The sequence below is a fragment of the Rheinheimera sp. genome (genome assembly GCF_037442525.1).
GTDB lineage: Bacteria > Pseudomonadota > Gammaproteobacteria > Enterobacterales > Alteromonadaceae > Pararheinheimera.
In genome coordinates this window covers 1-56,130 of the sequence record NZ_JBBIQD010000004.1, presented here as the reverse complement: position 1 = coordinate 56,130, position 56,130 = coordinate 1, and the positions used below count along the sequence as shown (strand labels likewise).

Here is a 56,130-nt window from a genome sequence, read left to right as displayed (position 1 = left end):
CTGGCCTGGGTATGTGTTACACAGCCATGCGTACAAAGAGCAGCAATTGCTGTTGCAGTTGCTATTGCCTGAACTGGGCCGGGTCAGCGCTGTGGTGCGCAAAAGCAGTGGTAAAACCAAAAGCCGCTTAAGCTGGCAACCCTTTCAGTTACTGCAGCTGCAACTGACAGGCCGCAGTGACCTGAAAACAGTGAGCTTTGCCGAAGAGGCAGAGCCCGCACTGCCACTGCAAGGGGAACTGCTGTTTGCCGGCTTGTATCTGAATGAACTGATTTGCCGGCTTTGGCCCGGTCAGACGAATTCTGAGCAGTTGTTTGGGCTTTATCACCATACATTGCAGTTGCTGCCTGTGCAGGCGTTGGAACCTTGCCTGCGGCAGTTTGAATTTGCGTTATTGGCAGAACTGGGCTCACCGCTGGATTGGCAGCAGGACGCCAGTGGTGCTGAACTGAAACCAGGCCAGTATTACCAGTGGTGGCCTGAACTAGGCTGGCAACAGGCCAGTTCGGGCTGGTTGGGGGCCGATCTGCAGGCGATAGGCCAGGCCGACTGGCAAGCGCAGAGTTTAAAAGCGGCCAAAAGTTTAAGCCGGGCTTTATTGGCACCTTTGTTGGGTTCCAAACCTTTAACCAGCCGCACTTTATTTCAACAGCTAAAGGACAACGGATGAACCCTATCTATCTTGGTGTCAATATTGACCATGTCGCCACCTTACGTCAGGCCCGTGGCACCCATTACCCAGAACCTGTGCACGCGGCGTTAATGGCTGAGCAGTTTGGCGCCGACGGTATCACTGTGCATTTACGGGAAGACCGCCGTCATATTCAGGATCGCGATTTATTTGTGCTGCGTCAGACCATGAGCACCCGGCTGAATTTTGAGATGGCGGTGACCGAAGAAATGTTGGGCATTGCTGAACAGCTGGACCCACACTTTTGTTGCCTGGTGCCGGAAAAACGTCAGGAGCTGACGACCGAAGGCGGCCTGGAAGTGGCGGGCCAATTCAGCAAAATTCAGGATGCTGTGCAGCGCCTGCAGCAAAAAGGCATCCTGGTGTCGCTGTTTATCGATGCGGATGAACGCCAAATCGAAGCGGCTGCCCGCACTGGTGCGCCTTATATTGAAATTCATACTGGCCAGTATGCCGAAGCCGAAGACCCCAAGGTGCAGCAGGCCGAGCTGGATCGCATTCGCCGTGCAGCCGCTTTCGCCCAAAGCCAGGGCCTGATTGTCAACGCCGGCCATGGCCTGCATTACCATAATGTGCAGCCGATAGCCGCTATTCCGCAAATGCATGAACTGAATATCGGGCATGCCATTGTGGCCCGCGCTATTTTCTCCGGCCTGGGTGCTGCGGTGGCTGAGATGAAACGCCTGATGCTGGAGGCGCGCCGTTAATGGCTATTGTGGGGCTGGGTACTGATATAGTCGAAATCAGCCGTATCGAGCTCAGCCTGGCCCGCTCTCCCCGTTTAGTACAACGGGTACTGACTGAAGCTGAGCAACAGATTATGGCGGCGCATGGTCAGCCGGCCCGCTATTTTGCTAAACGTTTTGCCGCCAAAGAAGCGGCCGCCAAAGCCTTGGGTACCGGCATAGGCCGGGGTATTTCCTTTCAGCATTTTATCGTCAGTAATGACAGTCTGGGCCGGCCTGTGCTGGAGCTGACCGGACCGGCCCGTGAACTGGCTGACCGTCTGCAAGTGAGTTCTGTCTGGTTATCTATCAGTGACGAGCAGGCTTATGCCTGTGCCACAGTTATTTTAGAAACGTAAATTTTTATAAGAAAGGTTAACAACCAACGCGAGGCTTGTTGTTTTTTTATCCGCCCTTTACCCTAGATAAAACGCAAAAGGAGTTGTGCTGTGTCAGGTCGTCTGTGGTGCTGTCTGTGGTTGTTTTTCCCCTGGCTGGTCTGGTCTGCAACAGGGAGCTGGCATGAGCAATTGCAAAACACGGATCGGATCAAAACTGTGGATTTTGCCGAGTTTCAGCTGCGTCTGCATAGCTTTGAGCAGCGTAAATCCAGTATGTCGCCGGCTGATCTGGCTTATCTGAACTTCTTACTCGCTTATGCCGAACTTTACCTCGGCGATCCGGATGCGGCTTTGCAGCGTCTGGTGCCACTGAGCCGGCAGCAACCTGAGTCCGCTTTAGCATTCCGGGCCAGGGCGCTGATGCTCAACAGTTATCTGATCTCTCAGCAGTATCTGGAAGCTTTTACCCAGCTGGAACTGTTGTTGCAGCAGTTGCCTGTGGTGACGCAGACTGCAGCCCGGGAACAGGGGTTACTGGTGATAGCTCTGGCCTATTTGCATGCGGGGCAACCTGAACTGGCGATTGAATACGCCAGCCAACTGGAAGCAGAGCCCGTGTCGGCGACCAGTCTGTGCAAAGCCAAACAGCAAAAAGCGCAAGCCTATCTGCAAACCGGGCAGTTTGCCGCCCAGCGTCAGTATCTGGACTCTGCAGTGCAGTTTTGCCTGAAACATAAGGAATGGCTGTTCGCCGGTATGCTGAAAATCAGTCAGGCCAATGATCTGGTGCAGCAGGGGCAGTACCAGCAGGCGCTGAGTTTGTTACTGAACTACCAGCAAAAAGTGACAGATCTGGCGTTTCCGAGACTACTGGCAGATTTTGATCTGGCATTGGCCGAGGTCTATTTCGGACTCGAACAACCAGAACTTGCCCGACAGGCTGCACAGCGCGTGCTGCAGATCAGCCGGCTTGCCGATAAGGATCAGAGTAAAGCCTCGGCCTGGCTGGTGTTGTACCGACTGGCCCGGCAACAAGGCCAGTATCAGCAGGCGCTGGAATACCATGAAGCCTATCTGCGGGCCTTTAGCAGCCTGATGCAGCATCAACGGCAACAACAGCAGGCCTATTACAATGCTCAGCTGAATGTGGAAGCCAAACAACGCCAGATCGAATCGCTGGACAAAGACAACCGGCTGCTGAAAGCCGAGCAGTCCTCTATGCAACATCAGGCGGCTTATACCCAGGTGCTGATTCTGTTGCTGTCCCTCTTTGTGCTGGGGCTGAGCCTGTGGTTATACCGGTTGTACCGGAGCCGCTCTGCCCTGAAACAGCAGACCGAAATAGATTCAGCCACAGGGATCAGCAATAAAAGCCACTTTTCGCAGCAAGCCAGAGCCTTGCTGGAAAAAGCCGCGCAGAAGCAGCAGGAGCTGGCGCTGATCCGGTTGGAGCTGACCGCCTTGCAACAGATCCAGCAGCAACAGGGGACGCAGGCTGCAGACCAGCTACTGGCGCAGGCCGTACAGGCATGTCGCAATTTTTTGCGCAATCAGGACCTGCTCGGGCGGGTCGGGCCTTTTGAATTTGCGTTGCTGCTGCCGGGAACCGATCCGGACAAAGCCATGATGCTGGCTGAGATTTGCCGGGATGCGGTTTTGCCTATCCTCAGCCCGCTGGTGCCGGAACAGCAGGCTCTGGTGAGCGGTGGGGTCAGTCTGTCGCGCTGGTCGGGTTATCACCTGACTTGCCTGGTGGATGATGCCGAAAAGGCCATGCTGCATGCCCGCAAATCCGGGCAGCAGCTGGCCTTGTACAGCCCTGATCTTCAGACCAGTTCAGGCCAGTGAGTTGCATCCTGCAATAGAGCACTCAGCCTGTCCTGCAGCTCAAATAACTCGGGTTCCAGCTCCAGAATACTTTTGCCTTTTTTCAGCTGGGTTTCCAGCAGCTCAGTCAACTGCTTCAGTACAGGCAATCCGGTGTAACAACTGGCCCCATGCAATTTGTGAATATGCTGCAACAGCGCCTGGCTGTCGTTCTGATCCATGGCCTGGCCGATAGCCTGTTGCGCGTCAGGCAAGGATTGCACCAGCATCCACAGCATTTCTTTGGCTAAATCCAGTTTGCCGCCAGCCCGTTGCAACGCCAGAGTCCAGTCCAGTTGTTTACTGTGTGGCAACTGATGTTCAGGCTCCAGGCTCTGGCTGCCCTGGAATTCCGGACAACATTCGCGCAGCGTATACAACAGCAGTTTTTCATCCAGTGGTTTGGTCAGAAACTCACAAAACCCCAAATCCAGCAAGCGTTCGCGTTCACCATCCAACGCATGGGCTGTGACCGCAATAATTGGGGTGGCCTCATTGAGCGAACTTTGCTGAATACGCTGGCAGGCCTGGATACCGTCCATGACCGGCATATTGATGTCCATAAAAATCACGTCATAGTGCATTTGCGAAGCCTTTTGCCAGGCTTCTGCCCCGTTCGTGGCAGAATCGACCTGTTCCACCATTTCACTGAGTAATGCATTGATCAATTTCAGGTTGGCTTCGTTGTCGTCGACGGACAGCACCCGCAGCCGGGCTTTGGGTTTTTCCGAGGCCGGGCTGTGTTCATTGTGTTGCAGGTAAGGTTGGGCCAGGGTTGTTGCCAGCTTGCGGTAATGCGAGGGTTTGGCCAACACAGCGCTGGCACCGGATGCCTGCAGCACTTCTCGCAGATTGGGGGACAGGGTGTTGACCAACATATAGATATGGTCGCTGTGCTGGCGCAGCTGCTGCAGCAGTTCAATCACCTGATTGACCTGTGTCAGCGAGATAGCCCGGCCCAGCAGGATCAGATCAAAATGCGGCTGCAGCGACAGCGTCTGGCTCAGTTGGGTCATATTACTGCAACTGGTCACCTGAAGCCCCCAATGCTCCAGTTGTGCCAGCATGGCCTCCCGCGAATTTTGCTGTGGTTCAAAGTACAGCAGGTTTTTTTGTTTCAGCTCGGTCAGAGGCAAGGGTTCGGCAATGGACAAGGGATGGCGTTTGCATTGCAGGGTAAACCAGAACACAGAGCCTTCGCCTGGCCGGCTGTCAAAGCCAATACGGCCACCCATCGCATGCACCAGCCGTTGTGAGATCACCAGGCCAAGACCAGTACCACCGTACCTTTTGCCTATATGTTGGTCGCCCTGACTGAAACCATCGAACAGCTGCTTTTGTTGCTCTTCACTGATGCCAATGCCGGTGTCGTGAATAGCGAACTTCAGTTGCCACTGGTCATCGGCCAGGGCCCGGCCACTGACCCGGATCAGCACACTGCCCTGCTCAGTAAATTTGATGGCGTTACCGGCCAGATTGGTCAGGATCTGATTAATCCTGACCGGATCAGCCACCAGGTCATCCGGGCAGTTATTTTCGACAAACAACACCAGTTCCAGCTGCTTATCAAAGGCATTGGCGGCCAGCAGTTCGGTGGCATCATTCAGCAAATCCCGCAGTGAAAAGGGTTCGGGGTTAATCGGCATCCGGCCTTCTTCCAGCTTGGCGTAGTCCAGCACATCATTGACCAGCGACAGCAGACTGTTGGCAGATTTTTGAATAGTGGTCAGATAGTCTTGCTGGTTCGCGGTCAGATTGGTTTTCAGCAGCTGGCGGGTAAAACCAATAACCGCATTGAGAGGGGTGCGCAGTTCATGGCTCATTTTGGCGAGGAAGTCTGACTTACTGCGGTTGTCTTCCAGAGCCCGTTTACGGGCGAGATCCAGCTCAATATTCTGCATCTCCAGCTGTTCCAGGCTTTGTTGCAGATCCGAGGTGGCCTGTTCAATGCTTTGTTGCACTTCGTCATCATGTTGTTTCAGTGCAGATGCCAGATTATTAATATTGTGGCGCAGAAGCTCCAGCTCGCCCAAATACCCCGGCAGCAGCTGCTGGCGGTAGTGGCCCTGACACAACTGCCGGATCACCTCATTCATTTGTCGCACCGGGTTGCTGATCCGTTTTACCAGTTTCAGGCTGGCGTACACGGCAAAGCCCAATGCCAGTACCACCAGCAGCAAGGTGCCAAGCAACGCACTTTGCTGACGCAGCCGGTTTTTGTCCCTCGACAGTTGTACCGCTACATAACCAAGAGGCAAAGGCTCGGCCACAGCAGCCACTGATTCAGGAATAATAGGGTAGCGCATGACCAGATAGTCATCCGTCAGGTCCAATTGGGGCTGAGCCGGAATGGCACTAAAGAGAGGAAACTTCAGTAAGTTAAAATCTTTGTGGTAATTGGTGGTGACCAGCAGTTCGTGGTCGGCATTAAAAATGGCGATACTTTTTACCAGCGCCGGGTTTTTGCGGTGGCTGGCGTCCAGTAACCGTTTTAAATCCTGACGGCTGTTTTGCAACAACGCATGTTCGCTGGCTATGGCCAGTGGGGCGGCAATATTTTCTGCCTGCTGGGTTAAATCAGCGGCTAAATCCTGATGCCGGACCCAACTGAAATAACTGGCCAGACCCAGGCTGACTACCAGAGTCGGCATCAGGGTCGTCAGCAGCACCCAATGTCGCAAAGCAAGTTTCGTCATCTGTTGCAGGGCTTGATAGAATAGTCGTCAGTATCATGACATAAGGCACAGTGAAAGCCTACCTCGAGGACCAGATGGTCAAAATTTATCAGGCCGCCAAAGCCAAAAAAAACACGGCCAGCCCAATTATTCAACTGGAGATCGAACGTTTGGATCATCAGGGGCAAGGCATAGGGTTTTGGCAAGGCAAAATCGTGTTTGTCAGCGGCGCTTTGCCTGGTGAAACCGTAGAAATAAGCCTGACCGACAACAAAAGCAAAGTGGCCAAAGGCAAAGTCCGGCGGGTGCTGCAGCCATCGGTCCATCGTCAGAAGCCGGCCTGTCCGCATTTCTCCAGTTGCGGTGGCTGTCAGTTGCAGTATCTGTCGACTGAAGTGCAGTTGGAGCTGAAACAGCAGGCCGTGGACCAGATGATTTGCCACCAGACAGGCTTGCAGCAGTTGCCCTGGCAGGCCGCTATTCACAGTCAGGGCTCGGGGTACAGACGCAGGGCCCGAATAGGTGTCTGGTTTGATGCCCAACAGCAGCGTTTTACTGTAGGTTTTCGTCAGGTCAGTGACAAAACCATCAGCGCTGTGGAGCATTGTCTGGTGCTAAGCCCGGTGCTGGCACCGGTGTTTTCGGTATTAAATCAAGTGTTGCCGAGACTGAAACAAGGCAAAGCCATTACCCATGTCGAAGTGCTGGATGCCGACGGCCAGGCCTATCTGATCGTACGGCATGTCCGGCCGCTGCCAGAGGCCGATCAGCAGCAGTTGATTGCCGCCTGGCCCGACGCTTTTTGGCTGGGCGAAGCCGAACCCGGCCAGTTTACCGCCTGGCAGACGAATTATCAGGCACCACAGTATCAGTTAGCTGGACAAAAACTGCGTTTACAGTTTGAACCTGATGACTTTATTCAGGTCAACCCTCAGGTTAACGAACAGATGGTGCAACAGGCGCTGGATTGGCTGGAGCTGGATCTAACTCAGAACATTCTGGAATTGTATTCTGGCATCGGAAACTTTAGTCTGGCACTGGCGCAGCGCACCAAAGCTGTGCAAGCGCTGGAAGGCGTGGCCACTATGGTGCGGCGTATTGAGCAGAATGCGCAGCTGAATCACATCAGCAATTTAAAGGCGGCTCAGGCGGATCTGCATTTACCCTGGCCCAAGGCGGACTGGAACCAGCCAGTCTATGACGCCGTTTTGCTGGACCCGGCACGTGCAGGCGCTGTGGGCGCGGCTGAACAAATTGCTGCTTTAGGTCCGGCACGGATATTGTACGTGTCCTGCAATCCTGTCAGTTTTGCCGCCGATGCCAAGCTGTTGTTGGCGGCTGGCTACCAGTTGGTGAAACTGGCCGCTATGGATATGTTTCCGCAGACCAGCCATCTGGAACTGATGGCGCTGTTTCGAAGGAGAAAGTAAGTTATGGTCACTGTCCGGCAGTCTCACAGCTCTGACTATCATCCGGGTGGTACAGCCGCATGGCTGGCCTCTTTGGGGTTGCCAGAAGCCAAAATTGAGTATTTGCTGGAGGCCGAACTCTGGTTGCAGCAGCAGGCCTGTACCGATCAATTACAGCAAGTGCAGACTGGCTGGGAAATGGTGGAAATTCTGGCCGACTTACGGATGGACAAGGACGCTCTGCTGGCCTCTTTGGTGTTTCCGCTGCTGGAAGCGCAACTGATTAGTCTGGAGCAGATACAGCAGCAATTTTGCCCGGCGGTGGCGGCTATGCTGGCGGCCGTGCGTCAAATGGAAGCGATCCGTTCTATTCCGGTAGGTCCGAATCAAAGTGCCAACCCACAACAGGCTGATAACCTGCGGAAAATGCTGCTGGCCATGGTGGAAGATGTGCGGGCTGTGGTGATCAAGCTGGCGGCGCAAATCTGTTATCTGCGCCAGGTAAAAAACGCCGATGAAGAAACCCGGGTACTGGCCGCCAAAGAAACCAACGCCATTTTTGGCCCGCTGGCCAACCGGCTGGGTATAGGCCAAATTAAGTGGGAACTGGAAGACTTAGCCTTTCGTTACCTGCACCCGCAAACCTACAAACAGATTGCCAGCCTGTTGGAAGAAAAACGGCTGGACCGCGAACATTACATGCAGGATTTTGTCGCCGCTGTGCAGGACAAAATGACGCAGGCTGGTATTCAGGCGGAAGTCTATGGCCGTCCCAAACATATTTACAGTATCTGGAAAAAGATGCAGAAAAAACACCTGGCCTTTGACCAGCTGTACGATATCCGTGCAGTACGGCTGGTGACAGAACGGGTGCAGGACTGTTATGCCGCTTTGGGCATAGTGCACACGTCGTGGCGGCATTTGCCGAAAGAGTTTGACGATTACATCGCCACGCCCAAACAAAATGGTTACCAGTCTATTCACACTGTGGTACTGGGCCCCGCCGGCCGGCCGGTGGAAATTCAAATCCGCACCCGCCAGATGCACGACGATGCCGAGCTGGGGGTGGCGGCGCACTGGCGTTACAAAGAAGGTGCCAGTGCCAAAGAAGGCCAGCTGGATGAAAAAATCGGCTGGTTACGCAAGCTGCTGGCCTGGCAGGAAGAACTGGCTGATGGCTCTGATTTAGCCGAAGAGCTGAAAAATCAGGTCATCGAAGACCGGGTTTATGTGTTTACCCCCAAAGGCGATATTGTCGATTTACCCCAGGGCTCCACACCGCTGGACTTCGCTTATTATGTGCACTCCAACGTCGGGCATCGTTGTATAGGTGCCAAAATTTCCGGCCGTATTGTGCCTTTTACCTACCAGTTGAAAACCGGCGATCAGGTGGAAATTCTGACCGGGCGGGAGCCCAATCCAAGCCGCGACTGGCTGAACCCAAACCTGGGTTACTTAAAATCCGGCCGCGCCCGTTCTAAAGTGCAATACTGGTTCCGGCTGCAGGACAGGGACAAAAATGTGTTGGCGGGCAAGGAACTGCTGGACACAGAACTGGCCAGGCTGAATCTGACGCTGGACAACCCCAGCAAAGTGCTGCAACGCTTTAATGTGAACAGTCTGGATGAACTGTTGGCCGGCATAGGTGGTGGTGAAATAAAAGTCACCCAGGTAGTGCACTACATTCAAAGCCAGTCCGGCAAGCTGCAGCAACCGGAAATCGATCCTCGTCTGATTAGTAAGCCACTGAATACGCAGCCGAAAAGCCATGTGGTTGTGTTGGGCGTGGGCAACCTGCTGACCCATATGGCCGGTTGTTGTCAGCCGCTGCCGGGGGATGCCATAGTCGGATATATCACCCAGGGCCGGGGCATAGCGGTGCACCGTGACGACTGTGACCAGTTCAAATTGCTGCAGGAAGGGCATCCGGAACGGGTGGTGGAAGCCACCTGGGGCGATAAATACGCTTCTGGTTACGAAGTGACCATTCGTATTGTGGCGCATGACCGTAATGGTTTGTTGCGGGATATCACCAGCATTCTGGCCAACGAAAAAGCCAACGTGCTGCGGATGAGCAGTAATTCTGACATCGCCCAACAAACCGCCACCATTATTATGACGCTGGAACTGTACAACCTGGATTCACTGAACAAGCTGCTGACCAAAGTCAGCCTGATTGAGGATGTGATCGAAGCGAAACGCTTCCACTAACAGAAAGGACACTGCATTGTCTGCCGCTATTGACCGTTTGCTGGCCATTATGGCCCAACTGCGCGACCCGGTAACGGGGTGCCCCTGGGACAAAGAACAAAGTTACCAGAGCATAGTGCCTTACACGCTGGAAGAAGCCTATGAAGTGGCCGATGCGATAGCCCGTGAAGATTATGCCGAGCTGAAAGATGAGCTCGGTGATTTGTTGTTTCAGGTGGTGTTTTACGCCCAAATCGCCAAAGAAGAACAACGTTTTGTGTTTGATGACTGTGTTGACGCCATTTGCCAGAAGCTGATCCGCCGCCACCCTCATGTGTTTGGCACCGAACAGGCCGACAGCAGCGAGGCTGTATTGCAGAACTGGGAAGCCATTAAAGCCGGTGAACGCCAGCAGCAGGGTAAAACCAGTGTACTGGACAATGTACCTCAGGCGCTGCCAGCGCTAAGCCGGGCTTACAAGCTGCAAAAGCGTTGTGCTCAGGTGGGATTTGACTGGCCTGATGTGCAGGGGGCCTGGGCCAAAGTGCAGGAAGAAGTGCAGGAAGTGGCTGAACTGGACAGTGGGGATGCCCGGCTGGAAGAAGAGCTGGGTGACCTGATGTTTGCTTTGGTGAATGTGGTGCGTAAACAGGGCTTTAACCCAGAAACAGTGCTGCGCAACGCCAACCTGAAATTTGAACGGCGTTTTCGTGCTGTGGAGCAACAACTGGCCGAGCAGCACTTAACCCCGGAGCAGAGCAACCTGCAACAAATGGATGCACTGTGGGATCAGGTGAAACTTCAGGAAAAACAGCAGGGGTTCTGATGCTGCAAGGTATTCATCATGTGGCGTTGATTTGCAGCGACTACCAGCGCTCGAAAAACTTTTATACCCAAGTGTTGGGTTTTTCCGTGCTGGCCGAACATTTCCGTGCAGAGCGCCAATCCTGGAAACTGGATCTGGCCTTGCCGGATGGGAGCCAACTGGAACTGTTTTCTTTTCCGTCGCCGCCGGAACGGCCCTCCCGGCCTGAAGCCTGTGGTTTACGGCATCTGGCTTTTAAAGTGGCGGACATGGCAAGTGCTGTGGCTCACCTGACCGCCTGCGGTGTCGAAGTGGAACCTGTCCGCACCGACCCCTACACCCAGCGCCTGTACACCTTTTTTACGGACCCTGATGGTCAGCCACTGGAGCTGTACCAGACGCCAGTTGTGGTGGTTGACTGAACTCCAGAGCGGCGGCGGCCCGAGGTTGAGCTGCGCGGTAATCCAGCCCCAGGCAGGCGGCCAGCGTGGCTGCCAGCTGCCCCTGCAGGAACTCACCCTGCACTAAGCCAGCCGCCGGGATGTCCGGTCCTAAAGCGGCATACCAAATTTGTTCTGAACCTGCCACGCCTTCGGGGGCAGGATAACCGGGCAGTGCTGCGGTTTGACCATGGCGATGCCATTGCTCCGCCTGGCCCCGGCCATGATCAGTGGAAATCAGTAAGGTGGTCTGATCGCGGTAGGCTGGCAAGCTTTGCAAGGTGCGCCATAGTTCGGCCAGAAAAGCATCGTGATGGTGAATCGCCTGCAGGTATCTGTCGTATTGTTGCTGGTGAGCAAAATCATCAGCCTCACCAAGCGCAATATAAAGCACGTCCGGTTGCTTCTGGCGTAAATACTCCAGCGCAAATTCCTGAGTGAAAATATCGGGTCGCACTGCGGCAAAGCTGGCCGGGGTTTTCAGCTGCAATTCGTTTAAATAGTGCACCCGCTCGGAGTTCAGCTGCTGCAGTGGCATAAAACCGGCATTCACCAATAAACCGCTGCGTGCTGTGTTCAGAATTTGCGGCAACAACTGCCAGGAGCCAAACACGGCGACCTGCCTGGAATGCTGTGTGGCCAGCCACTCCAGTACTGTGTGGTTAGGGTTGGCAATAGCGGCATTGGACAGGAGTTTAGGGTCGGCAAAACCGGCCAACAGTTCCTGATAGCCAGGATAAGACACTTGTGCAGGGTTGGTCACTGTGACGCTGGAAGACTGAGTCCTGTCGCCTGCCAGAACTCCCTGCCTGGCAACAGTTTGGTGTAAAAAAGGCATCAGCTGTTCAGTCTGACCAGGTGTGTAGGTGTGTATAAGTTGAGGCTGCTTCACATAGGCAGGAGAGACGATCAGCTGAGGATCGGCGCCGCCAAAGACTTCCTGCCAACGCACACCATCCAGACTGACCAGCACCACTTTGTTGCCAGCCAGCGCTGTGGTACTGAAAAGCAGCAGCGCAAACAAAGACCAATACCACATAGGGGCACTCCGGGTTCAACAGAGGTGCCCAGCATGGTGGTTTTATGTGACATAAAAATGTGTGGCCAGTGGCAATTCGGTGACAGCGGGCAGGCCTGGGACAAAACCACTTGCGCTGCCAGGCAGAACCCCGGAATATAGCCATCTATAACATTAGCCGTCTGGATGTTTATTTTCCGGCGCTAAAACTAAAAAAGAAGAGTGGTCCATGACAGATTTTAGTTTTCAGCAGGCCTTTGAATGGCTGAGTTCCAGCCTGGCTGCTGTGGTGTTTTACAGTTTTGAGCTGGCCGGGGTGCAAATCCCGATCACTGTGCTGTGGCTGGTCACAGGCGCAGTGGTGTTTACCTGCTATCTGGGTTTCATTAATATCCGTGGCTTTCGCCATGCGGTGCAGGTAGTTCGGGGCAAACACAGCACCCCGGATGACAAAGGCGACATCAGTCCTTTTCAGGCATTGTCGGCGGCGCTGTCAGGCACTGTCGGCACCGGCAATATTGCCGGTGTGGCCGTCGCTATTGCGTTGGGCGGGCCTGGTGCCACCTTCTGGATGATAGTCGCTGGTTTTTTGGGCATGACCACCAAGTTTGTGGAATGCACCCTGGCGGTAAAATACCGGGTTTACCATGCCGATGGCAGCACCAGTGGCGGCCCTATGTATTACATCAAAGCGGCACTGGACAAATATGGCTTGCCACGGCTGGGCACTGTGCTGGCGGCGTTTTTTGCCATTGCCTGTGTCTTTGGTTCCGCCGGTTTTGTTCATGTGAATCAGGGCTTTTCTCAGGTCAAACTGGTGACGGGGTTCGACAATGCCTGGTTGTTTGGGCTGATTTACGCGACCCTGGTCGGCTTGGTGGTGGTTGGAGGTATTCAGAGCATAGCGCGGGTCACCAGTAAGCTGGTGCCTGCCATGTGCGTCATTTATCTGGGTGCAGCGCTGGTGATTCTGGGACTGAATGCCGGGGCTGTTCCGGCAGCGCTCTGGACTATTGTGCAGGGGGCTTTTGCGCCTGAGGCGGCTTATGGTGGCGCCATTGGCGTGATTATTCAGGGCTTTCGCCGGGCGGCCTATTCCAATGAAGCCGGTATCGGCTCGTCACCGATAGCGCATTCGGCGGCCCGCACCAATCAGCCGGTGTCTGAAGGTTTTGTCGGTTTGCTGGAGCCTTTTATCGACACTGTGCTGATTTGCACTATTTCGGCTTTGGTGATTATTGTCAGCGGTGTCTATACCCAACCCGGTCTGGACGGGGTGCAAATGACATCTGCTGCTTTTGCTCAGGTGTTTGACTGGTTCCCGTTGGTGCTGATGGTCGCACTGTTACTGTTCGGTTATTCCACAGTGATCAGCTGGGGTTATTATGGCCTGAAATCCTGGACCTACTTATTTGGCCACAGCCCTCTCACCCAACGCAGTTTTAAATTGCTGTTCTGCTGTGTGGTGGCGATGGGGGCCGTGCCCAATATGCTGGCGGTGTTTGATTTTATCGACTCAATGATTTTTCTGATGGCGGTGCCCAATATTCTGGCGCTGTATTTGTTATTACCGGAAGTAAAAGCGGATTTGGCGGACTACTGGCAAAAACTGCAACACTGACAAATGGGCTGCAGGTGCAGCCCTCGGACTCTATAGCGCCTGTACAGCGGTTTATTTGGCCAGAAAAGCGTACGCGCTGATAAAGGCCGGTTCCTGAAAACCTTTCAGGCCGGTTTCTTTAAAGTCGATCGGCACCGGGTGACGGCTCAGGCTTTCTTTAATGGCACCAGACGACAGGATCACGGTTTCCACACTTGGGATCAGCTGCAATGCCGCTTCAATTTTAAAGCCAATAGCACTGCCGGCAAATTTGCCTTTTTGTGGCCGTTCTCTAATGACAAAATGACTGATACGGTAATCTTCGGCCAGTTTGGCCAGTGCAAACTGAAACTTGCGGATTTGCTCCGGATCCTGATCATTGACCAGCTGCAGTCTGTTGCTGCGGCAATCCGGCAGCTCAAACAAACCCTGGTTGCTGGCCATCAGGCATAAAATCGCCTCATTGCTTTTAATTTCCACACCGCATACGCGCATTCGATTGATCCCGTTCAACTGACAATGGCGCTTATTATGACAGGAAATGGCTGAGGGACAGAAAGAAAAAAGCGGGTGCACCCCAACAGGGACAGGCACACCCGCATTGATGGACTGTTAGCCCAAAAACTCTTCGTCATCCAAATCCCATTGGCTGACATTGATTTGCTGGTAAAAGGACCAGTGTTGCAGTAACCAGCTCAGCCAGGCACTGCCAGTTTGAGTATTCTGTTCAACATGCATAGCTCTGCTCCTTTAAAATCCGGCTGCCCCCGCAGCCGGCTTTACCCTGTCACATCTGTGTGACAGGAGGCTGTCAGTTGGCGGCGGTCAGCACTGGTGCCACAGCAGCTTTCAGCTTTTGCTGTAACAGCGACAGGTTGTACTGGCCGTACTCTGTTGAGCTTAAGGATTGCGCCTGCTCAAAGTCTTCCAGCGCGGCGACAGGGTCTTGCATCAGTAATCGGGTGACACCACGGTTACTGAACGCCAGAGCGCGCATTTCGCGTTTGTTGCTGGAGGTTTCACCTTCCAGACGACGGGCGGTGACAATGGCCTGGCTACAGGCTTTTTCCGCCAGTGCGAACTGAGACAGTTGAGTGTGGGCGACACACAAGCTGATTTGTTTGCTGAACAGGTCAGTCGCGCTGTTGTTCAGTTCGATAACGGCCTGCTGATACTGGCCTGCTTTGATCGCATCCGCAGCCGGTCCGTTTTCAGGTAATGCCATTTTAAATGGACCAGTGGCTGCGTTGGCGACGAAGGTACTTCCGGCCAACAGCCCCAAGGCTACCAATTTGCCAAAGTTGAAGGTTGTCGCTTTCATCTGAGTTCTCCACTGTAAGTTTCTGCAGCACCCGCTGCATTTGTACTTTAGAGTTTTGGCTCAGATCTGACAAAGGATATAAATCACGCTGATGGATTAACAAAATTCAGCTGTGCAAACGGAAACTGCTCAAGATCCATTCCACCAGCTGCTGGATCTCGGGTTTGTTGGTTTCAGATTCATGCTGCACCAGATAGTACTTATCCCGGCTTTGCAGTTCCTCGCTGAACAGCCGTTTCAGGCTGCCGCTGGCAAACCAGCTGTGGCTGATAGGCCAGGGGATCAGTGCAATACCCAAACCTTGCTGGCTGGCGCGGGCCACGCTGAACATACTGTCCAGCTGGATCACCTGTTTAGGTGAAAACTGTTCAATACCGACCTGATCGGCCCAGTGATGCCAGGCCCAGGGCCGGGCCTGATGCACCAGCAGCGGGGCTTTTTGCAACGCATCAAAACCCAGTGGCAGCAATTGCTGGTACAGGCTGGGGTTACAGGCCGGAATATAACTGATGGGAAACAGCTCGTAGCTGACATGATCAACAGGTTTAGCACTGGCCAACAGTATTTGCAGATCGGTGTACTTGGGTGAATCCTGCCGTGATTTTATGGTTTCCACCGTCAGGTTGATGTCCGGGTGCTGCTCTGACCAACCGACCAGCTTGGGGACAAAAAACTCACTGGCAAAAAACTCTGGCATGGAAATACTGAGTTCTGTCGGCGGTTTCTGTGACGCAAAATGCCGCAGGGTTTGTTCCAGGTCGCGCATTATGGGTAACAACGCCTGATAAAAAGCTTTGCCCTGATTCGACAATTCGATGGCGCGGGTCTGACGGATAAATAACTCAAAACCCAGTTCGGTCTCCAGTTGTTTGATTTGATGACTGACCGCTGAAGGGGTCAGATACAGCTGACGCGCTGTTTCTTTAAAACTTAAACAGTCGGCGGCAACACAAAAACAGCGTAAACCACGTAATGAACTATGAATGGCCATGACAGGAACCTGAAACTAATCTGCTTACAAGGGTAGCAAAAAAGAAACCATAATTTAAGATTATGATTTAATTGCGAAATATTTATGAATTTTCATGCCAATGAGTCGCTGTGTTGCAGGCTTGCACCGCAACGGTGCAAGCCTTAGTCCAGCAGCGGAAACTGCTCCGCAATGGGGCTGCCGCTGAACTGAGCCACCCAGCCTGTGGGGTCGGTAAAGAGGCGAATGGCGGTAAAACAAGGGGCTGAACCCATATCAAACCAGTGCAGGGTGCCAGCCGGCACGCTGATTAAATCCCCTTGGGTGCACCGCAGTTGCAGCACTTGCCCCTGGATATGGAAACAAAACAGGCCCTGACCACGCACAAAAAACCGCACTTCATCTTCTTGGTGGCTATGTTCTGCCAGAAATTTTTGCCGCAGCGTTGCTTTGTCCGGATGATCGGCATGCAGACTGACGACGTCGGCGGTTTGATAACCCGCTTCAAGTTTCAACTGGGTAATTTGGCTCTGATAGCTGGCGAGGATTTGTTCCGCTGTTGCCTCATCCGGCAAATCGGAAACCGGCCACTGCCGGAAGCTCAGTCCAAAACCGGCGAGCTTGTCAGCAATGGCAACAGGGTTGTCTGATTGCCAGAGTGACTGAGTCGCATTCTGCGCTGAGTACAAGGTCAGTTGGCTCATAGTGCTTCCAATAGCTGATTGACCTGAATGAAATCTGTTGCTTGTGGCTGCAGCGCACTGTATTGGCCGTCGCGCAGCAATTGAATGCAGTGCCAGCCAGCGGCCTGAGCGGCCAGAATTTCATCCGGATGGTCAGATAAAAACAGGATTTCGGCTGCAGGTAAACTTAATTCAGCGGCAATACGCTGATAAGACGCACTGTCTTTTTTGCCGCCTGTATGGGTATCAAAATAACCCTGAAATAAACCGGTTAAATCCCCTTCCACACTGTAACCAAACAGCAGACGCTGCGCGGCAACTGAGCCTGAGCTGTAGACATAAAGCGCTTTGCCTTGCTGCTGCCAGTGCTTTAATGCGGGGGCTACGTCGGGATAAAGCTGACCTTTAAGCTGTCCGCTCTGGTAGCCGCGGGCCCAGATCAGACCTTGCAATTCTTTCAGCGGTGTTATTTTCTGGTCTGTATCTATCCAGTGCAGCAGACTGCTGATCACCAACTCCAGTTCAGCTTCAGGTTGTTGGATCTGGTGGCGGACTTGTCGCAGTTGTTCAGCGACATCAGCCCTGTGTTGATTCTGGCGAATAAAGTCCGGTAACGCTGCTGCAGCATAAGGAAACAGCACCTGGCTGACAAACTGAATCTCTGTGGTCGTGCCTTCAATATCGGTCACTATGGCTTGAATAGGCATAGGCACTCCGTCAGCTGAAACCGCAAATTTTAATCCGCTCCAGCTCACAGGCAATCAGAAATTCCCAGGCTTCCAGGTGGCGTTTGCATTGCTCCAGGCTGTCTCCCCAGACATAGAGGCCATGGCCCCGCACTAAAAAGGCATAGGGCAAGGGCTGGCTGGCCGCGAGCTGTGTCACTTCAACCGCCAGTGCAGGCATGTCCTGGTTGTTTTCCAGCACAGGCAGCTGCAAAGCCTGTTGATGGCTTTGAATGCCCTGAATGGCTTTTTGCATTTCATAGCCAGCAAAACAGTGCTGGCGTTGGCTGATTAAGCGGGAAAACACTGTGGCTTGCACCGAATGGGTGTGCAACACCGCCTTGGCATCCGGGTACAGCTGGTACAAGGCGCAGTGCAAGGCGGTCTCTGCCGAAGGTTTGCCCTGACAACTGAAACCAGCTTCATCAAAATTAACCTGCAGTAAATCAGCCGGGCTGAGTTCACCTTTGTCTTTGCCAGAGGCTGTGACCAGGCAGCTTTGGGCTGAGCTGCGGATGGAAAAATTGCCCCCTGTGGCAGGCACCCATTGCCGCTGTGCAACCCAGCGGCCAGTGGCACACAGCTGAATGGCATAAGGGTTTAACTGATGGACCTGAGCCAGGTTATTCATCTTTGCCTCTTGATGTGTAGACGTCTAAACGTGAGAATGCCCAAATGATAGCACCGGTGATGAGCCCAGGCCAGCGCTGACAGCCGCAAAAACTTTGCCTTTGGCCCGGCAGGCGGCGCACAATACTGTGATTCGCTGCTACCACTGAATTGAAATGAAGTTACAGAGCAAACTCCCTTCGGTCGGAACCACCATTTTCAGCCAGATGTCGCAACTGGCGACTGAGCATCAGGCAATAAACCTGTCGCAGGGTTTTCCGGATTTTCCTTGTGACCCTTTGTTGCCTGAATTGGTGTTTCAGGCCAGTCAGCGAGGGCTGAACCAGTACGCCCCTATGCCTGGCCTGTTGACTCTGCGTGAACAGATTGCAGCGTTAACCCAGCGTTGTTATGGCCGGGTTGTCTGTCCGGAGCGGCAAATCACTGTGACCAGTGGCGCCACTGAAGCTTTGTTTGTGGCTGTGCAGGCGCTGGTTCGCAGTGGCGATGAAGTGATCCTGTTTGACCCGGCGTACGACAGCTATCAGCCCGCAGTAGAGCTGGCGGGTGGCCGCACCGTGCATATTCCGTTGCAACCGCCTTTGTACCGGGTGGACTGGCAGGCCGTGGAACGCCAAATCAGCAACAAAACCCGGCTCATTATGGTGAACAGCCCGCATAACCCCAGCGGTATGGTGTTCAGCCGCGAAGACTGGCTGGCGTTGGAAGCGTTGGTGGTAAAACACCGGCTGTTTTGTATCAGTGACGAAGTGTATGAACATATGGTGTTTGATGGGCAGGCGCGCCGCAGTGCCAACCAGTTTGCTCAACTGGCCGAACGCACTGTGGTGGTATCCTCATTCGGTAAAACCTTCCATGTCACTGGCTGGAAGCTGGGTTATGCGGTGGCTCCTGTCGAGCTGAGCGCGGAGTTTCGTAAGATCCACCAGTACGTCACCTTCTCCAGCTTTACGCCAGCGCAGCAGGCTATTGCCGAGCTGATGCAGAAAAAGCCGGAGCTGGTGACTCAGCTGGCAGATTTTTATCAGCAAAAACGCGATTATTTCCGCACATTGTTGCAGTCCTCCGGATTTGCGCTATTGCCTTGTCAGGGCACTTATTTTCAACTGGCCGATTACAGTGCACTCAGTACTTTGGATGATGTCAGTTTTTGCCGGCAACTGACGGTGGAGCACAAAGTAGCGGCTATTCCGTTGTCGGTGTTTTACCGGTTGCCACCCCAACAACAGGTGATCCGGTTTTGTTTTGCCAAAGAGCAGCAGACGCTGCTGCAGGCTGCGGAGCAGTTATGTCGTGTATCAAAATAGCTGTGGTACAAAGCCCGTTGGTCTGGCAGCAGCCTGCGGCCAACTATCAGCTGCTGGCCGAACGGATGGACAGTGCCGCCGGGGCTGATCTTTACGTGCTGCCGGAAATGTTTAACACAGGTTTCAGTATGAACTCGGCGCAGATTGCCGAAGGCATGGACGGACCAACCGCCAGCTGGCTGCGTTCACAAAGCAAAGCACGAGGCGCGGCTATTTGTGGTTCGGCCGCTATTCGTGTGGAGTCCGGTGTGGTGAACCGGCTGTTGTTCGCCACGCCAGACGGCCAGCTGCAGTATTACGATAAGCGACACTTGTTCCGCATGGGCAATGAACATCAGCATTATCAGGCCGGTACGCAGCGGGTGGTGGTGGAGCACCTGGGCTGGCGCTTCTGTCTGCAGGTCTGTTACGACCTGCGCTTTCCGGTGTTTGCCCGCAACCGGCAAGACTATGATGCGCTGATTTATGTCGCGAACTGGCCAGCGTCAAGGCGTCAGGTTTGGCGCACTTTACTGCAGGCCAGAGCGCTGGAAAATCAGGTGGCGGTGATTGGCTGCAACCGTATTGGCAGTGACGACAATGGCTTGGAGTACAGCGGTGATTCGCTGCTGGTGGATCATTTGGGGTTAATACAAGCCGATGGGGCCGATGGCCGGGATGGCGTGCTGCAGGCCGAGCTTGATCTGAGCAACCAACAGCAGTTTCAACAGAAGTTTCCGGCTTATCTGGATGCCGATACTTTTAGTCTGAGTGGGGTCTTTGATGGATAACCAATACCGGAACCAGGTGACAGTGCTGGTCTACCTGAGCTTTATGCTGCTGGGGTTGATGGGCATTTTATGGGGCATTTTGCTGCCTGACATGATGCAGCAGCTGAATATGTCTGCAGCGGCCAGCGGTTTATTTTTTGCTGTGTTGTCACTGGGTTCCATCAGTGGTGCCTTTTTAGGCGGCAAGTACATTCAGAAATTTGACTTTGTGCCTTTGTTTGCAGTGCTGATGCTGGTGTTGGTGCTGTTGCTTGGTCTGGCCTCGCTGCAGACTTACTGGCCAGTCTTGTTGGGTTTTGTCTATTTCCTGGCTTTGGCCTGTTCCGGTCTCTTTACCATAGGCCATACCCTGATTGCCCGGCTTTATGTGACCAAACGCGCCAAAATGATGGGCCTGATGGACTTTATGTTCAGCCTGGGCACCTTGCTGGCACCGCTCTATGTCGTAGCCTTGTACTGGGTGCAGGAGGACTGGCGCTGGCCGCTGCGTATTCTGGCACTTTGCCTGTTCTTCACTGCCTGCTTTGCCTGGTACCTGGGCCGTACCCATGAAAGCCCACCCCATATGGCGCACAGTAAAGGCAGTTTGTCGTACCGTCAGGTGCTGAAACAGCCGGTGTTTTTTGCGCTGGCGCTGATGATGTTTGGTTATGGTGCTGTGGAGTGGGGTCATGGCAACTGGTTTGTCACTTATGCCAGCCAGGGGCTGGGTTACAGCACCGAAGACGCCCGGCTGACCATCGCCTTTTTTACCGGTGGCATGGTGTTAAGCCGGTTAGGGTTTTACCTGTTTTTGCGTTGGTTCAGCAGCGCACAGTTGTTGGTGATACTGGGCACGTGCGCCTTATGCGGCGCCTTGCTGGTAAAACTGGCCGATCTGCCTGTGCTACTGAAGCTGGGCAACTTTGCCTTAGGCTTGGGCTTAGGGGCTATCTTCCCGCTGATGCTGACGGCTGCAATGGATTTGGACAGCGACAATGGCCCAGTCTTGTCCGGCCTGGCCAATATGGGAGGGTCTATTGGCTATCAGGCGGCGGCATTGGGCACTGGTCTGGTGGCGGAACAGCTTGGCATTGCGCTGGCCTATTGGTTAATCCCGACGCTGGCACTCTGGCTGTTCTGCACTCTGGCTTATTTCAGCTACTTGTTGCATAAAAAGCAGGCAGAACGTGCTTTGCATTAACTTTTTTGCTGCATTTACTGGCCGGATGGCCGTTTTGCTCTTGATTTGAAGTGGATTTAGCGCGATAAACTCAGTCCGTCTACTGACTGAGACTTTGGACAATGAGTCATGACATTCCCTGGGCCGAACTGGCCCGCCTGGCCCAACAGGCTTCAGAGCACGCCTATGCACCCTACAGCAAGTTTCCGGTTGGCGTGGCTGTGTTAGCCGCCTCCGGCAAACTTTATAGCGGATGCAATGTTGAAAATGCTTCTTATGGTGGCACCACTTGTGCTGAACGCAATGCGATAGCCGCGGCCGTGGTGGCCGGAGAACGCCGTTTTCTGGCCTTAATGGTGTACACACCACAAATTCAGCTGACTCCGCCTTGCGGTATCTGCCGCCAGGTGATTGCCGAATTTTATGCGCCGGACAGTCCGGTGCGCAGCTGCAATCATTTGGGGCAGCAACAGGAATGGCGACTGGATGAACTGTTGCCATCCGCCTTTACACCCACTTATCTGGCGAACAGCAGCAAAATTTAACCGGAGTTCTCTGTGTATTTACCTCAGGAAATCATTAAACAAAAACGTAACGGTGGTGCGCTGACGGCCGACGCTATTGAACAGTTTGTCGGCGGCCTGACGGATCAAAGTTTCAGCGAAGGCCAGATTGCGTCGCTGGCGATGGCGATTTATTTAAATGGCATGCAGACCGAAGAGACAGTGGCGTTAACCCGCGCCATGCGTGACTCAGGCGCCGTGCTGAACTGGTCTGGCTTAAATGGCCCTGTGGTGGATAAACACAGTACAGGCGGTGTAGGTGATAAAGTCAGCCTGATGCTGGCGCCTATGGTGGCCGCCTGCGGTGCTTATGTGCCGATGATTGCAGGCCGGGGTTTAGGCCATACCGGTGGCACCATTGACAAGCTGGAAGCCATTCCGGGTTACCAGACCCAACAGAGTCTGGAATCCATTCAGCAATTGGTGCGCCAAAATGGCGCAGTGATTGTGTCGCAAAGTGCCGAGCTGGCACCGGCTGACCGGCGTCTGTATTTAATTCGTGATGTGACGGCGACGGTCGAATCCATCCCACTGATCACGGCCTCTATTTTGTCGAAAAAGCTGGCGGCTGGTCTGCAGTACCTGACGATGGATGTAAAAATTGGCTCGGGTGCCATTATGAAAAATGTGACCGACGCGTCGGCGCTGGCCCGCAGCATTGTGAACACCGCCAAAGGTGCCGGGGTACCGACCCAGGCCTTGCTGACTGATATGAACCAAACGTTGGGCACCAGTGCCGGCAATGCACTGGAAGTGATGGAAACGCTGGATTACCTGACCGGCAACTACCGGGAGCCGAGGTTGCATCAGGTGACTCTGGAGTTGGGCGCCAGCATGCTGCAACTGGCTGGTTTGTACCCGGATAAAACCAGCGCCGTGGCGGCACTGGAACACAGCTTAACGTCAGGCAAAGCGGCGGAGCTGTTTAGTAAGATGGTGGCTGCTCAGGGTGGACCGGCGGATTTAGTGGAAAAACCCGCACAGTACCTGGCCTCAGCCAAAGTGGTGCTGGACATTACCGCCCCTGCATCTGGGTATCTGGCGGGCGCAGACACCACAGCCATCGGCATGGCCGTGGTGCGTTTGGGGGGAGGTCGGGCGCATCCGGCCCAGGTGATTAATCCTGCCGTTGGGTTCAGTGATGTACAACCTCTTGGTGGCAAATTCAGCCCTGGTCAGTTGCTGGCTCGGGTGCATGCCGACAGCCAGGAGCAAGCTGACAAAGCCAAAGCTGAGTATCTGGCGGCTTTGAACTGGTCCGATACGTTACCGGCTATCGATCCATTGGTGCACCGGGTGATTGATTAAAAAGTCGTCTGTTGGTCGCAAATTTGGATGCGACCAACTGCCTTGTTGCTCAAAAAGCCTTTTGTTACTGTAGCGGCGGGCTGTAATAACGAGACATGGATGATGAAATTCTGGTGCTTTATGCTGATGGCTCTCGGCAGTGGTGTAGCCGCAGCGCAACCTGTGATGCTTTGGTACAACAGCCATTGGCCGCCATTTCGGATCGCGGAAGGGCCCAAAGCCGGGCAGGGGCGTTACGATGTGCTGATGCAGCAGCTGATGCAGGCTTTACCTCAGTATCAGCATCAGGTCCGGCAAATTCACCTGGCCCGGATCACCAGGGTGTCAGCCTCTACCAAAGAAAGTCACTGCACTTTTGGCCTGCGTTACACCGCAGAGCGTGCCAACCGTAGCTTTTTTTCTGAACCCGCCGCACTGATCACCAACCTGGAAATCAATTTTACTGAAGCGAACTCCAAGGCTCAGCGATTCTTGTCGACTGTTCAGGCCGTGGATATGGCGCAGTTGAGTCATCAGCCAGAGTTATTGGGTTTATTGGAAGCGGATAGGGCTTACCCTAACCTCATTTCACACCATCTGAACCAGGAGGGCAGCAATCTGGGCAGCAGTTCAATGTCGACATTGAATCCGGCGCAATTGCTGGAAGTTGGACGGGTCGACTACGTGGTGGATTATCCCAACCGGCTGGCTTTTTTTGCCAAAGAAGCGGGGCTGGAGTTACCTCTGGTGTCTCGTGCTATCGAAGGGCTGGAACCGCTGTCTTATGGCTATGTCAGCTGCACCAAGAGTGTGGAGGGGCAGCAGTGGATTGCCGACATCAATAAAGCTTTGTCCGGATTAAAATTGCAACCGGGCTACCGGCAAGCCATGCTGCTGTGGGCGACAGAGCCGGAAAAACAACTGTTATTGCAGCATTATTCCGAGTTCAGCCTGCAGCGGCAAATCCGGCCGGAGCAGGCTGAAACACGTGAATAACTAATGAAGTTTCAGCCGCGGTCGGATGATTTTATTGATTTTGCCAATCACTGAGATCATTAGGGTGCGCCACCAGCCATGCAACGCCATCTGGTGCATACGGTACAACGAGATGTAGGCCATGCGGGCAATTCGGCCTTCAATCATCATGGCACCGCCGACCAGATTGCCCATCAGATTGCCAACAGTGCCAAAACGGCTCAGCGAAATCAGTGAGCCATGATCCTTGTAGATATAAGGCGTCTGTGCTTTGCCCGCCAGCACCGCCAGCAGATTACGGGCGACGTGGCTGGCCATCTGGTGGGCGGACTGAGCCCGTGGCGGCACCCATTTATTGTCCGGCAGCGGGCAGCCGGCACAATCCCCAATTACATAAATCTGGCTGTCGATGGTGCTTTGCAAGGTTGGCAGCACCATCAGCTGATTAATGCGGTTGGTTTCCAGACCATCCAGCTCTTTCAGGAAGTCCGGTGCTTTGATGCCGGCAGCCCAGACCATCAACTCAGCATGCAGTTGTTCGTCACCCAGAGTCAGACCATCTTCAGTAGCCGCCGTCACTTTGGTATTGACCCGTACTTCCACCCCCAGTTTCAGCAATTCTTTATGGGCGGCGGCCGCAATACGTTCCGGTAAGGCGGGCAGAATTCGGGGGCCTGCTTCAATCACTGAAATTTTCAGCCGGTCGCGTTTCACATCATCAAAACCATAAGAGTTCAGTTCAGCCGCTGCATGGTGCAGTTCGGCGGCCAGCTCTACGCCAGTCGCGCCTGCGCCGACAATGGCAATATTCAGGTTTTCTTTCGGGTGTAATGGCGAATTCAGTTTCAGATAGGCTTCTAACAAGCGACGATGAAAACGGTTGGCCTGGGTTGGGCTGTCCAGGAAAATGCAGTGCTCCTGCACGCCAGGTGTGTTGAAATGATTGGAAATACTGCCAATGGCCAATACCAGGTAATCGTATTTCAGCCGTCGGGACTCCAGCACCAGGTCGCCGTTTTCATCTTGAATAGGAGCCAGAATGACTTCGCGTCCGGCGCGGTCCAGCCCTGTCATGGTGCCAAGCTGAAACTCAAAGCCATGGGCTTTGGCATGGGCTCTGTAGGTCACCTGGTCAATATCAACATCCAGGGTGCCTGTGGCCACTTCGTGTAATAAAGGTTTCCAGATATGGGTTGGGTTACGGTCAATCAGAGTCACCCGGGCTTTGTGGCGGCGGCCCAGCTTATTGCCCAGCCGGGTTGCCAGTTCCAGCCCACCGGCGCCACCGCCGACCACCAGAATATGTGGAGTAGTCATTGTTTCTCTCATCCGCTGCTGCCGCCAGTCCTGTTGGCAGCACTGCCTGCTTTGCCATCTGCACAATCATCCCTGAGTTGTGCCTTTGTCATTCCCTCGCGCGGCTGCATGGGTCGCACGTTATAGTGATTTCTCGCCAGCAATTGCACCGGCATAACTCTGTACATAAAAAAAACCGGCCACAGGGCCGGTTTTTGTCTTAACTGTTTTTCTGCCGTTTCATAGCTTCGAAAAACTCGTCGTTGGTTTTGGTCATCGACAGCTTATCAATCAGGAATTCCATGCAATCCGTTTCGTCCATTGGATTCAGGATTTTGCGCAGGATCCACATTTTTTGCAGCTCTTCCGGCGACGCCAGCAGTTCTTCACGGCGAGTACCGGAGCGGTTGAAATCAATGGCCGGGAACACACGGCGCTCGGCAATTTTACGCGACAGGTGCAATTCCATGTTGCCTGTGCCTTTGAATTCTTCGTAAATCACTTCGTCCATTTTCGAGCCTGTATCGACCAGCGCTGTGGCGATAATGGTCAGGCTGCCGCCTTCTTCCACGTTCCGGGCGGCACCAAAGAACCGTTTAGGCTTATGCAACGCGTTGGCGTCCACACCACCTGTCAGTACTTTGCCTGAACTTGGGATCACTGTGTTGTAAGCGCGGGCCAGACGGGTGATGGAGTCGAGCAGAATAATCACGTCTTTTTTATGTTCAACCAGGCGTTTGGCCTTTTCGATCACCATTTCTGCCACCTGAACGTGGCGGCTGGCAGGTTCGTCGAAGGTCGAAGCCACCACTTCACCTTTCACCAGTCGCTGCATCTCAGTGACTTCTTCCGGACGTTCGTCAATCAGCAGCACCATCAGCACACATTCAGGGTGATTGGCGGCAATCGACTGGGCAATGTTCTGCAACAGAATGGTTTTACCGGCTTTTGGTGGTGCCACAATCAGCGCCCGTTGACCACGGCCTATCGGGGAGGCTAAATCCAGCACCCGGGCTGTTAAGTCTTCTTTGGAGCCGTTACCACGTTCCATCCGCAGCCGTGAATTGGCATGCAAAGGGGTTAAGTTTTCAAACAAAATTTTATTACGGGCTTGCTCAGGGCGACCAAAGTTCACTTCGTTTACTTTGAGCAGCGCAAAATACCGTTCGCCTTCTTTCGGCGGGCGGATCAGGCCAGAAATACTGTCACCGGTACGCAGGTTAAAGCGGCGGATTTGGCTGGGGGAGACATAAATATCGTCCGGACCTGCCAGATAAGAACTGTCTGCAGAACGCAGGAAGCCAAAGCCGTCGGTCAGAATTTCCAGAACGCCATCGCCGTAAATTTCTTCACCGTTTTTGGCATGGGCTTTCAGGATGGCGAAGATAATGTCCTGCTTGCGCAGGCGGGCCATATTTTCCAGGCCCATAGATTCAGATAAATCAACCAGCTCGTTAATTGGCTTTAGTTTCAGTTCGGTTAAATGCATAGTGTGTGGATTCTTGTTGGTCAAACAGAATTACAAGCTTATCGCGCTGATTAAAAGGAAGTAGGCTTAGGTTTAGTCAACGGGACAGCGTGGTTTTAGGGATTTGTTGCTGCGATACACCTTAGCAGGATAAATTTCTGGCGTCCAGATGAAAACGAGAAAAGCTGCATTTTTATACGGCGAGTGCTCTGTTCGGGTTAAATGAGCGGAAACAGCAGGGAACAGGCGAAAACCCTCAACAGATTGTCGCCTGAATTCAATCAGATATGGCTGTCTAAAAACTCTTTTAACTGAGTTTTTGATAAAGCACCTACTTTAGTGGCCGCCACCTGGCCATTTTTAAACAGCAGCAGTGTTGGGATGCCACGAATACCGAACTTTGGCGGTGTGCCTGGGTTGTGGTCGATATTGACTTTAGCGACTGTCACTTTGCCGGCGTACTCTTTGGCGACGTCGTCCAGAATAGGTGCAATCATTTTGCACGGACCACACCACTCAGCCCAAAAATCAACCAGAACAGGTGCGTTAGCTTTTAACACATCGGCTTCAAAGCTATCGTCTGACACCTGCAGAATATGTTCACTCATTGTATTCTCCGTTAGTACTGGGCAGTTGGGTACTGCAAAAATTTAAAGCCAATTTTATCCGGACTGTTCCTTATTGCAAGCGTAACGGTTATGCTTAGCGCGTATGAATAAAACACACTTAACACCACACAAATTCGCCGATTTTGCATTGGCACCTCAGGTTCTTGCCGCACTTTCTGCGCAAGGTTTCGAGCATTGCACACCAATACAGGCGCAGTGTCTTCCCATAGCTCTGACCGGCAAAGATATAGCAGGACAGGCCCAGACCGGAACAGGTAAAACCCTCGCGTTTTTAACCGCCACTTTCCACTATTTACTGACACACGAACCTCGTGGGTCAGGTCAACCGCGGGCCATTATTATGGCGCCGACCCGGGAACTGGCAGTGCAGATCCATCATGACGCTCAGGCGCTGGCCAAACACTCAGGTTTGAAGCTTGCTCTGATCTATGGGGGCGAAGGGTACGATACTCAACGTCAGGCGCTGGAAAAAGGTGCAGATATTTTGATCGGGACCACAGGCCGTCTGATTGACTACCTGAAACAAGGCCTGTACGACCTGTCACAAATTCAGGTGGTGGTGCTGGATGAAGCGGACCGGATGTTTGATCTGGGCTTTATCAAAGACATCCGCTTTTTGTTTCGCCGGATGCCACCGGCCACAGAGCGCCTGAGTCTGTTGTTCTCCGCAACCTTGTCTTACAAAGTGCAGGAACTGGCTTTTGAACAGATGAACCAGCCTGTGCATGTGCATGTGGCGCCAGAGCAAATGACCGGCAGCCGGATTAGCGAAGAGCTGTTCTACCCGTCCGATGAGCACAAGATGAAACTCTTGCTGACGCTGATGGAAGAAGAGTGGCCGGATAAGGCTATAGTGTTTGCCAATACCAAACACTGCTGCGAAGACATTCACGCCTGGCTGGAAGCCGACGGGCATCGTGTTGGTTTACTGACAGGTGACGTGATTCAGAAAAAACGTCTGCGTATTCTGGAAGAGTTTACCAAAGGACAGCTTGACATTCTGGTCGCTACAGACGTGGCTGCCCGCGGGCTGCATATTCCGAAAGTCAGTCATGTGTTTAACTACGACCTGCCGGATGATTGTGAAGACTATGTGCACCGTATTGGCCGCACAGGCCGCGCTGGTGAAAGTGGCAAAGCCATCAGTTTCGCCTGTGAGCGTTATGCGCTGAACCTGACGGCCATTGAAGACTATATCCGTCATGCCATTCCGGTGACTCAGTACGATGCGACTGTGTTGCTGGATGATGTTACCCCGCCCAAACCCCGTGTCCGTCGTCGGCCTGGACAGGCCCGTACCGGCCAGCGAAGTCAGTCGAATGGCTCGCGGAACCCACGCAGCCGTCCGCGTTAAGGCGATGCAATTTGGTCAGACCCAATCACAGCATAATGATATTTATGCTGTGATTGACCTCGGCTCGAACAGCTTCCACATGTTGATGGTTAAAGTGGTGGCTGGCAGTGTGCAGGTGATAGGCCGGGTGAAACGTAAAGTGCGTCTGGCGGCTGGTTTAAATGACAGCCTGGTGCTCAGTAAAGAAGCCATGACCCGTGGCTGGGAATGCCTGGCGTTATTTGCTGAACGGCTGCAGGATATTCCGGCCAGCAATATCCGTATTGTCGGCACGGCCACCTTGCGACTGGCCCGCAACGTCAAAACCTTTCTGACGGAAGCCGAACAGATCCTTGGCCATAAAATTGAAGTGATTTCCGGCGAAGAAGAAGCCCGTATTATTTACCTTGGTGTGGCCCATACTTCCAATTGTGAAGCCAACCGACTGGTGATCGACATCGGTGGCGCCTCCACTGAAGTGGTGGTCGGACAGGGGTTTCAGCCATTACTGTTGTCCAGCCTGAATATGGGCTGTGTCACTTACCTGGAACGGTATTTCCAGAACAACGAACTCAGTGAACAGAACTTTAATGCTGCTATTGCGGCGGCGGAGCGGGAAATTCAAAGCGTAGCGGAGCAGTATCTGGCCCAAGGCTGGCAAAACGCCGTAGGCGCCTCCGGCACTGTGCAGGCATTGCAGGAAATTCTGGTTGCACAAGGCAAGGACGAAGTCATTACCTTGTCCCGTCTTGAGACTGTGCTGCAACAAGCGCTGGCTTGTGGTCATATGGACCAATTGATGATTCCCGGTCTGGCGCAAGAACGCAAACAGGTCTTCCCGTCCGGTCTGGCCATTCTGATCGCGTTATTCCGGGTGTTGCAGATTAAAGGTATGACTTTGTCCGGTGGTGCACTGCGTGAAGGTGTGTTGTACGGCATGTTACCGCAGTTACAGCATCAGGATGTGCGGGCCAGCACAGTGCAAAGCATGATGGTTCGGTATTTTATTGACCAGCAACACGCCAACCGGGTGGCGGATATGGCGGCCATGCTGGCTCAGCAGCTGGACTCTCAGTGGAAACTGCAAAGCTTTGAAGGTTTAAGTATTTTGCGTTGCGGCGCTTTGTTGCATGAGCTGGGTTTGCTGATTGAATACAAAAACCATCACCATCATGGCGCTTATATTATCAACCATGCGGAGTTGCCGGGATTCACCCGGGCGCAGCAGCAGTTGTTGATGGCCCTGGTTCACAACCACAGAGCCGATCTGAATAAAGATATTCTGGCACGCCAGACCATGACATCTGTGCTGCTGGCGGTAAGGCTGACCCGCATATTGCGGCTGGCAGTCATTCTGTCGATGCGCCGCCGCCATGAAGCTTTACCTGCTGTGCAAGTGCAGGCCCATGCGGAGGCATTGCATTTAACCTTACCTACAGGCTGGCTGGAACATCATCCACTGATGCGGGCTGAACTGGAACAGGAAGCTGTGTACCAACAACAGGCTGGGTGGCAGCTGATAGTGCAATAAAAGATTGGGGGGCAGAGCCATACCCTGACCCCTTTTGTTATTTCAGCCACTGCGCAGCGCGTTTGGCAAAGTACGTCAGAATGGCGTCGGCACCGGCGCGCTTAAATGCCAGTAAAGACTCCATCACTACCGCTTCTTCATTCAGCCAGCCATTTTGAATGGCAGCCATATGCATGGCGTACTCACCGCTGACCTGATAGGCAAAAGTCGGTACCCCGAACTCGTCTTTGACACGACGGACTATGTCCAGATAGGGCATTCCAGGCTTAACCATCACCATGTCGGCACCTTCTTCCAGATCCAATGCCACTTCACGCAGGGCTTCGTTGCTGTTGGCCGGGTCCATCTGATAGGACTTTTTATTGCCACCTTTCAGGTTGCCCGCGGAGCCTACCGCATCCCGGAAAGGACCGTAGTAGGCTGAAGCATATTTGGCTGAATAGGCCAGAATTTGGGTGTTCACAAAACCGGCGTCTTCCAGTGCTTCCCGGATAGCGCCAATACGGCCATCCATCATATCGGACGGGGCTACTATGTCTGCACCGGCTGCTGCGTGCGACAAGGCCTGCTTGACCAGAATGTCGGTCGTGATGTCGTTCAGTACATAACCATTCTCATCAATAATGCCGTCCTGACCATGGGTAGTAAAAGGGTCCAGAGCGACATCGGTAATAATGCCCAGTTCTGGCACCTGTTGTTTTAATAACCGTACTGCGCGTTGCGCCAATGCATCCGGGTTATAGGCTTCTTCGGCCATCAGTGATTTTTTTTCAGCGGGCGTGACCGGAAACAGTGCTATGGCCGGAATACCCAAATCGGCCAGCTCCCGTGCTTCCTCAAGTAATAAATCCAGCGACAGCCGTTCTACACCTGGCATGGAGGCCACGGCCTGACGCTGGTTTTCACCTTCGACAATAAATATCGGATAAATGAGGTCGTTGACGCTAAGTTGGTTTTCCGCCATCAGCCGGCGGCTGAAATCGTGCGCTCGTAACCGGCGCAGCCGGCTGGCGGGGAAATATTCATTGGTTTTGCTCATGGGATTCTGACTCCTGTGCAGCCACTTCATGCTGCGAAAGTTCCGAACACACCACTTTGTTGCGTCCGGTTTGTTTGGCCTGGTACAAGGCCGCATCTGCGGCCTGAATAAAGTCACTGCTGGTCTGCAGGGGTTCGGGGATAGCCGTATAACAGCCGATACTGGCGTTGACCAGTAACACCAGTTGCTGATACCTGACCTGAGAATGCGCCAGGTCATGCCGCACCTGTTCGGCCAGCAGCATGGCTCCCTCTGAATTGGTATTGGGCAGGATCAGCGCAAATTCTTCACCACCATAGCGGCATAAATGATCGCTGCTGCGTTTCAGGTGGCTTTGAATACTCTGCGCCACTTGCTGAATGACCGCGTCCCCGGCCAGATGACCATGTTGGTCGTTGATGGCTTTAAAATGATCGATATCAATCATCAGCAGCGATAAAAAGCTGCGTTCACGTCGACAGCGTTTCAGCTCGGCCACCAGTTTCTGATCAAAAAACGCCCTGTTACGCACACCAGTCAGCGCGTCCAGCGTATTTTGCTGTTCCAGCTGACGGTTTTTATCGGCCAGCTCATTCAGGGTAATTTGCAACTCCAGTGTCCGTTGCTGAATTTTTTCTTCCAGCTCATCCGCCACTTCCTGTTGCCAGCGTCGTTGTTGCCAGACAAACAGTAGCCAGGCCAGCAACGAGATCAGGACAGTGGCCATGGCGAAACCGGCCCCCAGGCCCTGCCATTGCTGAGATAACCATTCATTATCCATCCCTGTGCTCCATCAGACGAAATACACGGCTAAAATTCAGGCTGGTTTGTTCGGCCAGCTGCGCCAGGCTGAGCTGCTTCAGCTCTGCAAGATACCTGGCTATCTCAGGGATAAAGGCCGGTTCATTGCGACGGTTTTTCGGTTTGGCAACGAGAGTCCTTGGTAACAAATAAGGCGCATCGGTTTCCAGCAGGATCCGGTCCAAAGGCAGGTACTGGATGGCCTCTGTCAACTCCTGGTTCCGGCGTTCGTCACAGAGCCAGCCGGTAATACCAATCAGTAAACCTAAATCCAGATAAGCTGTCAGTTGGGCTTTGTTGCCGGTAAAACAATGGGCGACTCCGGTGATGCCCGGGTAAGCGCGCAGCAATGCCAGTTGGTCGGCAAAAGCGTCCCGTTCATGTAAATACACAGGTTTCTGTAATTCAGACGCCAGTTGCAACTGCTGTTCAAACACCTGAAGCTGGGTGTTTCTGGGGCTGAAATCCCGGTTAAAGTCCAGTCCGCATTCGCCGACAGCCACCACGGCAGGCTCATTCAGCAGCGGACGCAGTTGCTGAACCCAGTCTGAGGGTACGCATGCTGCCTGATGTGGATGCACTCCGGCAGTACAGAATACACCAGGATGCTTTTGGCAGAATGCCAGATTCAGGGCACTTTCAGGCAGATCTGAACTGATCAGCAGCAACTGTTGCACTGCATGCTGCTTTGCGCGCTCAATCACCTCAGCCCGGTCAGCATCAAACTGATTGCTGAATAAATTGACTCCGGCATCACAAAAACTGGCCACTTACTGATCCCGACGAACCCGGGTTTTACGTGGTGAATCTTGTTGTCCGAGGAAAAATGAGTTCAGCACACCACGGGTTAACTGATAGGTTTCGCCTGTTTTGGCGACGAAGGATTCTTTGGTGATCTGGCGCCAGACCTGACCATTGTCGAAGGTAAAGATCTTCTGACCATGAGGAGCTGTCGCAATTTTTGTTAATACGACAGTGACTGCTTCTGGTAAATCTTCCGGTGGTGCTGCTCTGTGTTCAATACCAAAGTCCTGTTCAGCTGTTTTTTCCGGTGCAGGGCTTGCGGCTGCTGCCTGAACAGGCTGTTGCGCGACCACTAGGGGGACCGCTTTTGTTGTCACAGTTTCGGCAACGGTCTTGGCTGGTTGTCCTATCTGGTCATAACACAGCAGCCGGGGCAGATCTTGACTGATTTGGCGGCATCTCTGCAATTCGTCATCGACTGTTGCCGCCTGAACCGACGCCAAAAGCAAACTCATTGTCACAACTACAGCTTTCATTGAATTTCCTCGTTTGTAGTGTCGTCTGTGCCGGGCTGATAAAACCGGCTCAGCCAGATCCCCAGTTCATACAACAGGCACATAGGCACAGCGAGCAGTGTCTGTGACAGCACATCAGGTGGTGTCAGCAACATGCCGATAATAAAAGCGAACACCACAAAATAAGGCCGCTTTTCTACCAGACTTTTCCGCTCTACGGCGCCTGTCCAGACCAGTAATAACACGGCGACCGGAATTTCGAAAGCCAGACCAAAGGCAAAAAACAATTTCAGTACAAAGTCGAGATAGCTGCTGATATCGGTGGCAATGGTCACCCCTTCAGGAGCCACACTGGTAAAGAAGCCAAAGACAATAGGGAAGACGACAAAATAGGCAAAGCAGATGCCGAGGTAAAACAGCAGGGTGCTGGAGACGATCAGTGGTGCCACCAGATGTTTTTCTTTCTGATACAAAGCGGGCGCCACAAACAACCAGATCTGCCACAAAATATAAGGCACCGCCAGACAACAAGCGACAATAAAGGTCAGTTTAAAAGGCGCGAAAAAAGGGGCCGCCACGTCGGTGGCTATCATGGATGCACCTTGCGGTAACACCGTCATCAATGGCGAGGCCAGCAGGTGGTAAATGTCGGCTGCCCAATAGGCCAGGCCAATAAACACCAGCAGCACAGCAGCCACCACATGCAACAGCCGACGACGTAACTCGATCAGGTGACCTAACAGGCTATTGGGATTTGTGCTGCTCATAACTGTCTGTGGTTGGAGAAGAAGAGGCGGGCTGCTCTGAAGTCACAGCTGCTGAGGCAGCGGGAGCGGCAGCTGCAGGATACGGGTTGGTCACATCCGCCGCCGCCTGACGCAGTTCAGCAATGGCCTGCATTTCTTCGTTGTTGAGATTCAGCAAACCCTTTTCTTCGGCCTGCTTCAGCTTTTCGTGCAGTTCCTGTACCCGCAGTTCGTCATTCAGCTCGGCCTGCATTTGCTGGCCAAACTGTTTTACTCCGCGGATAAAGTCGCTGACACTCCGGATGGCGCCAGGAAGTCGCTCTGGCCCTAACACCAACAAAGCGACAACGGCGATAACCACCAGCTCCCAAAAACTCATTTAGCGCTGATCAGTTGATTTTTGCTGCTCCTGCGCAGCAGTAGTTTGCTGGGCTGCAGGTTTCTGTTCGACTGCCGGCTGAGCAGACGGAGCTGGCACTTCGGTATCCTCGGCCTGCTCTTTCACTGAACTGCGGAAGCCTTTAATAGCAGAGCCTAAGTCTGAACCCAGACTGCGTAAGCGTTTTGTGCCAAATAGCAGAACTATAATGACCAGAATAATCAGAAGTTGCCAGATACTGATGCCACCAAAACCCATGTTGAATATCCCCTTGTTACTGCCTGCTGCACCTGCTTCAGGTCAGCGTATTTTCCAGAGCATAGCCGCCGTGACTAAGCCACCGCAGGCTGCTGTTATAGTCCAGCCAGATGTCAATAATAAGACAGTGGCTACAAAACTCATACCACCAAACACCGCACAGGCCAGTTTTTTTGTCTGTTCCTGCTGTTGCAGTTGCAACTGCTGCAGTTGTTGCAACAGCGCCTGTTGGTTCTTTGGCCCTTGCTGCAGGTAGTTGTGCAATAAACCCGGCATGTCGGGCAGTTTTTCTGCCCAAAACGGCAAATTGGCTTTTAATTCGCGCCACAAGGCGACCGGCCCCATTTGCTGTTGGACCCAGTTTTCCAGAAAGGGTTTCGCGGTCTGCCATAAATCCAGTTGCGGGTACAGCTGACGGCCCAGACCTTCGATATACAGCAGGGTTTTTTGCAATAACACCAGCTGAGGTTGCACCTGCATATTAAAACGGCGGGCTGTGTTGAACAGGTTAAACAACACCTGGCCAAAGGAAATATCCTGCAGAGGTTTCTGGAAAATCGGCTCACAGACAGTGCGGATAGCGCTTTCAAACTCTTCCACGCTGGTATCCGCAGGCACCCAGCCGGAATCAACGTGCAGCTGTGCAACTTTCAGATAATCGCGGTTAAAAAAGGCGACAAAGTTTTCGGCCAGATAACGTTTGTCTTCTTTATTCAGGGTACCCACTATACCGCAATCAATGCCGATATATTTAGGGTTTTCCGGTGTCTCGCGTGAGACAAAAATGTTGCCTGGGTGCATATCGGCATGAAAAAAGCTGTCGCGGAACACCTGGGTGAAAAACACCTCCACCCCCCGCTTGGCCAGCAGTTCCATATTGGTGCCTTGTGCTTTTAACGCCGGAATGTCGGAGACCGGGATGCCGTAAATGCGCTCCATCACCATCACGGCAGGGCGGCTGTAATCGGCATACACATAAGGCACATACAGGGAGTCTGAGCCTTCGAAATTACGCCGCAGCTGAATGGCATTGGCGGCTTCCCGCTGCAAATCCAGTTCGTCCAGAATGGTTTTTCGGTATTCGGCCACTACTTCTTGTGGCCGCAGCCGCTTGCCGTCTGGCAGGTAACGGGCCACCAGTCCGGCCAATGCGTCCATCAGCTCCAGATCGGCCAGAATTTGTGGCCGGATAGCAGGCCGGATCACTTTAACCACCACATCAACCACAGCACCATCAGCCTGTTTCAAACCTGCGGTGTGCACCTGAGCAATAGAAGCCGACGCCAAAGGGGTCAGCTCAAAATAACTGAATAACTCGTCCAGACTGTGCAGGCCCAGCTGCTTTTTCACTACAGCTTCGGCCTGTTCACCAGGGAAGGGGCTGACTTTATCCTGCAGTTTGGCCAGTTCGTCGACCCATTCATCAGGGAACAAATCGCGGCGGGTGGACAACATTTGACCAAATTTAACCCAAACCGGCCCTAACTGCTGCAAGGCCAGTCGCAGTCTCTCTCCCTGCGATTTTTCCGGATGACGGTTACTGAGCCAGAAGGCGCAGCTTCGCACCAGTTGCCAGTACCAGGGGCGCCATTTTTCAGGCACCAGATTGTCCAGGCCAAAGCGCAGTAAGGTGCTGAAAATCTGATAAAAGCGCTTGATACCCACTACGACTCCTGCAGGGTTTTTAATTGACGGCTGAGCTGCTCAAGCCGGGTTTGCACTGACGTCAGGCTGAGCTGAAATTGCTGAAACTCGGCACGGCTTGGCGTGCTTTGCAATTCGTCCTGCAGCAATTCGACGCTTTGTTGCTGCAACTCGGCCAGCTTATGCAGCAGCAGTTGCTGCACCTGCCGTAGAGCAGTCGCCAGCTTGTGGGCCAGTGCGTCGCCCAGCCAGACGGACAGCTCTTGTTGCCAGTCGGGGTCTAACTGCTGCAGGACCTGGCTGAATTTTTGCGCCACCTGCAAATCACCCTGAATGCTGAGTTTGTCTTGTTTAATCAGCCGGGTCAGTTGGCTGGGATCGGCCAGTTGACGGACTGTGGTCAGATCGGTGCTGATTTCGCAGTCCGCCTGCTCCAGATGCTGGTTTAACAACAGTTGCCGTTCCGAGGCTGACAGCACAAAACGCCAGGGCAGCTCCTTTAACTGCAATGCCAGCTGTTTGCCTTGCACTGGGGCCAGTAACTGAACAGAGGTAGGGTCCATTGCCAGCAGCTTCTGCAGCACCTTTTCAAAGGCAGCACAGAGCAGCTGTGGCAGCAGGTTCAACATCAGAACTTGTATCCTTTGTGCAGGGCGACAATGCCACCGGTCAGGTTGTGGTAACTGACATGCTCAAAACCGGCGCTTTGCATCATCTGTTTCAGGGTGTCCTGATCCGGATGCATCCGGATGGACTCGGCCAGGTACTGGTAGCTGTCTTTGTCATTGGCGACCAGCTGACCAATGGCTGGCAGCAGTTTAAAGGAGTAGAGATCGTAGACTTTGCTCAGCCAGTCGTATTCAGGTTTGGAAAACTCCAGCACCAGCAGGCGGCCACCTGGCTTCAACACACGGTACATGGAGCGCAGCGCGGCATCTTTGTCGGTGACGTTGCGAAGGCCAAAACCTATGCTGATGATGTCAAAACTGTTATCCGCAAAAGGTAAGGCTTCGGCATTGGCCTGCACATACTGAATGTTATTCACTAAACCCAGGTCACGCAGTTTGTCGCGACCGACATTCAGCATGGACTCATTGATATCGGCCAGCACCACTTTGCCTGTTGGGCCAACCCGTTTTGAAAACAGTGCCGTGATATCGCCGGTGCCACCGGCCAGGTCCAGTACCTGATGACCAGCGCGTACACCACTGCTGTCAATGGTAAAACGTTTCCACAGCCGGTGAATACCCATCGACATCAGGTCGTTCATCAGGTCATATTTGCCTGCCACCGAGTGAAATACATTGGCCACCAGCGAGACTTTGTCTTCCTGCCGCACTGTTTTAAAACCAAAGTGGGTTTGATTGGATGGGTCTGACATAAATAAGCCTCGGGCAGAAAAATTGGCGTTAGTGTAAAAGATTCAGGCGGCCACGCCAATCATTGCGCGGACTTTCTGTGCGGTCTGAACCAGGCTGTCCTGTCAGTTCAGGGCAAAGGACTGGCTCGCAATACAACGGCCATTCAGCCAGACTTCCAGTTGGTGTTGTCCCGGGTAGTGCTTACGGGTAGTCAGGTCGACGAATGCCTGTTGTTTATTTAGTTGCAATGGCTGACCTTGCCACTGGGGTCTGGCCCATTGAAACACTTTGTAGCTGAGCTGGCCGTTTTTTTTCAGATAACCAATGCGATACTCCAGCCGCAAGGGACCAGCGGGCGCCTCGCCTGTTAAGGTCAACTGAAACTGCAGCGGCTGGGTGGCCGATGCGGTGGTGGAGATCAGACTTAACTGCGCCTGTAAATCCACAGGCATAATACCAAACAGCTGTAACGCCTGAGGATTGGCCTGCTTCAATAAACCACGCAGTGCATGGCGTACAATCCAGTGGGTGGCATGGCTGTGATTCAGCCAGCGTTCCGCCAGTTGTAACACCAGCTGTGGATGATCTTTACTGATGTCATTCAGATGATTCGCCACACTGCGCTGCACATAGGCTTCTGGATCCGCTTTCAGCCGCTCCAGCACTGGCATTAGAGGGGTTGGGTCCTGTTGATAGGGTTTCAACGCCAGCCCCCAGGGCAAGCGGGGCCGGGCGCCTTCACTGGCCAGCCGGCGCTGATGTAAATCGTCCGATTCAGCCCATTGCAATAACTGGGGTAACACCAGTTCAGGGTACCGCAACAAAAAGGGCCGGATAGCAAATTCACTGCTGGAATAGCGGGTCAGTTCACCCAGTGCCTGAATGGACAACTCCGGCTGTTCCAGCCCATAAGCCTCAACAAAGTCAGGAAACACCAGACCCTGTAAGCCGGAAAACTGCACAGCCACCTGTTGCACAATGGGGAGTGCAGTTGCAAAGGATTGAGGTAAATGCAGCGCGAGCGCCGTACTGATCCGACGCATACGTTGTTTCAGTTCCAGCTCAGACCAGTCATCCGCCAGCACATAGGTACTGAAAGCGCTCAGATCAAAAGCCGGGTGCTGTTGCTGGCACAACAATCCCAGCTGTCGTATAAAAGAGGGGGAATAGCAGTCTTTCAGTGCTGCTGCCATTTACAGAGCCAGCATCAGCTCGTTCGCAACCTGGTTACGGCCGCGTTGCTTGGCTTCCTGCAGCACCCGGGCTGAGCGCGATAAAAACTGATGCCAGTTTTCCGCGGCGTTGTAGATGGAGACCCCCAGAGAAATGGTGATTTTCGGTAAGGTCTTTTTGCTTTTTGATGAAACAAACCGCAGTTTTTCGACGCCGCGCCGCACTTGTTCAGCAATTTCGCCGGCTGTACGTAAATCGACATCTGGCAGCAAAATAAGGAACTCTTCGCCACCACAACGCACAGGCAAACCACTTTCCTGCACATAACTGGCAATTTTGCGCGCCACTTTACTTAAAATCACATCCCCAATACCAGCGCCATAGTCCTGATTAAACTGGGCAAAATGATCCAGATCGACCGCTATTGCCGCAATACGGCGATGCGGGTTTTCACTGAGCCATAAGTCCAGATGCTCCTGCATGGCCAGTCGGTTGTAGAGACCGGTTAAGGGATCGAGCTGGCGTTCCTGTTTCAGCCGGTCCAGCTCATCACGCAGGAGGTGACATTGCTCGTTGGAGAACTCGAGTTGGTCCTGCAGCTTTTGCTGTGAGGCTTTGATGGCGTAAGTGGCGCTGATGGCTTTATTGATGCTGTCTTTGCTGCGGTTGCTATTGTTTGGATCCAGCCCCAGCAACACCTGATCCAGCATATCAATGTAGTGTTGCACTGCTTCGTTGGCAATGTCGGTGGTGCCGGACAGCTTGGCCAGCATAGTGGTGACCTGATGGGCTAAGGCTTCTTGCCGTGCCTGTTGCGGCACCAGCCACTGACTGTACAGCTCGGCCATCACAAAATCATCAAAACTGGCCTGAGCGGCCAGTTTCTGTTCGATAGCGTGGCATAAACCGGCGTTGTGACCACTGATGTACTCATAGATCACTGTGTAATTGACCGGGTGGGCTGCCAAACGATGCCGCTGTAAAAAAGCGGCCGTCAGCGCCGCCTTTTCACCCGCTTGATCGATTGAGTCCTGATATTTCATGCCAAGCCTGACTCCAACTAAATACTACTGCTCATTTAGCGTTGTTTTTGCCATGTTACGCGAATCTAACACTAAGGCAAGCCGCTGCTTTCAACTAAGCTGACATATCTGTTTAAAAAAGTCTGCATTTGCTTGGAACTTAACAATTAATTTTTTTACTTTTTTGTATTTTCAATTGTGGTTTTTGTCATTAATGCAGAAAAATCTGCCCAATTACCTCGTTTTATCCGCTGAATACGTCCAATCTCCAGAAAGCACAGATAGTTCCGCTGGAGCTATGGAACCGACAGGGTAGAATCGAAAGAAAACAAGGAGAACAAGAATGCAACGCACTTTAATCGCTTTGGGTCTGACTTTGTCTTTGGCGGCCTGTACGGCCAAAGTTTCATCACCTGCGGTTGATTTTGAGCAGTTGTCTGCACAAATCTGGCAACAGCAGCAACAACTGTCGGATCGCAGCAGCACCAGCCTGCCAGATATGTCGCCTGAAGCATTGGAAAAAAAACAGCAGAAACGGCTGGAGTTGCTACAACAATTGCAACAGACGGAACTGAAAGGTCTGACGGAGCAGCAGAAAATTAACCATCAGATCCTGCTGTATGGTTTGCAGGATGCAGTGGATGAATACCGTTTTGGTGCCCACTATATGCCGCTGACCTCGGAGTCAGGTTTTCATTCCAGCCTGGGGTTTATGGTGTCAGGTACTGATTTCAGCTCAGCCCGCTCTTATCAGGATTACCTGAAAAAACTCAGTACTGTGCCGCGTTATATGCAGCAGCAAACGGACTGGATGCGCCGTGGTATCGAAAAGGGCCTGACTCAGCCAAAGGCTGTGTTGGCGGGCTATGAACAGGGCATTCAGGCCTATATCAGCCAAAACCCGGAGCAAAGTATTTTCTTCCGCCCGTTCCGGCAGCAGCCCCACTTTGTGTCAGATGCCGATTGGCTTTCATTGCAACTGCAAGCAAAAACCTTGATCAGCGAGCAGATCAACCCGGCTTATCAGCAGTTTTATGACTTTTTCCTGCAAAGTTACCTGCCCGCGGCTCGGGAGCAGATAGGCGCCAGTTCTTTGCCGCAGGGGCGCGAGTTTTACCAGAATCGATTGGAGCATTACACCACACTGAAAATGACGCCACAGCAGGTGCATCAGTTGGGGTTGGAGGAAGTGGCCCGTATTAAAACTGAAATGCAGCAAGTGATTGCGCAGGTAGGTTTTCACGGCAGTTTTGCCGACTTTATTGAGTTTCTGCGCACCGACCCGCAGTTTTATGCCAAAACAGCGACAGAATTGCTGAAAGAAGCCTCTTTTATCGCAAAAAAAGCCGATGCACAATTGCCCGCCTTGTTTAAAACCCTGCCCAGACAGCCTTATGGCGTAGCGCCGGTTCCGGCGGAAATCGCCCCCAAATACACATCGGGCCGTTATGCGGGCAGCGGCAGAGCAGACAGAGCCGGCTTTTATTGGGTCAATACCTACGCACTGAATCGTCGACCTTTGTATGAGCTGGAAGCTCTGACCCTGCACGAAGCGGTGCCTGGTCACCATCTGCAAATTGCGCTGGCTGCTGAGATGGCTGACCAACCCGATTACAGACGTAACTTTTATACCTCTGCCTTTGGTGAAGGCTGGGGTTTGTATTCTGAATACCTGGGGCTGGAAATGGGTTTCTATCAGGACCCTTACAGCAACTTTGGCCGGCTGACTTATGAAATGTGGCGTGCTTGTCGCTTAGTGGTGGATACCGGTATGCATGCCTTGGGCTGGAGCCGGCAGCAGGCGTTGGATTACCTCGGTAGCCATACGGCACTGTCAATGCATAACGTGACGACGGAGATTGATCGCTATATCAGTTGGCCTGCTCAGGCGCTGTCTTACAAATTGGGTGAAATCACCATCAAAAAGCTGCGCCGGCAGGCCGAACAGCAACTGGGCGACAAGTTTAACCTGCGTGACTTCCACGAAGCTGTGTTACGTAACGGCAGTGTGCCATTGTCGCAACTCGAATTGCAGGTCACTCAGTATATTGAGCAGGCAGGCAAAGCCTGAAAAAAATTCATCCTCACTGGCATAGCCAGTCAGGATGCTCTTTGTTAGAGTGCGCGCCCTCAGCCTGCTGCGATGTGACCTTTTGGCAGGACACGCCAGCAGGCTGAATTATCCTTAGGAGAGATGCCGGATGTGGTGGTTAGTGTTTCTGGTACTGGCAGTGGCACCTATAGTGGTGTTGGTTCTGAAACTGGATCAACAGACCAAAGCACTGAACCGGCTCAAAGTGCAGCTGCATTTTGCAGAGCAGCAGTCTGTGCAGGTGGAGCACCTGGCATTCTGGCTGGCGGAAGAACAAAGCCAACAATTACAATCCAGGCTGCAGCATTGGGTGCGTCAGCAAGCCAAACTGCCGTTGCATGCCCCTCATCTGGAGCAGTTGTTTAAGGCCATCCCTACCTTATGCCGGGATCAGTCCAATAAAGGTCTGGCGCCCAGGCAGAGTTTTGGCTTCTACCTGAAAAAACATTCAGAACTGACGATGAACGACATCGAAAACTTCCTGCGTCACTATCCTGTGCTGACCGAGTTATGGCAAAGCAACACGCTGACAGCGTATTTCAAATTGTGCCACAAGGGGCTGGAGATACTGCAGGAACAAAGTTCCAATGCGGCTGACCGACGTGCCAGTTAGTCCCGCAGCACGACGGTCGGGGCTATATTGATTTGCCCTTCTGCATCAACGCTGGCGAGCCTGTCGCCAGCTTTTAACACAGCAACCCGCTGCTGTTCCTGCTCACGAACAAAAGACAATTCATAACCAAAACGTTGCAGTTCAAACACGGAAAACTGCTGAGCCGGATTTAACTGCTGCCAGAACTGGTGAAAACTTCTGGCACTGCGCCGACGCTCTTGTTTCATCTGCATTACTCCTTTGTGGCCATGGCCAACATCACTTGCCACTCGTCCGGTTGGACCGGCATGACTGACAATCTGCTGCCCTTTTGCACCAGCGCCAGTTGTTCTAGCTTAGATGAGCGCTTTAGTTTGTCTAGCGGCACCACAGAGGGAAATTTTTGCACAAATATCAGCTCAACGGCGAACCAGCGAGGTTGCGTCGCACTGGACCTGGCATCGAAATAAATACTGTCTGGCTGAAACTGCGAAGGGTCCGGGTAGGCGGTTTTGACCACCCTGGCAATACCGGCCAGCCCAATAAGCTTGCAGCTGGAATGATAAATCAGCACCAAATCATCCAGTGCGGCGGCGCGTAAAAAGTTACGAGCCTGATAATTACGCACTCCTTCCCATACAATGGGCTTGGTGGGATTGTTGGCGAAGTCATCAATACTGCATTCTTCTGGTTCGGTTTTGTACAACCAGTACATAGCATTCTCCGTTGTGTCTGCAGAACAGGTTGAATCGTCGCAGTTCAGTCGGCAGAATACCATGGTAAATCAACAGAGGAAGTGCCGCATGAGCCAGGTGTTAGCCGATTTATTGTCCTTGTTAAAACTTGAAACCATAGAGCAGGGCTTGTACCGGGGTCAAAGCCAGGACCTGGGTTTTAAAGCAGTTTTTGGTGGTCAGGTGATGGGGCAGGCCTTGTCCGCTGCGAAAGAGACGGTCGACCCGGACCGCAAGGTACACTCCTTTCACTCCTATTTTTTACGCCCGGGTGATGCCAGTAAACCCATTGTCTATGAAGTGGAGAATATCCGCGATGGCAAAAGCTTCAGTACTCGCCGGGTCAGTGCCATCCAGTTTGGCAAAGCCATTTTTTATATGACGGCGTCTTTTCAGACCGAAGAGTTAGGGTTTGAGCACCAGGACCTGATGCCCCAGGTTCCGCCACCTGAGGATTTACAGTCGGATTTGGTGTTTTACCAGCAGCATGCCCATCTGATCCCTGAAGCGCTGCGCAGTAAGTTTATTTGTGAAAAGCCGATCGAAATGCGCCCGGTGGATTTTCAGAACCCCTTTAAACCGCAAATCAGCCAGGCGAAACGTTATGTCTGGTTTAAAGCCAATGGTCAGATGCCGGATGATCTGCGGGTACATAAGTACCTGTTGGCCTATGCGTCCGATTTTAACTTCCTGCCAACGGCCTTGCAGCCACACGGCAAGTCTTTTATGGCGCCTAATATGCAAGTAGCCACTATCGATCATGCGATGTGGTTTCATCACGATTTCCGCTTTGACGACTGGCTGCTGTATGCGGTGGACAGTCCAAGCGCTTCAGGCGCCCGTGGATTGGTGCGAGGTCAGTTCTTTAACCGCGATGGTAAGCTGGTGGCGTCCACCATGCAGGAAGGGGTGATCCGCAGTTACGAAAACAAAGGGCAAAACGGTTAGTCCGCTTTGCCCTGTTCGATCAATGCCCTTTCACAATACTGAGTACCGTCTGCAGCACGTCCGCATGCAATAAGGCATTGACGGTTTGTTGCACCGGCTGGGCACTGCTGCCGGCGATCAGGGCATTGTTGTCCGTCAACTGGCAATAACCTGCGCCTTTCAGTGCGTTGACCAAAGTAGCAAACAGGTTTTTGTCCAGGTATTCAGGTGAACTGACACCATGTAAGGTGTTCAGCCGTTTGGCCATGTCCTGGCTTTTCTGCTCCAGCTCTTCCCGGCTGATGGGGTCGCCCGACAGCAGGTTTAACACCACGGCATAACGCTGCAAAATATCCTGTGCATTAAAGGCCAGCAGTTCCAGCATGCGATGCCCGGCTTGCTGCACAGGAACCGCGCTGAACTGACCCTGATGCTGCTGAATGAGGCCAGCCTGTTGCAGGCAGCCCAGCAACTGCGACAGATACAGATCCAAATCATCCAGTTGCAGGAATAATTCATCAGCCAGCAATGGCTGGATCAACTGGATGATATTTTTCAGCTGCACTGAGCTGAGCTCGTGATGCTGCAACAAAGCAGTAGCCAGCAGGGCCGGTATCACAAACAAATGGCTGACATTGTTGCGGTAATAGCTCATGGTGATCGTCTGCTCAGCCGTTAACTGAATGATCGAGCCAAAGCTGTCATGCTGTTGCTGAATTTTTTGCAGCTTCAAAGCGTGATCAATCCACTGCGCTGCCGAACCTTCAGCGCAGGTGACTGAGGCCGCATAAGGGGCTTGCTGCTGCAGCTGCTGATAAAAGGCCAGCTGTTTTTCCAATTCCTGACGGGACAACGAATGCTGACGGGTGGCCAACAATACTGTGGCAATCATATTGATGCTGTTCAGTGCTGCGCTTTGGTTCACCCGCCGCATCAGCTGATCGGCCAGGGTGGCAACCAGCGGATTGAGCCAGCTGGGTTTGCCCTGGTCCGCGCTCAGACTTTCGCGCCATTCCGGTTGCTGCTGGTTGATAAACTGGGTTAAAGCGATCGGCTGACCGAAATTGACGTAGCCATAGCCGTAATCCCGTAACTTGCGGATGGCGCTGAATACACCCCCAATGGATTCTTTCTCTTTGCCTGAACCTTTGAGTTCCTTCAGGTAAGTGTTCACTTCCATCACATGCTCATACCCCAGATAAACAGGCACCAGACTGATGGGTCTGTCTATGCCTTTGAGCATGGCCTGCACCGTCATCGCTAACATACCGGTTTTGGGTTGTAATAGACGACCGGTGCGGCTGCGGCCGCCTTCGGAGTAATACTTGACTGGATAGCCTTTGCTGAATAACTGGCTGAGGTATTCACGGAATACCGCAGAATACAGCTTATTACCGCTGAAACTGCGGCGGATAAAAAAGGCACCGCCGCGACGGAACAAAGGCCCGACCGGCCAGAAGTTCAGGTTGATACCGGCTGCAATATGGGGTGGTGCCAGTCCCTGGTGGTAAATGACATAACTCAGCAGCAAATAGTCCATATGGCTGCGGTGACAGGGCACGTACACGATTTCGTGGCCTTTTTGCACCAGCTCGGTCAGCACTTTGCTGTTATTGACCACTATGCCGTTATACAGCCGTTGCCATAACCAGCCCAGCACCCGGTCACCCAGTCTTAAGGTTGATTCACGGTAATCGGCCGCTATTTCCTGCAACAATTTCAGGGCTTCGGTGCGGGCCGCCGCCACAGAAATCTGTTTACTTTGCGCCTCATCTTCAATGGCCTGTTTCAGCCGGTCGGACGCCAGCAGCGCATTAAACAAAGCACTGCGTTCCGGCAATTTGGGCCCTGTGGCCGCCAGGCGCTGACGGAAAAAATGCACCCTGGCGACACGCAATAACTTATGGGCAGTGTCGGTATTGACATCGGTCTGGGCAACCATTTGGGCGACCGACACCGGACGGCTGAACCGTACCAGGGTATGACGGCCGGAAATCAGTACGATAAAGAGTTTGGCCAGCCAGCTTGGCGATTCTGATTCACCCAACACCGATTTGATGCTGTTTTCTTTGCCGGGTGCCCGGCCCCATAACACCGAAACAGGCACCAATTGCGCCTGCAACTCGGGATGACGCTGCTGGGTTTGTAATAAGGTCAGACCTTGTTCCAGCGCTGTGGTGGCGGTCCGTGCCCCCCATAGCACATGGGGTTGCTCGAGAAACACTACCCTGGGCAGTCTGCTGGCACCAAACTGTACAGGTTGCATTGGGTCGGGTAATCCCAGTTTGCGACAGATCCGCACTAAGGTGGCCAGGTCGCTGGCAGATTCAGTTCTGGTAATGTAAAACACCGGTCTGTTGGGATTCAGCTCCAGGTTTTCCTGCACTGCGTCAGGGACTATTTTGCAGCGCACCAGAGGTTTCAGCGGCCAGTACAACAATTTGGCCAGCCAGCGAACAGGTCTTAACATAGAGGTTCCACTCGAATCACAGGGCGCTAAGAATAGCATGAATGGTTAGACCCACAAAATTCAGGCTTGGGCTTGGCACTGGCAATAATGCTGTATATACTCACAGTATTCACTGTATAGGTATTCAGCATTATGCGCCCATTAACGCCACGACAAGCCGAAATTTTACAATTAGTGAAAGACTACCAGGCCGAAACCGGTATGCCGCCGACCCGGGCTGAGATTGCTGCTCAGTTGGGTTTCAAGTCGGCCAATGCAGCAGAAGAGCATTTAAAAGCGCTGGCGAAAAAAGGTTTTATTGAAATGATGCCTGGTACTTCCCGTGGCATCCGTTTAGTGGATGATGAAGCCGCCAATGAAGTGGACGAAGAGCCGGGTTTACCTTTGGTGGGTAAAGTGGCGGCCGGTCAGCCTATTCTGGCGGCTGAACATATTCAGCAGCGTTATCAGCTGGACGCCAGCCTGTTCAGGCCTCATGCCGATTTTCTGTTGCGGGTGCAGGGCATGAGTATGAAAGACATTGGTATTCTGGATGGCGATTTACTGGCGGTGCATAAGACCTCTGAAGCGCGGCAGGGGCAGGTGGTGGTGGCCAGAGTGGAAGATGAAGTCACAGTGAAGCGTTTTCGCCGTGAAGGTCAAATGGTTTTTTTACATCCGGAAAACGACGATTTTAACGTGATTAAAGTGGACTTAACTCAACAGCATTTTGCCATTGAAGGCCTTGCCGTTGGTGTGATCCGGGCTAATGGCTTTTAAAAAAGTTGCCCTTTCTCAATAGCTTGCCTTTCATCTTTGGCTGGTACGACCAGATGGTTTTATCAGCCACTCAGGTTTACATCCCGAACTTCCTTGTCTAATTCTTAAACTACACAGGTGCAGGAATCTGTGCACCGGCTTCAGCAACTGATGTCGGAATTATAAGAATAATGGCGGTTGCATCACGAAGACGAAGTGTTGGGTGACGTGTCTTCTTTTCTGCAACATGCCAACGGCAAAGACAGAGGAGAAGTTACGTGGCGAAAACACGTCGTTGGAGTGGTTCGCTGCTAACCTTGATGCTTGCGTTTCGTGCGCAGTCCACAGAAATGCCCCTGAATATGACGCAGGGGGTGACGGAGATCAGTCAGAAGGTCTATGACCTGCATATGACGATTTTCTACATTTGCTGTGCCATAGGGGTAGCAGTTTTTGGGGTGATGTTTTGGTCTATTCTGCGTCACCGCAAAGCCAGAGGAGCCGTGCCGGCTCAATTTCATGAAAGTACCAAAGTTGAGTTGGCCTGGACGGCTATTCCGGTGATTATTCTGGTGTTGATGGCGATACCTGCCACCAAAACCCTGATTGCCATGGAAGATACCTCTGAGGCTGATTTAACCATTCTGGTGACAGGTTCACAGTGGAAGTGGCATTACAAATACATGGACAAAAATGTCGAGTTTTTCTCCCTGTTAGCGACACCACGTCAGCAAATTGCCAACAAGCTGGCCAAAGGTCAGAACTACCTGCTGGAAGTGGACAGGCCATTGGTGATCCCGTCTGGTAAAAAAGTCCGTTTTCTGATGACCTCTGACGACGTGATCCACTCCTGGTGGGTGCCAGCCTTTGCCGTGAAAAAAGACGCGAACCCCGGATTTATCAACGAGGCCTGGACCAAAGTTGAACAAGAGGGCATTTATCGTGGTCAGTGCGCGGAGCTCTGTGGCAAGGACCATGGTTTTATGCCTGTGGTGGTGATCGTCAAAGAACCTGCCGAGTTTGACAGCTGGCTGGCAGAGACCGCAGCTGTGCAGGCTAAAGCCAAGGAAGAAGAACAGAAACTACTGGCGATGACGATGAGCAAAGAGGAGCTGATGGCCTTGGGTGAAAAAACCTACAACGGCTATTGCGCTGCCTGTCATCAACCGTCAGGTCTTGGCATTCCTGGTGTATTTCCGGCGTTAAAAGGCAGCAAAATGGCGCTGGAAGATTTGCCGGCCCATATAGACATTGTGTTGCATGGTAAAAGCGGCACTGCGATGCAGGCGTTCGCCAAACAGCTGAGTTTGCAGGAAATTGCTGCGGTCATTACCTATGAACGCAATGCCTGGGACAACAATACCGGTGATGTGGTGCAAGCCGCTGACATTGCCAAAGCACAACAGTAGGGGGCTGTGATGAGTACAGTAACAACAGACCATCATGATGCCCATGCTGAGCATCATCACGGGCCAGCAAAAGGCATCAAACGCTGGTTATATACCACCAACCATAAAGACATTGGCACTTTGTACCTGCTGTTTGCATTGCTGATGTTTTTTATAGGTGGTGCTATGGCGATGGTGATCCGGGCCGAGTTGTTTCAGCCCGGTCTGCAAATTGTAGAGCCAGATTTTTTTAACCAGATGACTACAGTGCACGGCCTGATTATGGTGTTTGGTGCCGTAATGCCTGCCTTTACCGGCCTGGCGAACTGGTTGGTGCCTATGATGATTGGGGCGCCGGATATGGCCTTGCCGCGGATGAATAACTGGAGCTTCTGGATTTTACCCTTTGCTTTCAGCATTTTGCTGCTGTCTTTATTTATGGAAGGTGGTGGCCCGGCCTTTGGCTGGACCTTTTATGCACCGCTTTCCACCACCTATAGCAGTGACAGCACTGCGCTTTTTGTGTTTTCTGTACACATTATGGGTATTTCGTCCATTATGGGGGCCATCAATGTGATCGTCACCATTATGAACCTGCGTGCGCCTGGCATGACCTATATGAAAATGCCGCTTTTTGTCTGGACCTGGTTTATCACCGCATTTTTGCTGATAGCTGTGATGCCAGTGCTGGCTGGCGCTGTCACCATGGTGTTGACTGACAAGTACTTTGGCACCAGCTTCTTTGAAGCGGCTGGTGGTGGCGACCCGGTGTTGTTTCAACATATTTTCTGGTTTTTCGGCCACCCTGAAGTTTACATCATGATTCTGCCGGCTTTTGGCATTGTCTCAGCCATAGTGCCCACCTTTGCCCGTAAGCCGTTATTCGGTTATGCGTCCATGGTGTATGCCACGGCCAGTATTGCCTTGTTATCGTTCCTGGTCTGGGCTCACCATATGTTCACCACAGGCATGCCGGTGTTTGCCGAACTGTTTTTTATGTACTGCACCATGTTGATTGCCGTGCCAACCGGGGTGAAGGTGTTTAACTGGGTGGCGACCATGTGGCGCGGGGCCATGACCTTTGAAGTCCCCATGATGTTCGCCCTGGCCTTTATTGTGCTTTTTACCATTGGCGGTTTTTCCGGACTGATGCTGGCGATCACACCAGCTGACTTCCAGTACCATGACACTTACTTTGTCGTTGCGCATTTTCATTATGTGCTGGTGACAGGGGCCATCTTCTCCATTATGGCGGCTGCGTACTACTGGTTGCCAAAATGGACGGGCCATATGTATGACGAAACCTTGGGGCAATGGCATTTCTGGTGCTCGCTGATCTCAGTCAATCTGCTGTTTTTCCCGATGCATTTTGTCGGTCTGGCCGGTATGCCACGGCGTATCCCGGATTATGCGCTGCAGTTTGCCGACTTTAATGCCTTTATCAGTATTGGTGGTTTTGCGTTTGGCCTGTCACAGCTGTTGTTTGTTGCTGTGGTGGTTAAATGCATTAAAGGCGGGCAAAAGGCCACAGCTCAGGTGTGGGAGGGTGCTGAAGGTCTGGAATGGACCCTGCCGTCGCCCGCACCTTATCACAGCTTTACCACTCCACCTGACGTGAAGTAACGGAGGTCCTATGGCATTGGCTCATCAACGCCTGACAGTCAAACTGAGCTTAGCGGCTGTGGCGATGTTTGGTTTTGGTTATGCGCTGGTGCCTTTGTACGACGTGTTCTGCGACATCACTGGCTTAAATGGCAAAACCTCTGCCGTGGCTGCCACCGCAGAGGCCGCAGTGGTGGATGCCAAACGAGAAGTGCTGGTGGAGTTTATTGCCCGGCCCAATAAAAACATGCCCTGGGTATTTGAACCTGTGGTGACCCGGTTGCGGGTGCATCCGGGGGAAATTCACAATGTGAATTATCTGGCCAGAAATGAAACCGCCTTACCTATGGTGGCACAGGCAGTGCCATCGGTGTCGCCGGGTCAGGCGGCGTTGTACTTTAATAAAATCGAGTGTTTTTGTTTTAACCAACAGGCTTTGGCGGCAGGGCAGGAATTGCTGATGCCGCTGCAGTTTTATGTCGATCCCGCTCTTCCCAGCCAGTTCAGCACTATTACCTTGTCTTACACCTTGTATGAGGTGCAAGGGGCTGCAACGACTGCCTCTGCGGGAACAGTAACAGGGGATACCTATGAGTGAACAACATCAACATTATTATGTGCCCGAGCAGTCGCCCTGGCCCATAGTGGGCGCCGTGGCACTGTTTTTAATTGCCTTTGGGGCTGGCCATTTTGTCAATGAAGTGACCAAGGATCAGCCAGGTTATGGTGGTTATCTGATACTGGCTGGGGTGGCTGTGCTGCTGTTTATGCTGGTGGGTTGGTTTCGTAATGTGATCGACGAATCCATGCATAACCTGTACAGCCCGCAGATGGACAGATCGTTCCGGCAGGGCATGAGCTGGTTTATTTTTTCTGAAGTGATGTTTTTTGGTGCTTTTTTTGGTGCCTTGTTTTACGCCCGCCTGATTGCAGTGCCTTGGCTGGACGGGGCCAGCAACAATGCCATGACGGCTGCTGTGCTCTGGCCTGCCTTTGAAGCCGTCTGGCCTTTGCTGACTACCCCGGATGGTACCCAGACCCAGGCCATGCCCTGGCAGGGTATTCCGCTGTACAACACCTTGATCCTGCTGACCTCGTCAGTGACTTTACAATTTGCCCATATTGCGATGGAAAAAGACAAACGTGGCCAGTTGAAACTGATGCTGTTTCTGACCATTGCTCTGGGGTTTCTGTTCCTGTGTTTTCAGGTTTATGAATACATCCATGCGTACCGGGATTTAGGCCTGAAACTGGATTCAGGGGTCTACGGCAACACTTTCTTTTTATTGACCGGGTTCCATGGTTTGCATGTGACCCTGGGGGCCGTGTTTCTGACAGTGATTTTTCTGCGTATTTTGCTGAAAAACCATTTTACCGCCCACAAGCATTTTGCCTTTCAGGCGGCTGCCTGGTACTGGCATTTTGTCGATGTGGTCTGGTTGTGCCTCTTTGTGTTTGTCTATGTGCTCTGATCAGTAAGGCCTGGGGTGAGGACTGATCAGGCCCAGCCCCAGAGCCAGCACAATCAGCAGGATAACGGCGACAGACCAAATCAGGCGACGGCCTAAAAACACCGACATAGGTGGCTGGTTAGGATCGTTTTTTAACATCAGAAGCAAGGCGCGGAATAAGTTAAAAATAATAAAGAGCAGCAGCGCTATGAGCAGTAATTTAATCAGCATACAACCTCAGTTCAGGGCAAAGGAATGGCAGCATTGAACCTGACGCCACAATGGCGGCCGGCACAGTGGCTGCTGGTGTTGTTCACTCTGGCTGCTTTTTTGCTGCTGTGCAAGCTGGCGTTGTGGCAGTGGCACCGGGCCGATGAAAAACAACAGCTGCTGCAGCAACAAACCAACTGGCAGCAGCAGGGGGCCATGGCCTGGACGCAACTGCCGCAGGCAGATGCGCAGCAACTGGACGGTATTCTGATTCAGGGCAAGGCGGTCTGGCAAAAGCCGGCGCTGTGGCTGCTGGATAATCAGTTGGTCGGTGGCAGATCCGGCTACGACGTGGTGATCCCTGTGCTGGTGGATCAGAGTCCGCCGCTGCTGCTGGTGAATTTAGGCTGGGTCGCAGCCCCGTCCAGCCGTGATGAGCTGCCGCAGATCCAAATTCCTGTACAGTTTGAGTTGCAGGGGCTGTTACGTACTCAGCTGGGCGGTGTGCTGCTGGGGCAAAATCTGGAGGACACCGGCCTGTGGCCACAGCGGATGCAACAGGTGGTGCCGGCTGAGCTCAGCAAGGTGTTGGGCCAGCCTCTGTATAGCGGCTTGGTCTATCAACAGCAATCCCCTTTTCGTTATCACTATCAGAGTGTGGTCATGCCACCGGAGAAACACCGGGCCTATGCAGTGCAATGGGCCTTATTGGCGCTGGTGGTGCTGTTTGTTGCAGGCGCTTTATGGCGCCGGGAGTTCTGAATGCAAAAATCCCGTTTTCTGATTCTTTTTATTTTATGCCTGGGGTTACCACTGGCCGCTGCGCAGGCGGTACTGAGTTTTGGCTGGTTTGGTGACAGTACCAGTAACAAAGGTCAGTGGCTGACTCAAGAACTGCTGTTACTGCCAGCTGTTGCTGGCAAACAGCACTGGCGGTTGGTCTATTTGAGTGCTGAGCCACACTGTGACAGCCGCTGTGAAGAAGCGGCTTATCTGCAACAGCAGGTGTATCAGGCGTTGGGTCGTAAGCAAGATTACCTGGCATTGTGGCAACTTGGAGCTGGCACCGCAGCCACCATGCAAAACGCTGAATTACCCGCTGTTGCTCAGGCATACGCAGGCCAACTGGTTGTAGTGGATGCTCAGGGACTGGGGTTGTTGTCTTACCCTGTCGCCTTGCAACGACCGAAGAATGTGCAAACAGGAAAAGCCATTCTGGCCGACCTGAATAAATTGCTGAAATACGAAAGGGGGCTCTGATGCGGCTGCAAAAGATGCTGGTCGTTGTCGCTGTGCTGTGGACCATGGCCGTGATTGTGCTGGGGGCTTATACCCGACTGACCGACGCGGGTTTGGGCTGTCCGGACTGGCCGGGCTGTTATGGGTTTTTGCAGGTGCCACAGCATGAAACCCATATTGAGCTGGCAGAAGCGCGATTCCCGGATCGGCCGCTGGAGGCTGGCAAAGCCTGGAATGAAATGGTGCATCGTTATTTTGCCGGCACTTTGGGGCTGCTGATCCTGGTGCTTTTTATCAATGGCTGGCGGCATCAGCAGCGACGGGTACCGGCTTTGTTGCTGGCGCTGGTGGTGTTTCAGGCGGCGTTGGGCATGTGGACTGTGACGCTGGCACTGCATCCAGTGGTAGTGATGGCGCATTTATTGGGTGGTTTTAGCTTGTTGTCTTTATTGGCTCTGCATTGGTGGCAGTTGCAGCCCAGGCCTGTATGGCAGGTCAGTCAGACACTGAAAAAGCTGTTCTGGCCCGTGTTGCTGGTGTTGACCGGGCAAATAGCTTTGGGTGGCTGGACTTCGGCCAATTACGCCGCTTTGTCCTGTATTCAGCTGCCTTTGTGTGAACCGGGCTGGATGGACAGGCTGAACTTCGACGAAGCCTTTTCGCTGCACCTGGGGTATGACAGTTATGAGTTTGGTGTCATGAGTCTGGATGCGCGGGCCACAGTGCATTTGATGCACAGGGTCTGGGCACTGGTCACTGCAGTGGTGGTGCTCGGTTATGCCTGGTTGTTATGGCGGCAGGGGGTCGCTGTACTTCGTACATTCGCGCTGCTGATTGGACTGCTGCTGTTATTGCAAATCAGTTTGGGCGTTGCCAACGTCGTGCTGCATTTGCCCCTGATCAATGCTGTGGCGCATAACTTTGTCGCGGCCAATTTATTGATGTGTCTGGTGTGCAGTGGTTATCTGCTGCACAGTACCAAGGAGAGTCTCTATGCAGAAAACTCAATCATTGCAGCCTCTGGCCAGCAATCAGTGGCGTGATTATCTGGAGCTGACCAAACCCAAAGTGGTGGCGCTGTTGGTGTTGACCGCTGTGGTGGGTATGGTGCTGGCCCGGCCAGATTTCCCACCGCTTGGTTTAATGCTGGCGGCGACAGTGGGGATAGGGTTGTTGTCCGCAGCAGCAGCGGCCTTAAACCATGTGGTGGATAGACGCATTGATGCACAGATGGCCCGCACCTACCACAGACCAGTGGCCAAAGGCCGGATCAGCAGCCGTCAGGCTGTGCAGTTTTCGTTGACTCTGGCCTTAAGCGGGTTTTTGTTGCTTTTTGTCGCGGTGAACCCGCTGACTGCCTGGCTGACTTTGTCCAGTCTGTTTGGTTATGCGGTGGTGTACACCATGTTTTTAAAACGAGCGACGCCACAAAACATCGTGATAGGCGGCTTGGCGGGTGCTATGCCGCCCCTGCTGGGCTGGACAGCCATGACGGCCGAGGTACATGCCCATGCCTTGCTGCTGGTGATGATTATCTTTACCTGGACCCCACCGCATTTCTGGGCTTTGGCCATTCACAGGCGGGATGATTACGCCCGGGTGAATATGCCGATGTTGCCGGTCACGCATGGCATTGAGTTCACCAAAACCGCTATTTTCCTTTATACCCTGATGTTGTGCCTGGTCTGTTTATTGCCTTACCTGGTCGGTATGACCGGGGTGCTGTATCTGGCAGGCAGCACAGTGATCAACCTGGGTTTTGTCTGGTATGCCTGGCAGCTGAAGTATCAGGCGAGCGCTGGCACGGCCATGGCCACCTTTAAGTACTCCATTTGGCATCTGATGGTATTATTCCTGCTGTTGTTAGCTGACCATTATTGGTTTTGGCCAGCCTTTTAACAGCGGTGAAGGAATAACGATGAATAAGTATGTGATATGGGTGCTGTTGGTGCTGGCGTTATTGGCCGGGGTCTGGTTGTCGCAGATGCAGCAGGATGCCAGACAGCCGCAGCAGGCTGTGGTTTATCCCAAAGCCAGGCCGCTGAATGACTTCAGCCTGCTGGATGAGCAGGGCCAGCCTGTGGGTCTGGACGCGTTGCGAGGTCAGTGGACCCTGGTGTTTGTCGGCTATACCTCGTGCCCGGATATCTGCCCAATGACCATGGCGAAACTGGCGGCACTGCAGCCGAAACTGCAGCAAATGACCAGCACGCCGGTACAGATTTGGTTTGTGTCGGTGGACCCAAAGCGGGATACCCCAGCGCAGTTGGCGCAGTACGTGAAACACTTTAACCAGCCAGCCTTAAAAGCCCGCACTGCCGATCACCCGGCATTGTTTCCGTTTGTCCGACAATTGGGGCTGATGTATGCCATTCCGCAGCAGCAGGAAGGTCGTTATCTGGTGGATCACAGCGCCAGCATTGCACTGATTGGCCCCAAAGCGGACGTGGTGGCCATGTTTAAGCCGGAAATGAAAGCCGGGCAGTTGCCGCTGGTGGACAGTGACATCTTATTGGCTGATTTTCCTTTGGTGCTGGAACGCAGCGAAGGCTGAGCTGCTGCGCTCTTATGTTTATACCCAAGTAACTTGAAGTTGCGGGGGGGGGGGGGGCCCCC

The 56,130-nt window shown here is 53.0% G+C and carries 58 protein-coding genes (1 of these 58 only partly in view); 30 read left to right on the top strand and 28 right to left on the bottom strand.

Annotation, left to right across the window (positions count from 1 at the left end; all coding sequences use genetic code 11):
* The 4 genes from recO to WKJ03_RS08550 all read left to right on the top strand — a co-directional run.
* Positions 1-670: the 3' portion of a DNA repair protein RecO gene (gene recO / locus WKJ03_RS08565; protein WP_337841774.1), read on the top strand. The gene continues 14 nt to the left of window position 1, outside the view; the window shows 670 of its 684 coding nt (coding positions 15-684); the start codon falls outside the window, past its left edge; its stop codon occupies positions 668-670.
* Positions 667-1,398, top strand: coding sequence for a pyridoxine 5'-phosphate synthase (gene pdxJ / locus WKJ03_RS08560; RefSeq protein ID WP_337841773.1), 732 nt, complete (start codon positions 667-669; stop codon positions 1,396-1,398). Before recO ends, pdxJ begins: the two co-directional genes overlap by 4 nt.
* Positions 1,398-1,775 (top strand): holo-ACP synthase, encoded by a 378-nt coding sequence (acpS, locus tag WKJ03_RS08555; RefSeq protein WP_337841772.1) that lies wholly within the window; start codon positions 1,398-1,400, stop codon positions 1,773-1,775. The genes pdxJ and acpS overlap by 1 nt, the downstream gene beginning before the upstream one ends.
* Before the next feature lie 90 nt (positions 1,776-1,865).
* Positions 1,866-3,605 carry a diguanylate cyclase gene (locus WKJ03_RS08550; protein WP_337841771.1) on the top strand — a complete coding sequence of 580 codons (1,740 nt, stop codon included), beginning with the start codon at positions 1,866-1,868 and terminating at the stop codon, positions 3,603-3,605.
* On the opposite strand, the gene barA is transcribed toward WKJ03_RS08550, so the two are convergent.
* On the bottom strand, positions 3,584-6,319 hold the full coding sequence (barA, locus tag WKJ03_RS08545; protein WP_337841770.1) for a two-component sensor histidine kinase BarA: 2,736 nt from the start codon (positions 6,317-6,319) through the stop codon (positions 3,584-3,586). The genes WKJ03_RS08550 and barA overlap by 22 nt on opposite strands.
* A 74-nt stretch (positions 6,320-6,393) precedes the next feature.
* On the opposite strand from barA, the gene rlmD reads away from it, so the two are divergent.
* Genes rlmD through WKJ03_RS08525 form a run of 4 tightly spaced genes read left to right on the top strand, consistent with a single transcriptional unit; the run spans position 6,394 to position 11,124 of the window.
* On the top strand, positions 6,394-7,728 hold the full coding sequence (gene rlmD / locus WKJ03_RS08540; RefSeq protein ID WP_337841769.1) for a 23S rRNA (uracil(1939)-C(5))-methyltransferase RlmD: 1,335 nt from the start codon (positions 6,394-6,396) through the stop codon (positions 7,726-7,728).
* 3 nt (positions 7,729-7,731) lie between these two features.
* Positions 7,732-9,918 carry a GTP diphosphokinase gene (relA, locus tag WKJ03_RS08535; protein ID WP_337841768.1) on the top strand — a complete coding sequence of 729 codons (2,187 nt, stop codon included), beginning with the start codon at positions 7,732-7,734 and terminating at the stop codon, positions 9,916-9,918.
* Between the two features lie 16 nt (positions 9,919-9,934).
* Positions 9,935-10,723, top strand: a complete 789-nt coding sequence (mazG, locus tag WKJ03_RS08530; RefSeq protein ID WP_337841767.1) for a nucleoside triphosphate pyrophosphohydrolase — start codon at positions 9,935-9,937, stop codon at positions 10,721-10,723.
* A complete protein-coding gene (locus WKJ03_RS08525) occupies positions 10,723-11,124 on the top strand; it encodes a VOC family protein (RefSeq protein WP_337841766.1) in 402 nt (133 codons plus the stop codon). Before mazG ends, WKJ03_RS08525 begins: the two co-directional genes overlap by 1 nt.
* Here the strand turns inward: WKJ03_RS08525 and WKJ03_RS08520 are convergent.
* Positions 11,063-12,181, bottom strand: coding sequence for an alkaline phosphatase family protein (locus WKJ03_RS08520; RefSeq protein WP_337841765.1), 1,119 nt, complete (start codon positions 12,179-12,181; stop codon positions 11,063-11,065). The two genes, WKJ03_RS08525 and WKJ03_RS08520, sit on opposite strands and share 62 nt — an antisense overlap.
* 208 nt (positions 12,182-12,389) lie before the next feature.
* Between WKJ03_RS08520 and WKJ03_RS08515 the strand changes: the two genes are divergently transcribed.
* Complete coding sequence (locus WKJ03_RS08515) at positions 12,390-13,781, top strand: alanine/glycine:cation symporter family protein (RefSeq protein ID WP_337841764.1); 1,392 nt, start codon at positions 12,390-12,392, stop codon at positions 13,779-13,781.
* A 51-nt stretch (positions 13,782-13,832) separates the two neighbouring features.
* On the opposite strand, the gene WKJ03_RS08510 is transcribed toward WKJ03_RS08515, so the two are convergent.
* From WKJ03_RS08510 to WKJ03_RS08480, 7 genes are all read right to left on the bottom strand, one after another.
* Complete coding sequence (locus WKJ03_RS08510) at positions 13,833-14,255, bottom strand: DUF3010 family protein (protein WP_337841763.1); 423 nt, start codon at positions 14,253-14,255, stop codon at positions 13,833-13,835.
* 117 nt (positions 14,256-14,372) lie between these two features.
* Positions 14,373-14,498 carry a hypothetical protein gene (locus WKJ03_RS08505; protein ID WP_337841762.1) on the bottom strand — a complete coding sequence of 42 codons (126 nt, stop codon included), beginning with the start codon at positions 14,496-14,498 and terminating at the stop codon, positions 14,373-14,375.
* Positions 14,499-14,571: 73 nt separating this feature from the next.
* On the bottom strand, positions 14,572-15,081 hold the full coding sequence (locus WKJ03_RS08500) for a hypothetical protein (RefSeq protein WP_337841761.1): 510 nt from the start codon (positions 15,079-15,081) through the stop codon (positions 14,572-14,574).
* A 106-nt stretch (positions 15,082-15,187) separates the two neighbouring features.
* Complete coding sequence (locus WKJ03_RS08495) at positions 15,188-16,072, bottom strand: LysR substrate-binding domain-containing protein (RefSeq protein ID WP_337841760.1); 885 nt, start codon at positions 16,070-16,072, stop codon at positions 15,188-15,190.
* 143 nt (positions 16,073-16,215) lie between these two features.
* Positions 16,216-16,755, bottom strand: coding sequence for an acireductone dioxygenase (locus WKJ03_RS08490; protein ID WP_337841759.1), 540 nt, complete (start codon positions 16,753-16,755; stop codon positions 16,216-16,218).
* Complete coding sequence (mtnC, locus tag WKJ03_RS08485; protein WP_337841758.1) at positions 16,752-17,441, bottom strand: acireductone synthase; 690 nt, start codon at positions 17,439-17,441, stop codon at positions 16,752-16,754. The genes WKJ03_RS08490 and mtnC overlap by 4 nt, the downstream gene beginning before the upstream one ends.
* 10 nt (positions 17,442-17,451) lie before the next feature.
* Positions 17,452-18,090, bottom strand: coding sequence for a methylthioribulose 1-phosphate dehydratase (locus tag WKJ03_RS08480; RefSeq protein ID WP_337841757.1), 639 nt, complete (start codon positions 18,088-18,090; stop codon positions 17,452-17,454).
* 154 nt (positions 18,091-18,244) lie between these two features.
* On the opposite strand from WKJ03_RS08480, the gene WKJ03_RS08475 reads away from it, so the two are divergent.
* The 6 genes from WKJ03_RS08475 (at position 18,245) to WKJ03_RS08450 (ending at position 24,174) form a co-directional block, all read left to right on the top strand.
* Positions 18,245-19,396: a methionine aminotransferase gene (locus WKJ03_RS08475; protein WP_337841756.1), complete on the top strand. Its 1,152-nt coding sequence runs from the start codon at positions 18,245-18,247 to the stop codon at positions 19,394-19,396.
* Positions 19,378-20,166: an amidohydrolase gene (locus WKJ03_RS08470; RefSeq protein WP_337841755.1), complete on the top strand. Its 789-nt coding sequence runs from the start codon at positions 19,378-19,380 to the stop codon at positions 20,164-20,166. The genes WKJ03_RS08475 and WKJ03_RS08470 overlap by 19 nt, the downstream gene beginning before the upstream one ends.
* Positions 20,159-21,349, top strand: coding sequence for an MFS transporter (locus WKJ03_RS08465; RefSeq protein ID WP_337841754.1), 1,191 nt, complete (start codon positions 20,159-20,161; stop codon positions 21,347-21,349). Before WKJ03_RS08470 ends, WKJ03_RS08465 begins: the two co-directional genes overlap by 8 nt.
* A 101-nt stretch (positions 21,350-21,450) precedes the next feature.
* On the top strand, positions 21,451-21,873 hold the full coding sequence (locus WKJ03_RS08460; RefSeq protein ID WP_337841753.1) for a cytidine deaminase: 423 nt from the start codon (positions 21,451-21,453) through the stop codon (positions 21,871-21,873).
* Between the two features lie 12 nt (positions 21,874-21,885).
* Positions 21,886-23,199 (top strand): thymidine phosphorylase, encoded by a 1,314-nt coding sequence (gene deoA, locus WKJ03_RS08455; protein ID WP_337841752.1) that lies wholly within the window; start codon positions 21,886-21,888, stop codon positions 23,197-23,199.
* Between the two features lie 99 nt (positions 23,200-23,298).
* Positions 23,299-24,174 (top strand): hypothetical protein, encoded by an 876-nt coding sequence (locus WKJ03_RS08450; protein ID WP_337841751.1) that lies wholly within the window; start codon positions 23,299-23,301, stop codon positions 24,172-24,174.
* On the opposite strand, the gene WKJ03_RS08445 is transcribed toward WKJ03_RS08450, so the two are convergent.
* The 3 genes from WKJ03_RS08445 to trxA all read right to left on the bottom strand — a co-directional run bounded on the left by WKJ03_RS08445 (position 24,175) and on the right by trxA (position 27,525).
* On the bottom strand, positions 24,175-25,470 hold the full coding sequence (locus tag WKJ03_RS08445) for an NAD(P)/FAD-dependent oxidoreductase (RefSeq protein WP_337841750.1): 1,296 nt from the start codon (positions 25,468-25,470) through the stop codon (positions 24,175-24,177).
* Between the two features lie 199 nt (positions 25,471-25,669).
* Positions 25,670-26,938 (bottom strand): transcription termination factor Rho, encoded by a 1,269-nt coding sequence (gene rho, locus WKJ03_RS08440; protein ID WP_337841749.1) that lies wholly within the window; start codon positions 26,936-26,938, stop codon positions 25,670-25,672.
* 260 nt (positions 26,939-27,198) lie between these two features.
* The gene (gene trxA / locus WKJ03_RS08435) at positions 27,199-27,525 is read right to left on the bottom strand and encodes a thioredoxin TrxA (RefSeq protein ID WP_337841748.1); all 327 of its coding nucleotides are present in this window, start codon (positions 27,523-27,525) and stop codon (positions 27,199-27,201) included.
* 103 nt (positions 27,526-27,628) lie between these two features.
* On the opposite strand from trxA, the gene rhlB reads away from it, so the two are divergent.
* Positions 27,629-28,900: an ATP-dependent RNA helicase RhlB gene (rhlB, locus tag WKJ03_RS08430; RefSeq protein WP_337841747.1), complete on the top strand. Its 1,272-nt coding sequence runs from the start codon at positions 27,629-27,631 to the stop codon at positions 28,898-28,900.
* Positions 28,866-30,410, top strand: a complete 1,545-nt coding sequence (gppA, locus tag WKJ03_RS08425; protein WP_337841746.1) for a guanosine-5'-triphosphate,3'-diphosphate diphosphatase — start codon at positions 28,866-28,868, stop codon at positions 30,408-30,410. Before rhlB ends, gppA begins: the two co-directional genes overlap by 35 nt.
* A gap of 37 nt (positions 30,411-30,447) precedes the next feature.
* Here the strand turns inward: gppA and hemB are convergent, their stop codons facing one another.
* The 12 genes from hemB to WKJ03_RS08365 form a co-directional block, all read right to left on the bottom strand.
* A complete protein-coding gene (hemB, locus tag WKJ03_RS08420) occupies positions 30,448-31,449 on the bottom strand; it encodes a porphobilinogen synthase (protein ID WP_337841745.1) in 1,002 nt (333 codons plus the stop codon).
* Complete coding sequence (locus WKJ03_RS08415) at positions 31,433-32,209, bottom strand: GGDEF domain-containing protein (RefSeq protein WP_337841744.1); 777 nt, start codon at positions 32,207-32,209, stop codon at positions 31,433-31,435. The genes hemB and WKJ03_RS08415 overlap by 17 nt, the downstream gene beginning before the upstream one ends.
* Positions 32,202-32,999: a TatD family hydrolase gene (locus WKJ03_RS08410; protein WP_337841743.1), complete on the bottom strand. Its 798-nt coding sequence runs from the start codon at positions 32,997-32,999 to the stop codon at positions 32,202-32,204. The genes WKJ03_RS08415 and WKJ03_RS08410 overlap by 8 nt, the downstream gene beginning before the upstream one ends.
* Entirely contained in the window at positions 33,000-33,509 is a 510-nt protein-coding gene (locus WKJ03_RS08405) for a hypothetical protein (RefSeq protein WP_337841742.1), read from the bottom strand.
* Positions 33,506-34,255 (bottom strand): twin-arginine translocase subunit TatC, encoded by a 750-nt coding sequence (tatC, locus tag WKJ03_RS08400; protein ID WP_337841741.1) that lies wholly within the window; start codon positions 34,253-34,255, stop codon positions 33,506-33,508. Before tatC ends, WKJ03_RS08405 begins: the two co-directional genes overlap by 4 nt.
* Complete coding sequence (gene tatB / locus WKJ03_RS08395; protein ID WP_337841740.1) at positions 34,233-34,613, bottom strand: Sec-independent protein translocase protein TatB; 381 nt, start codon at positions 34,611-34,613, stop codon at positions 34,233-34,235. The genes tatC and tatB overlap by 23 nt, the downstream gene beginning before the upstream one ends.
* Positions 34,614-34,871: a twin-arginine translocase TatA/TatE family subunit gene (gene tatA / locus WKJ03_RS08390; protein ID WP_337841739.1), complete on the bottom strand. Its 258-nt coding sequence runs from the start codon at positions 34,869-34,871 to the stop codon at positions 34,614-34,616.
* Positions 34,872-34,913: 42 nt separating this feature from the next.
* Positions 34,914-36,536 (bottom strand): ubiquinone biosynthesis regulatory protein kinase UbiB, encoded by a 1,623-nt coding sequence (gene ubiB, locus WKJ03_RS08385; RefSeq protein ID WP_337841738.1) that lies wholly within the window; start codon positions 36,534-36,536, stop codon positions 34,914-34,916.
* Positions 36,536-37,144, bottom strand: a complete 609-nt coding sequence (locus WKJ03_RS08380; RefSeq protein WP_337841737.1) for an SCP2 sterol-binding domain-containing protein — start codon at positions 37,142-37,144, stop codon at positions 36,536-36,538. Before WKJ03_RS08380 ends, ubiB begins: the two co-directional genes overlap by 1 nt.
* Positions 37,144-37,896, bottom strand: a complete 753-nt coding sequence (ubiE, locus tag WKJ03_RS08375) for a bifunctional demethylmenaquinone methyltransferase/2-methoxy-6-polyprenyl-1,4-benzoquinol methylase UbiE (RefSeq protein ID WP_337841736.1) — start codon at positions 37,894-37,896, stop codon at positions 37,144-37,146. Before ubiE ends, WKJ03_RS08380 begins: the two co-directional genes overlap by 1 nt.
* 102 nt (positions 37,897-37,998) lie before the next feature.
* Entirely contained in the window at positions 37,999-39,069 is a 1,071-nt protein-coding gene (locus WKJ03_RS08370) for a DNA alkylation repair protein (RefSeq protein ID WP_337841735.1), read from the bottom strand.
* Positions 39,070-40,092 (bottom strand): diguanylate cyclase, encoded by a 1,023-nt coding sequence (locus WKJ03_RS08365; RefSeq protein ID WP_337841734.1) that lies wholly within the window; start codon positions 40,090-40,092, stop codon positions 39,070-39,072.
* A gap of 322 nt (positions 40,093-40,414) precedes the next feature.
* On the opposite strand from WKJ03_RS08365, the gene WKJ03_RS08360 reads away from it, so the two are divergent.
* A complete protein-coding gene (locus tag WKJ03_RS08360; RefSeq protein ID WP_337841733.1) occupies positions 40,415-42,142 on the top strand; it encodes a DUF885 domain-containing protein in 1,728 nt (575 codons plus the stop codon).
* Positions 42,143-42,272: 130 nt separating this feature from the next.
* The gene (locus tag WKJ03_RS08355) at positions 42,273-42,776 is read left to right on the top strand and encodes a hypothetical protein (RefSeq protein WP_337841732.1); all 504 of its coding nucleotides are present in this window, start codon (positions 42,273-42,275) and stop codon (positions 42,774-42,776) included.
* On the opposite strand, the gene WKJ03_RS08350 is transcribed toward WKJ03_RS08355, so the two are convergent.
* Positions 42,773-43,003: a hypothetical protein gene (locus WKJ03_RS08350; RefSeq protein ID WP_337841731.1), complete on the bottom strand. Its 231-nt coding sequence runs from the start codon at positions 43,001-43,003 to the stop codon at positions 42,773-42,775. The two genes, WKJ03_RS08355 and WKJ03_RS08350, sit on opposite strands and share 4 nt — an antisense overlap.
* 5 nt (positions 43,004-43,008) lie before the next feature.
* Complete coding sequence (locus WKJ03_RS08345) at positions 43,009-43,470, bottom strand: EVE domain-containing protein (RefSeq protein ID WP_337841730.1); 462 nt, start codon at positions 43,468-43,470, stop codon at positions 43,009-43,011.
* Between the two features lie 88 nt (positions 43,471-43,558).
* Between WKJ03_RS08345 and tesB the strand changes: the two genes are divergently transcribed.
* Positions 43,559-44,437: an acyl-CoA thioesterase II gene (tesB, locus tag WKJ03_RS08340; RefSeq protein WP_337841729.1), complete on the top strand. Its 879-nt coding sequence runs from the start codon at positions 43,559-43,561 to the stop codon at positions 44,435-44,437.
* A gap of 19 nt (positions 44,438-44,456) precedes the next feature.
* Here the strand turns inward: tesB and plsB are convergent, their stop codons facing one another.
* The gene (gene plsB, locus WKJ03_RS08335; RefSeq protein ID WP_337841728.1) at positions 44,457-46,886 is read right to left on the bottom strand and encodes a glycerol-3-phosphate 1-O-acyltransferase PlsB; all 2,430 of its coding nucleotides are present in this window, start codon (positions 46,884-46,886) and stop codon (positions 44,457-44,459) included.
* Between the two features lie 132 nt (positions 46,887-47,018).
* Between plsB and lexA the strand changes: the two genes are divergently transcribed.
* The 5 genes from lexA (at position 47,019) to WKJ03_RS08310 (ending at position 52,086) form a co-directional block, all read left to right on the top strand.
* Positions 47,019-47,645, top strand: coding sequence for a transcriptional repressor LexA (gene lexA, locus WKJ03_RS08330; RefSeq protein ID WP_337841727.1), 627 nt, complete (start codon positions 47,019-47,021; stop codon positions 47,643-47,645).
* Between the two features lie 257 nt (positions 47,646-47,902).
* Positions 47,903-49,033, top strand: coding sequence for a cytochrome c oxidase subunit II (gene coxB / locus WKJ03_RS08325; protein WP_337841726.1), 1,131 nt, complete (start codon positions 47,903-47,905; stop codon positions 49,031-49,033).
* A gap of 9 nt (positions 49,034-49,042) precedes the next feature.
* Positions 49,043-50,635, top strand: a complete 1,593-nt coding sequence (ctaD, locus tag WKJ03_RS08320; protein WP_337841725.1) for a cytochrome c oxidase subunit I — start codon at positions 49,043-49,045, stop codon at positions 50,633-50,635.
* A gap of 10 nt (positions 50,636-50,645) precedes the next feature.
* Positions 50,646-51,212 carry a cytochrome c oxidase assembly protein gene (locus tag WKJ03_RS08315; RefSeq protein ID WP_337841724.1) on the top strand — a complete coding sequence of 189 codons (567 nt, stop codon included), beginning with the start codon at positions 50,646-50,648 and terminating at the stop codon, positions 51,210-51,212.
* Positions 51,205-52,086 carry a cytochrome c oxidase subunit 3 gene (locus WKJ03_RS08310; RefSeq protein WP_337841723.1) on the top strand — a complete coding sequence of 294 codons (882 nt, stop codon included), beginning with the start codon at positions 51,205-51,207 and terminating at the stop codon, positions 52,084-52,086. Before WKJ03_RS08315 ends, WKJ03_RS08310 begins: the two co-directional genes overlap by 8 nt.
* On the opposite strand, the gene WKJ03_RS08305 is transcribed toward WKJ03_RS08310, so the two are convergent.
* On the bottom strand, positions 52,087-52,296 hold the full coding sequence (locus tag WKJ03_RS08305; RefSeq protein WP_337841722.1) for a DUF2909 domain-containing protein: 210 nt from the start codon (positions 52,294-52,296) through the stop codon (positions 52,087-52,089).
* 24 nt (positions 52,297-52,320) lie between these two features.
* On the opposite strand from WKJ03_RS08305, the gene WKJ03_RS08300 reads away from it, so the two are divergent.
* From WKJ03_RS08300 to WKJ03_RS08280, 5 genes are read left to right on the top strand one after another with little or no spacing between them, the layout of a single operon-like run.
* Entirely contained in the window at positions 52,321-53,037 is a 717-nt protein-coding gene (locus tag WKJ03_RS08300; protein WP_337841721.1) for an SURF1 family protein, read from the top strand.
* The gene (locus WKJ03_RS08295; protein WP_337841720.1) at positions 53,038-53,535 is read left to right on the top strand and encodes a hypothetical protein; all 498 of its coding nucleotides are present in this window, start codon (positions 53,038-53,040) and stop codon (positions 53,533-53,535) included. It abuts the gene before it with no gap.
* A complete protein-coding gene (locus WKJ03_RS08290; RefSeq protein WP_337841719.1) occupies positions 53,535-54,557 on the top strand; it encodes a COX15/CtaA family protein in 1,023 nt (340 codons plus the stop codon). The genes WKJ03_RS08295 and WKJ03_RS08290 overlap by 1 nt, the downstream gene beginning before the upstream one ends.
* A complete protein-coding gene (cyoE, locus tag WKJ03_RS08285) occupies positions 54,508-55,413 on the top strand; it encodes a heme o synthase (protein WP_337841718.1) in 906 nt (301 codons plus the stop codon). The genes WKJ03_RS08290 and cyoE overlap by 50 nt, the downstream gene beginning before the upstream one ends.
* A 19-nt stretch (positions 55,414-55,432) precedes the next feature.
* Positions 55,433-56,068 carry an SCO family protein gene (locus tag WKJ03_RS08280; RefSeq protein WP_337841717.1) on the top strand — a complete coding sequence of 212 codons (636 nt, stop codon included), beginning with the start codon at positions 55,433-55,435 and terminating at the stop codon, positions 56,066-56,068.
* The last annotated feature ends 62 nt before the right edge of the window (positions 56,069-56,130 follow it).

Coding starts and splice junctions, on each gene's coding strand:
- WKJ03_RS08415 (WP_337841744.1), bottom strand. CDS start 32,209: ATGGATAATGAATGGTTATCTCAGCAATGGCAGGGCCTGGGGGCCGGT.
- WKJ03_RS08470 (WP_337841755.1), top strand. CDS start 19,378: ATGTCGTGTATCAAAATAGCTGTGGTACAAAGCCCGTTGGTCTGGCAG.
- rho (WP_337841749.1), bottom strand. CDS start 26,938: ATGCATTTAACCGAACTGAAACTAAAGCCAATTAACGAGCTGGTTGAT.
- tatA (WP_337841739.1), bottom strand. CDS start 34,871: ATGGGTTTTGGTGGCATCAGTATCTGGCAACTTCTGATTATTCTGGTC.
- WKJ03_RS08510 (WP_337841763.1), bottom strand. CDS start 14,255: ATGCGCGTATGCGGTGTGGAAATTAAAAGCAATGAGGCGATTTTATGC.
- gppA (WP_337841746.1), top strand. CDS start 28,866: ATGGCTCGCGGAACCCACGCAGCCGTCCGCGTTAAGGCGATGCAATTT.
- WKJ03_RS08295 (WP_337841720.1), top strand. CDS start 53,038: ATGCAAAAATCCCGTTTTCTGATTCTTTTTATTTTATGCCTGGGGTTA.
- plsB (WP_337841728.1), bottom strand. CDS start 46,886: ATGTTAAGACCTGTTCGCTGGCTGGCCAAATTGTTGTACTGGCCGCTG.
- ubiE (WP_337841736.1), bottom strand. CDS start 37,896: ATGTCAGACCCATCCAATCAAACCCACTTTGGTTTTAAAACAGTGCGG.
- WKJ03_RS08450 (WP_337841751.1), top strand. CDS start 23,299: ATGATGAAATTCTGGTGCTTTATGCTGATGGCTCTCGGCAGTGGTGTA.
- WKJ03_RS08445 (WP_337841750.1), bottom strand. CDS start 25,470: ATGACTACTCCACATATTCTGGTGGTCGGCGGTGGCGCCGGTGGGCTG.
- WKJ03_RS08380 (WP_337841737.1), bottom strand. CDS start 37,144: ATGTTGAACCTGCTGCCACAGCTGCTCTGTGCTGCCTTTGAAAAGGTG.
- WKJ03_RS08465 (WP_337841754.1), top strand. CDS start 20,159: ATGGATAACCAATACCGGAACCAGGTGACAGTGCTGGTCTACCTGAGC.
- WKJ03_RS08310 (WP_337841723.1), top strand. CDS start 51,205: ATGAGTGAACAACATCAACATTATTATGTGCCCGAGCAGTCGCCCTGG.
- WKJ03_RS08520 (WP_337841765.1), bottom strand. CDS start 12,181: ATGTGGTATTGGTCTTTGTTTGCGCTGCTGCTTTTCAGTACCACAGCG.
- WKJ03_RS08480 (WP_337841757.1), bottom strand. CDS start 18,090: ATGAATAACCTGGCTCAGGTCCATCAGTTAAACCCTTATGCCATTCAG.
- WKJ03_RS08345 (WP_337841730.1), bottom strand. CDS start 43,470: ATGTACTGGTTGTACAAAACCGAACCAGAAGAATGCAGTATTGATGAC.
- rhlB (WP_337841747.1), top strand. CDS start 27,629: ATGAATAAAACACACTTAACACCACACAAATTCGCCGATTTTGCATTG.
- WKJ03_RS08355 (WP_337841732.1), top strand. CDS start 42,273: ATGTGGTGGTTAGTGTTTCTGGTACTGGCAGTGGCACCTATAGTGGTG.
- WKJ03_RS08525 (WP_337841766.1), top strand. CDS start 10,723: ATGCTGCAAGGTATTCATCATGTGGCGTTGATTTGCAGCGACTACCAG.
- WKJ03_RS08290 (WP_337841719.1), top strand. CDS start 53,535: ATGCGGCTGCAAAAGATGCTGGTCGTTGTCGCTGTGCTGTGGACCATG.
- tatB (WP_337841740.1), bottom strand. CDS start 34,613: ATGAGTTTTTGGGAGCTGGTGGTTATCGCCGTTGTCGCTTTGTTGGTG.
- tesB (WP_337841729.1), top strand. CDS start 43,559: ATGAGCCAGGTGTTAGCCGATTTATTGTCCTTGTTAAAACTTGAAACC.
- relA (WP_337841768.1), top strand. CDS start 7,732: ATGGTCACTGTCCGGCAGTCTCACAGCTCTGACTATCATCCGGGTGGT.
- WKJ03_RS08315 (WP_337841724.1), top strand. CDS start 50,646: ATGGCATTGGCTCATCAACGCCTGACAGTCAAACTGAGCTTAGCGGCT.
- WKJ03_RS08460 (WP_337841753.1), top strand. CDS start 21,451: ATGAGTCATGACATTCCCTGGGCCGAACTGGCCCGCCTGGCCCAACAG.
- WKJ03_RS08300 (WP_337841721.1), top strand. CDS start 52,321: ATGGCAGCATTGAACCTGACGCCACAATGGCGGCCGGCACAGTGGCTG.
- rlmD (WP_337841769.1), top strand. CDS start 6,394: ATGGTCAAAATTTATCAGGCCGCCAAAGCCAAAAAAAACACGGCCAGC.
- WKJ03_RS08305 (WP_337841722.1), bottom strand. CDS start 52,296: ATGCTGATTAAATTACTGCTCATAGCGCTGCTGCTCTTTATTATTTTT.
- WKJ03_RS08475 (WP_337841756.1), top strand. CDS start 18,245: ATGAAGTTACAGAGCAAACTCCCTTCGGTCGGAACCACCATTTTCAGC.
- WKJ03_RS08495 (WP_337841760.1), bottom strand. CDS start 16,072: ATGGCCATTCATAGTTCATTACGTGGTTTACGCTGTTTTTGTGTTGCC.
- WKJ03_RS08370 (WP_337841735.1), bottom strand. CDS start 39,069: ATGGCAGCAGCACTGAAAGACTGCTATTCCCCCTCTTTTATACGACAG.
- trxA (WP_337841748.1), bottom strand. CDS start 27,525: ATGAGTGAACATATTCTGCAGGTGTCAGACGATAGCTTTGAAGCCGAT.
- WKJ03_RS08505 (WP_337841762.1), bottom strand. CDS start 14,498: ATGCATGTTGAACAGAATACTCAAACTGGCAGTGCCTGGCTGAGCTGG.
- ctaD (WP_337841725.1), top strand. CDS start 49,043: ATGAGTACAGTAACAACAGACCATCATGATGCCCATGCTGAGCATCAT.
- mtnC (WP_337841758.1), bottom strand. CDS start 17,441: ATGCCTATTCAAGCCATAGTGACCGATATTGAAGGCACGACCACAGAG.
- WKJ03_RS08350 (WP_337841731.1), bottom strand. CDS start 43,003: ATGAAACAAGAGCGTCGGCGCAGTGCCAGAAGTTTTCACCAGTTCTGG.
- WKJ03_RS08365 (WP_337841734.1), bottom strand. CDS start 40,092: ATGAAATATCAGGACTCAATCGATCAAGCGGGTGAAAAGGCGGCGCTG.
- pdxJ (WP_337841773.1), top strand. CDS start 667: ATGAACCCTATCTATCTTGGTGTCAATATTGACCATGTCGCCACCTTA.
- WKJ03_RS08360 (WP_337841733.1), top strand. CDS start 40,415: ATGCAACGCACTTTAATCGCTTTGGGTCTGACTTTGTCTTTGGCGGCC.
- tatC (WP_337841741.1), bottom strand. CDS start 34,255: ATGAGCAGCACAAATCCCAATAGCCTGTTAGGTCACCTGATCGAGTTA.
- WKJ03_RS08405 (WP_337841742.1), bottom strand. CDS start 33,509: ATGAAAGCTGTAGTTGTGACAATGAGTTTGCTTTTGGCGTCGGTTCAG.
- WKJ03_RS08490 (WP_337841759.1), bottom strand. CDS start 16,755: ATGAGCCAACTGACCTTGTACTCAGCGCAGAATGCGACTCAGTCACTC.
- lexA (WP_337841727.1), top strand. CDS start 47,019: ATGCGCCCATTAACGCCACGACAAGCCGAAATTTTACAATTAGTGAAA.
- WKJ03_RS08515 (WP_337841764.1), top strand. CDS start 12,390: ATGACAGATTTTAGTTTTCAGCAGGCCTTTGAATGGCTGAGTTCCAGC.
- barA (WP_337841770.1), bottom strand. CDS start 6,319: ATGACGAAACTTGCTTTGCGACATTGGGTGCTGCTGACGACCCTGATG.
- cyoE (WP_337841718.1), top strand. CDS start 54,508: ATGCAGAAAACTCAATCATTGCAGCCTCTGGCCAGCAATCAGTGGCGT.
- WKJ03_RS08500 (WP_337841761.1), bottom strand. CDS start 15,081: ATGAAAGCGACAACCTTCAACTTTGGCAAATTGGTAGCCTTGGGGCTG.
- hemB (WP_337841745.1), bottom strand. CDS start 31,449: ATGAGCAAAACCAATGAATATTTCCCCGCCAGCCGGCTGCGCCGGTTA.
- acpS (WP_337841772.1), top strand. CDS start 1,398: ATGGCTATTGTGGGGCTGGGTACTGATATAGTCGAAATCAGCCGTATC.
- WKJ03_RS08280 (WP_337841717.1), top strand. CDS start 55,433: ATGAATAAGTATGTGATATGGGTGCTGTTGGTGCTGGCGTTATTGGCC.